The organism is Nostoc foliaceum FACHB-393 (assembly GCF_014698505.1).
GTDB lineage: Bacteria > Cyanobacteriota > Cyanobacteriia > Cyanobacteriales > Nostocaceae > Nostoc > Nostoc foliaceum_A.
Genome location: NZ_JACJTD010000003.1, coordinates 345,609 through 386,319 on the forward strand (window position 1 = coordinate 345,609; position 40,711 = coordinate 386,319).

At 41.1% G+C, this 40,711-nt stretch carries 40 protein-coding genes; 19 read left to right on the plus strand and 21 right to left on the minus strand.

Annotated features, from left to right (window positions below; translation table 11 throughout):
* Positions 1-51 precede the first annotated feature (51 nt).
* Both H6G92_RS05070 and H6G92_RS05075 read left to right on the plus strand, forming a co-directional pair.
* Positions 52-354, plus strand: a complete 303-nt coding sequence (locus tag H6G92_RS05070; protein WP_190891385.1) for a hypothetical protein — start codon at positions 52-54, stop codon at positions 352-354.
* Between the two features lie 932 nt (positions 355-1,286).
* Positions 1,287-1,691 (plus strand): hypothetical protein, encoded by a 405-nt coding sequence (locus H6G92_RS05075; RefSeq protein ID WP_190891387.1) that lies wholly within the window; start codon positions 1,287-1,289, stop codon positions 1,689-1,691.
* A 209-nt stretch (positions 1,692-1,900) separates the two neighbouring features.
* On the opposite strand, the gene H6G92_RS05080 is transcribed toward H6G92_RS05075, so the two are convergent.
* The 3 genes from H6G92_RS05080 to H6G92_RS05090 all read right to left on the minus strand — a co-directional run bounded on the left by H6G92_RS05080 (position 1,901) and on the right by H6G92_RS05090 (position 4,907).
* The gene (locus tag H6G92_RS05080) at positions 1,901-2,092 is read right to left on the minus strand and encodes a hypothetical protein (protein WP_190891389.1); all 192 of its coding nucleotides are present in this window, start codon (positions 2,090-2,092) and stop codon (positions 1,901-1,903) included.
* A gap of 532 nt (positions 2,093-2,624) precedes the next feature.
* Positions 2,625-4,169, minus strand: coding sequence for a hypothetical protein (locus tag H6G92_RS05085; protein ID WP_190891391.1), 1,545 nt, complete (start codon positions 4,167-4,169; stop codon positions 2,625-2,627).
* Between the two features lie 135 nt (positions 4,170-4,304).
* A complete protein-coding gene (locus H6G92_RS05090) occupies positions 4,305-4,907 on the minus strand; it encodes a DUF3318 domain-containing protein (RefSeq protein WP_190891393.1) in 603 nt (200 codons plus the stop codon).
* 261 nt (positions 4,908-5,168) lie between these two features.
* Here H6G92_RS05090 and H6G92_RS05095 point away from each other — a divergent pair, with 261 nt between their 5' ends.
* Positions 5,169-5,420 carry a hypothetical protein gene (locus H6G92_RS05095; RefSeq protein ID WP_190891395.1) on the plus strand — a complete coding sequence of 84 codons (252 nt, stop codon included), beginning with the start codon at positions 5,169-5,171 and terminating at the stop codon, positions 5,418-5,420.
* Between the two features lie 245 nt (positions 5,421-5,665).
* On the opposite strand, the gene H6G92_RS05100 is transcribed toward H6G92_RS05095, so the two are convergent.
* The 5 genes from H6G92_RS05100 to H6G92_RS05120 form a co-directional block, all read right to left on the minus strand.
* On the minus strand, positions 5,666-7,315 hold the full coding sequence (locus tag H6G92_RS05100) for an iron uptake porin (RefSeq protein WP_190891397.1): 1,650 nt from the start codon (positions 7,313-7,315) through the stop codon (positions 5,666-5,668).
* 132 nt (positions 7,316-7,447) lie between these two features.
* On the minus strand, positions 7,448-8,077 hold the full coding sequence (locus H6G92_RS05105; RefSeq protein WP_190891399.1) for a Crp/Fnr family transcriptional regulator: 630 nt from the start codon (positions 8,075-8,077) through the stop codon (positions 7,448-7,450).
* A gap of 651 nt (positions 8,078-8,728) precedes the next feature.
* Positions 8,729-9,397 (minus strand): phosphate signaling complex protein PhoU, encoded by a 669-nt coding sequence (gene phoU / locus H6G92_RS05110; RefSeq protein WP_190891401.1) that lies wholly within the window; start codon positions 9,395-9,397, stop codon positions 8,729-8,731.
* A 28-nt stretch (positions 9,398-9,425) separates the two neighbouring features.
* A complete protein-coding gene (locus H6G92_RS05115; RefSeq protein WP_190891403.1) occupies positions 9,426-10,745 on the minus strand; it encodes a sensor histidine kinase in 1,320 nt (439 codons plus the stop codon).
* Between the two features lie 53 nt (positions 10,746-10,798).
* Positions 10,799-11,551, minus strand: a complete 753-nt coding sequence (locus H6G92_RS05120) for a winged helix-turn-helix domain-containing protein (protein WP_190891405.1) — start codon at positions 11,549-11,551, stop codon at positions 10,799-10,801.
* Between the two features lie 435 nt (positions 11,552-11,986).
* Here H6G92_RS05120 and H6G92_RS05125 point away from each other — a divergent pair, with 435 nt between their 5' ends.
* On the plus strand, positions 11,987-12,970 hold the full coding sequence (locus H6G92_RS05125) for a hypothetical protein (RefSeq protein ID WP_190891407.1): 984 nt from the start codon (positions 11,987-11,989) through the stop codon (positions 12,968-12,970).
* Between the two features lie 53 nt (positions 12,971-13,023).
* The gene (locus H6G92_RS05130) at positions 13,024-14,103 is read left to right on the plus strand and encodes a hypothetical protein (RefSeq protein WP_190891409.1); all 1,080 of its coding nucleotides are present in this window, start codon (positions 13,024-13,026) and stop codon (positions 14,101-14,103) included.
* Positions 14,104-14,539: 436 nt separating this feature from the next.
* Here H6G92_RS05130 and H6G92_RS05135 read toward each other — a convergent pair whose 3' ends face one another.
* From H6G92_RS05135 to H6G92_RS05155, 5 genes are all read right to left on the minus strand, one after another.
* A complete protein-coding gene (locus H6G92_RS05135; protein WP_190891411.1) occupies positions 14,540-14,677 on the minus strand; it encodes a hypothetical protein in 138 nt (45 codons plus the stop codon).
* 65 nt (positions 14,678-14,742) lie between these two features.
* Positions 14,743-14,892, minus strand: coding sequence for a hypothetical protein (locus H6G92_RS05140; protein ID WP_190891413.1), 150 nt, complete (start codon positions 14,890-14,892; stop codon positions 14,743-14,745).
* Between the two features lie 46 nt (positions 14,893-14,938).
* Positions 14,939-15,712, minus strand: coding sequence for a 1-(5-phosphoribosyl)-5-[(5-phosphoribosylamino)methylideneamino]imidazole-4-carboxamide isomerase (gene hisA, locus H6G92_RS05145; protein ID WP_190891414.1), 774 nt, complete (start codon positions 15,710-15,712; stop codon positions 14,939-14,941).
* A 47-nt stretch (positions 15,713-15,759) separates the two neighbouring features.
* Positions 15,760-16,059, minus strand: coding sequence for a DUF3593 domain-containing protein (locus tag H6G92_RS05150; protein ID WP_190891416.1), 300 nt, complete (start codon positions 16,057-16,059; stop codon positions 15,760-15,762).
* Positions 16,056-16,391, minus strand: a complete 336-nt coding sequence (locus H6G92_RS05155; protein WP_190891418.1) for a DUF2499 domain-containing protein — start codon at positions 16,389-16,391, stop codon at positions 16,056-16,058. The genes H6G92_RS05150 and H6G92_RS05155 overlap by 4 nt, the downstream gene beginning before the upstream one ends.
* 69 nt (positions 16,392-16,460) lie before the next feature.
* Here H6G92_RS05155 and csaB point away from each other — a divergent pair, with 69 nt between their 5' ends.
* On the plus strand, positions 16,461-17,498 hold the full coding sequence (gene csaB, locus H6G92_RS05160) for a polysaccharide pyruvyl transferase CsaB (protein ID WP_190891476.1): 1,038 nt from the start codon (positions 16,461-16,463) through the stop codon (positions 17,496-17,498).
* Positions 17,499-17,636: 138 nt separating this feature from the next.
* On the opposite strand, the gene pgeF is transcribed toward csaB, so the two are convergent.
* Positions 17,637-18,416 (minus strand): peptidoglycan editing factor PgeF, encoded by a 780-nt coding sequence (gene pgeF / locus H6G92_RS05165; RefSeq protein WP_190891421.1) that lies wholly within the window; start codon positions 18,414-18,416, stop codon positions 17,637-17,639.
* 77 nt (positions 18,417-18,493) lie between these two features.
* On the opposite strand from pgeF, the gene H6G92_RS05170 reads away from it, so the two are divergent.
* Both H6G92_RS05170 and H6G92_RS05175 read left to right on the plus strand, forming a co-directional pair.
* On the plus strand, positions 18,494-19,312 hold the full coding sequence (locus H6G92_RS05170) for a biotin--[acetyl-CoA-carboxylase] ligase (RefSeq protein ID WP_190891423.1): 819 nt from the start codon (positions 18,494-18,496) through the stop codon (positions 19,310-19,312).
* A 90-nt stretch (positions 19,313-19,402) separates the two neighbouring features.
* On the plus strand, positions 19,403-21,061 hold the full coding sequence (locus H6G92_RS05175; protein ID WP_190891425.1) for a M23 family metallopeptidase: 1,659 nt from the start codon (positions 19,403-19,405) through the stop codon (positions 21,059-21,061).
* A 79-nt stretch (positions 21,062-21,140) separates the two neighbouring features.
* Here H6G92_RS05175 and H6G92_RS05180 read toward each other — a convergent pair whose 3' ends face one another.
* The gene (locus H6G92_RS05180; protein ID WP_190891427.1) at positions 21,141-21,821 is read right to left on the minus strand and encodes a riboflavin synthase; all 681 of its coding nucleotides are present in this window, start codon (positions 21,819-21,821) and stop codon (positions 21,141-21,143) included.
* Between the two features lie 340 nt (positions 21,822-22,161).
* Between H6G92_RS05180 and H6G92_RS05185 the strand changes: the two genes are divergently transcribed.
* The 4 genes from H6G92_RS05185 to H6G92_RS05200 all read left to right on the plus strand — a co-directional run bounded on the left by H6G92_RS05185 (position 22,162) and on the right by H6G92_RS05200 (position 26,669).
* Positions 22,162-22,659 (plus strand): bifunctional nuclease family protein, encoded by a 498-nt coding sequence (locus tag H6G92_RS05185; protein ID WP_069072850.1) that lies wholly within the window; start codon positions 22,162-22,164, stop codon positions 22,657-22,659.
* A 92-nt stretch (positions 22,660-22,751) separates the two neighbouring features.
* Positions 22,752-23,882, plus strand: a complete 1,131-nt coding sequence (locus H6G92_RS05190; protein ID WP_190891430.1) for an aldo/keto reductase — start codon at positions 22,752-22,754, stop codon at positions 23,880-23,882.
* Between the two features lie 194 nt (positions 23,883-24,076).
* Positions 24,077-25,885, plus strand: a complete 1,809-nt coding sequence (locus H6G92_RS05195; protein WP_190891478.1) for an ABC transporter ATP-binding protein — start codon at positions 24,077-24,079, stop codon at positions 25,883-25,885.
* Between the two features lie 166 nt (positions 25,886-26,051).
* Positions 26,052-26,669, plus strand: coding sequence for a Uma2 family endonuclease (locus H6G92_RS05200; RefSeq protein WP_190891432.1), 618 nt, complete (start codon positions 26,052-26,054; stop codon positions 26,667-26,669).
* A gap of 40 nt (positions 26,670-26,709) precedes the next feature.
* On the opposite strand, the gene H6G92_RS05205 is transcribed toward H6G92_RS05200, so the two are convergent.
* On the minus strand, positions 26,710-26,940 hold the full coding sequence (locus H6G92_RS05205) for a type II toxin-antitoxin system HicB family antitoxin (RefSeq protein ID WP_190891434.1): 231 nt from the start codon (positions 26,938-26,940) through the stop codon (positions 26,710-26,712).
* Between the two features lie 282 nt (positions 26,941-27,222).
* On the opposite strand from H6G92_RS05205, the gene H6G92_RS05210 reads away from it, so the two are divergent.
* Positions 27,223-28,791 (plus strand): RNA-directed DNA polymerase, encoded by a 1,569-nt coding sequence (locus H6G92_RS05210; RefSeq protein ID WP_190891482.1) that lies wholly within the window; start codon positions 27,223-27,225, stop codon positions 28,789-28,791.
* 451 nt (positions 28,792-29,242) lie between these two features.
* On the opposite strand, the gene H6G92_RS05215 is transcribed toward H6G92_RS05210, so the two are convergent.
* Positions 29,243-29,764 carry a GNAT family N-acetyltransferase gene (locus H6G92_RS05215; RefSeq protein ID WP_190891436.1) on the minus strand — a complete coding sequence of 174 codons (522 nt, stop codon included), beginning with the start codon at positions 29,762-29,764 and terminating at the stop codon, positions 29,243-29,245.
* Positions 29,754-30,038: a type II toxin-antitoxin system TacA family antitoxin gene (locus H6G92_RS05220; RefSeq protein ID WP_190891438.1), complete on the minus strand. Its 285-nt coding sequence runs from the start codon at positions 30,036-30,038 to the stop codon at positions 29,754-29,756. The genes H6G92_RS05215 and H6G92_RS05220 overlap by 11 nt, the downstream gene beginning before the upstream one ends.
* Before the next feature lie 243 nt (positions 30,039-30,281).
* On the opposite strand from H6G92_RS05220, the gene H6G92_RS05225 reads away from it, so the two are divergent.
* Complete coding sequence (locus H6G92_RS05225) at positions 30,282-32,894, plus strand: U32 family peptidase (protein ID WP_190891440.1); 2,613 nt, start codon at positions 30,282-30,284, stop codon at positions 32,892-32,894.
* Between the two features lie 141 nt (positions 32,895-33,035).
* On the opposite strand, the gene H6G92_RS05230 is transcribed toward H6G92_RS05225, so the two are convergent.
* Positions 33,036-33,755 carry a DUF4336 domain-containing protein gene (locus tag H6G92_RS05230; RefSeq protein WP_190891442.1) on the minus strand — a complete coding sequence of 240 codons (720 nt, stop codon included), beginning with the start codon at positions 33,753-33,755 and terminating at the stop codon, positions 33,036-33,038.
* 441 nt (positions 33,756-34,196) lie between these two features.
* Here H6G92_RS05230 and H6G92_RS05235 point away from each other — a divergent pair, with 441 nt between their 5' ends.
* Both H6G92_RS05235 and H6G92_RS39070 read left to right on the plus strand, forming a co-directional pair.
* Positions 34,197-35,408 (plus strand): RNA-guided endonuclease InsQ/TnpB family protein, encoded by a 1,212-nt coding sequence (locus H6G92_RS05235; RefSeq protein WP_190891444.1) that lies wholly within the window; start codon positions 34,197-34,199, stop codon positions 35,406-35,408.
* A gap of 3 nt (positions 35,409-35,411) precedes the next feature.
* The gene (locus H6G92_RS39070; RefSeq protein WP_190971394.1) at positions 35,412-35,594 is read left to right on the plus strand and encodes a hypothetical protein; all 183 of its coding nucleotides are present in this window, start codon (positions 35,412-35,414) and stop codon (positions 35,592-35,594) included.
* Positions 35,595-35,724: 130 nt separating this feature from the next.
* Here H6G92_RS39070 and ppk2 read toward each other — a convergent pair whose 3' ends face one another.
* The gene (gene ppk2, locus H6G92_RS05240; RefSeq protein ID WP_190891446.1) at positions 35,725-36,627 is read right to left on the minus strand and encodes a polyphosphate kinase 2; all 903 of its coding nucleotides are present in this window, start codon (positions 36,625-36,627) and stop codon (positions 35,725-35,727) included.
* 533 nt (positions 36,628-37,160) lie between these two features.
* On the opposite strand from ppk2, the gene H6G92_RS05245 reads away from it, so the two are divergent.
* Both H6G92_RS05245 and H6G92_RS05250 read left to right on the plus strand, forming a co-directional pair.
* Positions 37,161-37,937 (plus strand): class I SAM-dependent methyltransferase, encoded by a 777-nt coding sequence (locus tag H6G92_RS05245; RefSeq protein ID WP_190891448.1) that lies wholly within the window; start codon positions 37,161-37,163, stop codon positions 37,935-37,937.
* 47 nt (positions 37,938-37,984) lie between these two features.
* The gene (locus H6G92_RS05250; protein ID WP_242059046.1) at positions 37,985-38,533 is read left to right on the plus strand and encodes a hypothetical protein; all 549 of its coding nucleotides are present in this window, start codon (positions 37,985-37,987) and stop codon (positions 38,531-38,533) included.
* 65 nt (positions 38,534-38,598) lie between these two features.
* On the opposite strand, the gene H6G92_RS05255 is transcribed toward H6G92_RS05250, so the two are convergent.
* Positions 38,599-39,756 (minus strand): extracellular solute-binding protein, encoded by a 1,158-nt coding sequence (locus tag H6G92_RS05255; RefSeq protein ID WP_190891450.1) that lies wholly within the window; start codon positions 39,754-39,756, stop codon positions 38,599-38,601.
* A gap of 357 nt (positions 39,757-40,113) precedes the next feature.
* Here H6G92_RS05255 and H6G92_RS05260 point away from each other — a divergent pair, with 357 nt between their 5' ends.
* The gene (locus H6G92_RS05260) at positions 40,114-40,485 is read left to right on the plus strand and encodes a hypothetical protein (protein WP_190891452.1); all 372 of its coding nucleotides are present in this window, start codon (positions 40,114-40,116) and stop codon (positions 40,483-40,485) included.
* The last annotated feature ends 226 nt before the right edge of the window (positions 40,486-40,711 follow it).

Below are 40,711 nucleotides of genomic sequence, written 5' to 3' on the forward strand. Positions count from 1 at the left end.
GAAGAGGATTGTTTATAATTGAGGTAATTAGTTAAATATTGGTAGGAAGTTATGCAAGAAGTTTCTAGCTATCATCAGGAACTTATCAATCGGATATCGCCAATTGTGGAAAATTTATTTAAAGGTAATAGTTTATATCAAGTAAAGTTAAAACCACGGGAAATGATCCAAATGTTAGTTGAACTATTTGGGCAATTTTCACCAGAAGAAATGAGGGAAATTAAAGATGATGATTTGACAGACAGAATTGATAGTATTTTAATTTTAGAGTCAGTTTCAGGTACGTTAAATGATTTAACACCGGAGCAAATAGCTATTTTTGATGCAGCAGTAGAAGGAAGACCAATAAGGTAAGTTATTTACGAGATTCAAATATTGTTAGTTATATTTTGAAGAGAAATGTAATTGTAGACCATAAGTTTCGGGAAGTCCGTCGTCTGAAACAAGATGTGTTTATTAGTTGCATAACTTACTATGAAGTCAAACGAGGCCTTTTAGCTATCAATGCAACTAGACAGTTAGCTGAGTCTGATAAATTTTGTCAAATATATAAAATTTTATTAATCGATGATTTAGAGATTATTGAACTAGCGTGTGAAATATAGCGGTTCCCACTCAGATGCGGTACAACATTATATCGCTAGGTGTAGGGGCACGGCAGTGCCGTGCCCCTACGGGTGTACCTCACGTAAACGAGAACCGCTGTATATGTGGACTTACAACGCAGGGGGTTTACTATCCAAGAGCAAGATATTAAAAATAAACTGAAGCGATGGACGTGGAATTAGGAATTTGGCAAGGCCGCTATCATAATCTAGAATTACCGTGGTGGAATAATTAGGGTAATTTGCTACAGATAGGATAGGAGCGATCGCAACGCTTGGCTGGTAAACTAAGAGAATTCAATATTAACCTCGAGTGGTAACTTTATTTATTTTGGCAACTATCTTTAGATAGATAGGGTAAACAGTACGCGATTGATCATCAAAAATCGCTTGCTAGTACTGAAAAAATAAAACTTTCATATCTAAAAATCTATGTCGCATCTTTAGTTTATTTTGTCAATGTGTAATCTCTAGTATCGCCTAATAAATCAGCGAGGCCTTCTCAGGACTTAATCTATATTCATGCTTTCAGTGGATGCAGTTATGTCTTTATAAATGCGATTGTATATATGTCCTCAAACAATAAATAGTTGCTGTTGTCCAAATGAAAAAATATGATTTTCTCTGACTCCAGTAACTTCGGCTTTATCCAATTGTTTGATGTTTTGAGAAGGTAACACAATGAATAATATCCTAAAACGCACACTTCTACCCAGCCTCATGGCTGCAAGTTTAGCTGGTGTAACTATAATTCCCGCTAAACCAGCTGCTGCTGATGACCAAGTATTAAGAGATGCAGGTATTGGGGCTGTTACCAATGTAGTAACCGGAGCAGTTAGGGGAAGAGGCAGTGTATTAGACAATGCTGTTAAAGGTGGTGTCACTGGTGCAGCTGTCAATGGTGCAAATGGTCTGAGAAACACTCGCAATCGCCGTAACCGGAACGTTGTTCAAGATGTCGGAGTCGGTGCAGGCGCTAGCGCAGTAACTGGCGTAATTACTGGCGATAGCAAAGATACCCTTGGGAATGCTGTTGATGGCGCAGCTGTAGGTGCAGCAATCCATCTGCTGACCAATGGCAAATAATTCGTAATTTATCAGCTGAAATACTTTCCAACCGCTAATCGGTTGCATTTGTAAACACTACGAACTTATCCCTTCCCTAATTCCTCTCCTTCTAGGATGAGTAAACACAACCCCCTTTCCCTACTAGAGAAAGGGGGTTGGTGGGTTAGATTTATATTGGAATATATGTCACCTTCAGGTTCAGATGACTTTAAACTTAATAGTAAACTCTAGCCCTTCAACGCCTTTCTAAAGTTTCGACGATAAGATTGATTTGTAATAAACAAAGCTGGCCATAGCAAAGATAAACCAATGCGATTGGTCAAACTTGGATTAAAATTAGTCCGTCCAAACCCATTCCAAAACTTCCAAACGCCGCCTCCGTAAACTACTATCAAGACAAAAATAATAAAGTTACCCATTCCTATCAACTCCGTTAGTAACTGACAGAATTTAAGTTAAGTTTTACCACACGAGGTAAGCACTTCATAACCCAACACCGAGAAGGTATGACTAAACTCTTTAGTCTCGAACATCTAAGTTAGTTAAACACACATTCTCTTATTCCAGTGTAGATTAGCCTCACCCATTGCAGCTAGTTATCAATGGTGGCAAGCTAGGTCAAAGGATGTAAAAGCCTTATTTATGGTGTGTTTTGGCGATACATGTTGCTTGTATAATTATCAAGCCTTTAGTTTCTAACGGCAAAACAGCGCTATAAATGCCTAATAAAGCAGGATTAGTTCCTTATTGTAGCTTTAAGGAAATATCTTGTGCTATCGATTGCCACTGGATAAATTAAGTATTCATAGTCATATATTCAGGTGTAAATACTGTTTTCTCCAGTACAAAAAAGCCTATCCCATATTTCTAAATGAAATTTTGTACTTCTCTTTACCTCGAAGATTAACTGCAATCTGCTTGAAAACTGCAAAATTATGTGGCCCATTATCCTTATGCTTCATCTACCCAATAAAGATAATATCGTTCACTATCCACCCAACCTCTCTGAAAATCTTTAATCGGAACAATTTTCAAATCATTTCGGTTGGCATTCAGCTTTTTATTTAAAATCAGCAAAATTTTCTTTTGCTCATCTTGATTTTTGAATAGAGAATTAATTTGGCTTAAAATCTCAGCTTGGTCGACATCTTGACGACCTTTTTTAAATAGAGTAAAGCTTCCCATTTTTTGAAGCTCAGGATAGTAAAACTTTCGATTGAGATAACCCGATAAAGGAGCCATATTTGCATCTCGACTGGCAACAATAAACTCATTATCTAACCCAGCTTTTTGAATATATTGGACTGTTTCTCGACTGGCAGAAAATGGTACAACTAAATCTCTTGAAAAACTATAAAGACCTCCCCCAAATTGGGCATAAAGAATTAGCATTAAAGCGATATGATGCCATTTTTGAACAAATGTAATTGAATTTGGATGAACAGAAAACTTATTAAGTAAAACTATTGACTTTTGATAATAACTTCCCAGCCATAAAGCCGCTATTAGAACTAAATAAAAATGTCCATAATGCCGGGGCATACCTATAAATCTCAAGTATGTAAATGTAAATATGACACAATTACCTATAATGTAGAAAAAGAAAGCAACTGGCTTTTCAGATAATTTAATTAAGGTTAAAATTACAATAAATAGAGCAATTATCGCACAAACGATTAAATCCAGCCATCTTGTGTGTGCAGGAATAATTAATAAATAACTACCAAATACTCTACCTATACTTCTCAACAAATGATGAACATCTAATCGTATTAGCCAACCATTATTTAATCCACCATGAAGATAACTATCTGTTGGAGGAGTAATAATGTAAATGGATAAAATAAAAGAAAAAATGATAACTACAATACTTAAAAATATGTCGTATTTTTTGCTTTGACTAAAATACTGCTGCCGATGTTCACTATCAAAACAAAATTCAGCTAGCAAAGTCAATGATAAAGAAAACGATACCAATAAACCATAGGCACTACTATTTGCTAGTAAACCTAATAAAATAGCCAAATAAGCATAAGTTGTTTTTCTAGATGAAAAAACAGTACAAAAGGCAAAAACAAACAACATACTAAAGGCATAGTTTCGAGAAATTAAAAGATATTCGTAAAAAGGAAAGAAACCAAACGAAAACAGAAACTTTTGTTGATAGTTAAAAGGACTATATAGGCAAAAAAGAGTAACCGAAACAACAGTAATTCCCAAATGAAAAATTTGCATAATAATAGGATTATCGACTATTCTTCTCAAAATACCCAGAGAAAAATACCATAAAATAGGATGACCTTCATAACGAATATTTGCAATTAAATCCCCCAAAGATTCACTATCTCTGACAATAAGCCAGGGATTTAATTCATCTCGCCACATCGAATGGTTGAGAATACCTATTAACCCAAGAGCAGAAAAAAGAATAATAATAAACCAAGGAGAATTAAAAGGTAATCTCGAAGTATATTTGATAATTTGTTTGTTTAACATTGTTAGTGAAAAATTAAATTTATTTGATCAAAAATATTGCCACAGATGCTATCACAATCTGAGGGAAAACTTATTTATTTATCAAATTTTCTCCTGATTCTTTAACTATTCTGACTACTGAAGTATTCCTCATTCCTACTTATAACTTTCTGGCATACCCACCGGTGATAAACCTGCGATCGCTCGTAAGTTTTGGCAACGAATCAACTCGGTAAAATTTAAACTAGAACGCCCTTCAATTTTGGCTACCGCTTCAATTGCAGATAACAGGTGCTGCGCTGCTTCAGCTTCTGAATAACCGCGCCGTTGTGCTACGCGGATTGCTGCTGCATCGGCATTTAGCTCTGACTCTTGAGATTTATTAGTGCGCCAGATCCGAAAAGCAGCGATCGCACTTAATCCCCCGGCTACGGCTACACCTACCACATCTGACTGTGCTGCTTCTAATAATCCGCCTAACAGCCCCGCCAGCACCACACCTTGATAAATGTCGGGTTTAAACCACTTCACCCCCGTTAACCAGCTAACCATCTGCAACAGCAGCAAATCTCGTTGCGGTTTTGGCAAGCGACGCCACAAATCAAAATTAATATATATCGGTCGCGCCTGATTCCAGGGTTGGGGAAAGGACGCGTCAATGACTTTTGCCTGCTCTGGCTTACTAACGATTTTTGTCGTCATCCGACCAGAAGCAGGCATCACATCTAACAAACGGCGAATTTCAACATTTGGCTCCATAAATTTAATTATTAGCCATAATGTGCATAGTAATTATTTTAGTTATCATTCGTGTTAACCTTTGATTTGTGACATGCTCTGTTAGTCTTTCTAAATGGTTGTTTTATTAGTAAATGGCGGTTTGTAAATAGATTCAAATCAAGCCATAAGAATATTGATTTAAGCAGTTTGATAGTGTGGCGGGATTTTATAGTATCCGTTTGCCGCTAAATTCAAAACCTCAAAGTTTTGGATAACCATTGCTACTACACTTATAACCACATGGACGCTTTTGCTACCCTCCCGCCTGAATGGACGAATAAGGCAACACATGCCTATGAATTTTGCTGTCCTAACTGCCACTCAAGTAGCCGAGAAGCTGAAAAAGTTTGGCTAAATCGGCGATCGCCTGTACTTACAGAAAACCGTCGTCGCAAATGGCAAGAGTTTTACTACTGTCAGTGTGGTTCTGTGTGGTGGGCTTGGAGTAGCGATCGCCCCTCACCAGATATATCCAATCAAAATGCTTTGTAAATCAACTGTGCCACTTCTGCATTGTATAGAGGCTTCCTCCACCATTTTCTCAAGCTCAGGCTTGCTCTAGTAATCTGTGAATGATTGCGATCGCATCCTTTCCTCATTGTTATATTACGGCAAAAGAGAAAAGCACAGACATGGATTATGATGATGCTTCCCTTAGATTGAAAAACTTAAACAAAAGCCCACCTCAAGGTGGGCTTTTGTTTATCTAATTCTCAGCTTTATTTTCTATCACCTATTTAGAAGGTGAAAGTAGTACGCAGAGTACCTACATAGATGGTGTCGTTAACATCGTTGTGATCAGGATTGAAGATCACTAATAAACCAGGGGTGACAGCAATGTTATCGCTGACCTGGAGCCGATAGAGTGCTTCTGCATGATATGCAGTATCAATGTCTTGAATCTCTCCACCAACACCATTGGCAATATTACTGTCAGTGACTTTGGGTGATTGACCAAAGATAAAGCCAAGCAAGCTGCCTTCTCTGCCAAAGTCTTTGAGAGCAAGAGTAGCAGCCCAGTAAAATACATCTGTACTCTGTCCCGCATTCAGATTTTTAGCTTCTATATCGCTGAAGCCTGCCCAACCGCCAACAGTTAACTTAGAACTGGGTTTAAACGAAAGTTGTACACCGTAATGATTAGATTCAACACGATCTTCAAATAGATTATTGGCTAAGATACTGCCAGTATCACCAAAGATATCAGGAGCATCTCCTAAACCACCGTCTTGATAACTGCGAGCATAGGTTAGACCAACGCCAATAGCTGGGGTTGGTTGAAAACCTATCTGACCAAAGATAGTGCTATCACCATTGAACACCCCGTTACTACCACCTGGATTTTGAGCATTCGGGGCTAAATAAGCACCACTCAAGCTGATCGGGCCTTTGGGATTGAAGGTAACAGTCAAACCTGCGCCACCAGAACCTTGGCGATAGATAGGGCTGAAACGTCCATAGCGAGATATAGCACCTCTAGCAGAACTAGCAAAGTCAGGGTTGAAGTTATTGACGTTTTCGTACAATTCAGCGCCAGTAGCATCAATTTTGACACGTATTGCTTCACCAAAGTTGAAAGCGTAGTTAGCTTTATCGATTCCAACACTGTTGGCATTGTCGGCGCTACCTTGTTCAAAACCCAAGCGGGTCATGTTGGTACCAGTTTGGGCGCTATTGTTGAAGATATTGCCAGCACTCAACCGGATTTGCAACTGGTCAGTACCAGTGAAACTGCTGTACAAGTTCAAACGAACGCGGTTAGCGAAAGTCGTGTTGCTTTCTAGGTCGTCGTTATCGGCAGAATCGTTGTCTAAAGGCCCATCAACCTCTTTGTCACCAAAAGCCTGAGTTACATTAAAAATCGCTTCCCCAACCAGCTTGGTGGTAGTAGAGAACTGATTAGCTTCTAACTCAGCAGTGCGGGCTTCTACGGCATCAACACGACCGCGCAGAGTTGCTAGTTCAGCAGAAAATTCTTCTTGTAATCGCTGTAAAGTAGCTAGGTCTTGTTTGCTGACCAAATCGGCAGTGGCTGTAGCAATCAGTTCATTAACCCGATCTAAACAAGCATTCAAACCTGCGGCAAATTCATAACGGGTCAAAGCACGGTTACCACGATAAGTACTATTGGGATAACCTGCAATACAGCCGTAGCGCTCAACTAGAGATTGTAAAGCTTGGAATGCCCAATCTGTGGGCTGCACATCCGAAAATTGTGAAACTGATGTTACCTGACTCATGTTGTTAGAGTCCTGAGCTTCAGATAACTGGGCAACATTTGTTACTTCTTCGTTGACTTCAGCAGCTAAGGCGCTATTAGCAACAAAAAATGCAGCAGCTACAACAACCGGACTAACCTTAAAAAGATTCCAGAATCGTTTTGTCATGTTTTTACTCTCACTCACACCTACATAATCCAGTCATAGTAAAATGCTTAAAACACTTTACTTTTGCGGATTTCACACACAATCACAGCCATGATTATACCTTATATCCTGTGATTATTACAAGCAAGTTAGTTAACATCCTGCTGAAGCATAGTTTTTAATTAATTTATTTGGTAACCGCAAAATAATCCGGCGTTTGTGACGAAAAACTGTTCCTTCTTCCTCAAACTGTTGTAGGATTCGGGTAACTGTTACTCGCGTGGTATTTAACACTTCAGCAATATCTTGATGGGTAATATTTAAATCAATTAGCTTGCCCTTATCTACATCACGTCCAAATTTTTTACTTAACCACACTAAAAATTGCCATAAGCGTAGCGAAATCGGTTTTCGATGCACAATACTTAGTAGATCCTCTGCCTGTTGAATATGAGACAACAAAGCATTAATATCTTGATGCCACAAATGAGGTGGAACAATGCTTACTTCCACGCCTGTGAGACATTCAATCTGGTAGGGCTTGACTCTAGACAAAGGATGACCAATCAGATCACCCAATCCCCAATAACCGAGAGTGATGAATGTTCCATTTTCACTCCACGTTAAAGTACGAACTGCACCGTGCTCAATCCGCCAAAGTACATCATTTTGAAGTGGGATTACTTCCCTACGGGTAAATATCTGCTGGGGTAATTGCCCACCCAAAGCAGAGCTATTTGACACGGCAAAAGAGTTTGAAGTAGGAGTTGTGGAATACATCATTAACTGTAACTACATAATTATCAGGGAATCTCGCTATTTAAAATGATTAAGAAACTCTAATAAGTTGTATAAAATTTACCTATATATCTGAAGTGTATTTTGCTCAACTAGGGCTAGAAACTAACTCAAAATTTTCTCATGTAAACAATATTGTGATTGGAGTTCTCTATCATAAAGATAGTCCAGAATTTTCCAGTTGTTTCTCTGTTACTTTAATTGTGTAAGTTTAAGAACAGGTAAGCTTTTAGTAAAATATTTAGTTAACTTATTTTTAATTATTTAGTATTTTCTTGTAGTGGTTCCGGCATTGACAAGGGACAGGAAAAAATAATGAACCACGGATAAGCACAGATATTAGTAAGGGTACGGCATTAGCGTGTCCCTACCCATGTACCTCATTCATGTGAGAATTGCTACAAGATTCAGCAAGTAGGCACAAATAATGTATTACGGCTTTAGCCTAACTCACACTATGTAACATGGTGCGTTAGACACTCATATCATATTTTTCATGACAAATTATATCGAAATATGCGCCTAAGACACCCTAAAGTTTTATGCAAAGCAGTACTAAGTGACTTGAGTCCTCAGCTTTTGTTTGTGTTTGTAGAGGTAATGGCTTTAGCTTGTAGACTGAATCTAAACCGTCAATTAAGAGCGTTGACCGGTAACAATGTATGCTACCCTTTGACCGATATTAGTGGCGTGATCTGCCATGCGTTCCAGGCAACGAATTGCCAATGCTAGTAACACAATTGGCTCGACTACGCCTGGCACATCACGTTGTTGGGCTAAAGTCTCATAAACGCGATCGTAGGCATCGTCTACAGTATCATCTAAATGCTTTAAACGGCGTCCACCGGCTTCATCGAAATCTCCCAAAGCCTTCAAGCTAGTTGCTAGCATTGCTTGCGCGTGAAGGGACATAGCTTCAATATCTGGCAAAGACGTATGAGGCGCGTAAGGAAAAATTTTAATCGCAATCTCAGCTAAATCCTCAGCATAATCGCCAATGCGCTCTAAGTCGCGCACCAGTTGCATAAAGGCACTCAAGCAGCGTAAATCTTGAGCCGTAGGCGCTTGCAGCGTCATAATCGCCGTACAGTCTGATTCGATTTGACGATAAAAGCGATCGATCTTTTTATCTAATCGGGGAAGTTCCTCAGCTGCTGTTAAGTTACGAGCGAATAACGCTTGGTGGCTGAGGCGAAATGATTGTTCTACCAAAGCACCCATGCGTAATACATCCCGTTCTAAGCGCCTAATGGCGCGTGCGAGTTGGGGTCTTTGAGGATTGGGACTGTAATGGGCAGCTTTCACACTTGTGATCTCAAACGTGAAGATATTATTAACTATAGTCTTGGCTTAAGGAGTTTGCCATAACTTCACAAAATTGGAGTTGCATCCACGCACCACCAGTTTCTGGATGGTTCATAGCTTTGATTGAACCACCGTGGGCAAGAAGAATTTGCTCAACGATCGCTAAACCTAAACCATTGCCAACGATCGCCCCTATGGAGTTACTATCTTGTGGGGAATGGGTTCGCGCCTTATCTCCTCGATAAAATCGCTCAAAAACGTGGGGTAAATCTGCCTCAGAAAACCCGACTCCAGAATCAATAAGATTTATTTCCAGAATTGGGGAAGCAGCATCATTATCCTTTGTTGATAAGATTTTGGCTTCAACATGAATACTTGTACAAGGAGGACTGTACTTAATGCTATTGTCTAGCAAGTTGAGAAAAACCTGATAAATACGAGCTTGATCTGCCTTAATCCAAAGATTTTCTGGGCCAGAATAAGAAAAAGATAGATGTTGGCGCTGTGCCAAGGGTTCTAGTGTTTCCCAAACAGATGCAATGAGCGATCGCAATTCTACAACTTTGGTTTGCAATTGCATGGTTGGGTTTGCTTCCATTTGGGTGAGGTCTAGCCAGCTTTGCACTAAGTTAATCAGCCGATCAACTTCTTGCATTAGGCGATTAACCCAGCGATTTAAAGGTGGTTCCAAGCGGGTTTGTAAAGTTTCCGCAACCAAGCGAATCGAAGTCAAGGGCGTTCTGAGTTCGTGTGCTAGATCAGAAAAAGAGCGATCGCGTACTTGATTTATATCTAATAGGGGTTGACGATTTTCTAAAAAGACTCCCACTTGTCCATTGGGCAAAGGCAAGCTAGATGCCCGCAAGGCCAGAGATTTTAGTGTTGGCATCTCTGCCGCATCATCACAAGATGGATGAAATACCCACTCGCCCGTCTGTGGTTTTTGCCGATCACGAGTTTGCTCAATTAAATGGTCAAGTTCGTAAGACCTTACCAACTCTAGCAACAAGCGCACCTGTTCTGGTTGCCAACTTTGCAGATACAAAATTTCCTGTGCCTGCCGATTGCACCACAGCAGTTGATTTTCCTCATCCACCTGCAAATATGCCACTGGTGCAAAATCTAGTAGGTCTTGGTAAGTTTGCAACGACTGCTGCAAATCTTGCCGTTGCTGTTTCACCATCGCTATTTCCTGCCGCAAACCAGGTATCAACAGCAGTCCCATCTTGTAAGAATGCGGGGTTAACGGTCGGAGTAAGCGCCCCAGGTAGCGGTTAAGTTGAACCTGTTGCCAAACCCAAAACCCAATGCCTACCGCTAAACCCAGACAAAATCCCAATAAAAGCATTTGAGTTGTTAGTTTCTTTGTGACTACTAAAAACTAACAACTATCTAAACTAATTATCCAAACCTATAGCCAAAACCTCGTACAGTCACAATATATTCAGGATGACTGGGGTCTTGCTCTAATTTTTCGCGCAACCATCGAATGTGAACGTCTACGGTTTTACTATCACCGACGAAATCTGGCCCCCAAACCTGATCTAGCAATTGTTCCCGCGACCATACCCGGCGGGCGTAACTCATAAAGAGTTCCAGCAAGCGGAACTCTTTAGGAGAAAGACTCACCTCTTGACCACGAACCAGCACGCGACATTCTTGAGGATTCAAGGTGACATCCTTGAATTTTAATACAGGTAGTTGTGGCAAATTACTTAAGCGTTGGCGGCGGAGTAAAGCGCGACAACGAGCCACTAACTCACGCATACTAAAGGGTTTGGTCAGGTAGTCATCTGCTCCCACCTCTAACCCCAAAACGCGGTCTGTTTCACTACCCTTAGCACTGAGCATTAAAATAGGTACTGGGTTTCCTTGATGACGCAGCAAACGGCAAATATCTAGCCCATTGATTTGAGGCAGCATCAAATCAAGAATGAGCAGATCAAAGGGAAGTTCCCCGGAGTTGGTTTCAAAACTTTTGAGATACTCTATAGCAGACCGCCCATCGGGTGCAGTTGTCACCCCATAACCTTCTTCTTCCAGGGCTACAGCTAGCATTTCCTGGATTAATTCTTCATCTTCTACTACTAGAATACGGCTGGTTTGCCCAATGTCCGTTCTAGCAGAATATTTGGTCGATTCACTGGTATACATTGATATCACAAAAGTCTGGGACTGTGCTTGTATCAATTAGGATGATTGAATCTATTATCTCGCCTTACTGCAACCGCGCTTCTACTAGGGTTAATTCTTTTAGATTTTCTTTACAAAAAGTAACATATGCCACAGGACCCTCCTAAATCATAAATCACGCAATTACATGAAGGGTTGTCTTGACAAAAGCAGATTAAGTTGGGTATATTCACTTTAGTACAAAAGTACTAAAAGCTAAAGGGAAAACTATAACTGAAAACCATAAGGACATATATGTGGAAAATTCGTACTACCTAAGTGTCCTATGGTGATGATTTCCGTATTTCCACTGCGTTAAAAATGTTGATTTAAAGGCTACTCTGATGTCTGCATAGGGTAGTCCTTGGTATGGCTTGCTACCCAATAAATCATTTGCCTATTGAAGGGAGTTGGAAGATGACTACAGTTGGAGTCAAGGACAGCAAACAACAACTAATGCAAGCATTTCAACAAATTATTATCCAAAGAAAAAAGCTGGAATCTAAAATAGCAACCAAACAAGAGGAAGCAGAAAAGGCAAAAAGTCAAGAAATTCTGCAAGCAGCTTCTGCATATACGGTTGATAGTATTGTCAAAGGTTTAGCTGATTTACAACTGGAGTTTGGTAGTATTCTCAATGGATTATCTGAAAAACTAGCTCAGGAAAATTCCAAGTTAGATGAATTGAACCGAGCTATAGAAATTGAAACTCAACGCTTACAAGAGCTTCAACAAATCAGAGTTGTAGCGGATACTCTAGACATTTTAAGTCAAGAACACCAAGAAAAATTAAAAACCCTAGAACAAGACACTATCAGCAAAAGGGAAACACTAGAGAAAGAAATCACAATCAGGCGGAGAGAATGGCAAAAAGAGCAAGCAGAGTATGAAGAGAAACTCCAAGCATATAACGATTTATTAGCTAAAGATCGCCAGCAAGAACAAGAAGAATCTCAGTATAAGTTAGAAACTACTCGTAAACTCAATACAGACAGCTACGAAGCGATAAAACGCCAACAACAAAGGGAAATTCAAGAAAATTATCAAAATAAACAGAAAGATTGGGCAGAACGAGAAAAGATATTCGCTGAACGTCAACCACTCTTTGCAGATTATGAACAAAAGGTAACTAAATTTCCTAACGAACTGGAAGAAGCCGTTAAGAAAGCTAGGGAAGAAGCAATTAAAGAAACAAGCCAAAAAGCTAAAATCGAGGCTGATTTATTTGAGAAAGAATGGGAATCTAACAAACAGAGCTATGAACTAAAAATTCAATCTCTAGAAGAAACAATTAAGAAACAGTCTGAGCAAATAGAAGGTATATCTGCTCAATTGCAAACTGCATTAAAACAAGCACAAGACTTAGCTATGAGAGCTTTTGGTAGTTCTAATCCTAAATAGTTGTGAGTCTGTAGCATCTTAATCATTTTTAATTCCTGAAGAGGAGGTTTGTTGTGGTGGTAAAAAAACCGACTGATAAGAATACTAAAGTAGAAATTCTTCAGGCGTATGAGGAGTTGGCTAAAGAAAAAGCAGCGCTGAAATCGCAACTCGAACAAGTTGCCCAAGAAAACCAGTCTGGAACTAAAGAACAGCCTAAATTAGAACAAAAAACACCTATGAATCAGCTTTCTAGTGTCCAACAAAAAATGAACAATACAATTGAAAGCTTAGTGAAAACTCAATTAGGTTTTGGCAGCGCTGCAAATGAATTATCGGAACAGCTAACCACAAAAGCCTCTAAATTAGAAGAAATCAGGCGAACTTTAGAAGAAGAAATCCAACAATTAACACAGTTGCACAATTTGGAAATTTCTGATGATATCTTGGATACTCTTATCCAAGCTTATGAAGATAATACTAAAGCTTATCACGAAGAATATAGCCAGCGTTCTGAAGTGTTATTCCAAGAAATACTAGATCAAAGGAATACTTGGTGTAAAGAACAAGAGGAACAGCAACGGGTGATAAAAGAACGGAATGAAAACTTGAATAAAACTCGGCAACGCGATGCGGCAGAGTATAAGTATAATTTAGAACTCCAGCGGCAACTGCAAAGTGACGAATACGAACAAGAGCAGAAAGCGCTATATAAGCAACTGGAAGAATTACTACAAGAAACAGAAAAACAGTGGGCTGAGAGAGAGAAAGCAATTTCTGAGAGAGAGAAACAATTTGAAGAATTAAAAGCCAAGGTAGAAGCTTTTCCAAAAGATAAAGAAGCAGCCATTAAAAAAGCTACAGAAGAAGGCAAAGGCATTGCCCACTACCAAGCTAAAATCAAATCAGATTTATATTCTAAAGAAGTAGAAGGTCAAAAGCGTTTCTATGAACAAAGACTACAATCTTTAGAACAAACTATTACTAATCAAGAGACGCGAATTCAAAATCTTTCTAAACAACTTGAATCTGCTCTGAAACAAGTTCAGGATTTGGCAGTTAAAGCTATTGAAGGTACTTCAAATGTTAATTCATACCAAGCAATAAAAGAAATAGCTTTAGAACAAGCAAAGACTCAAGTAAAAAATAAATAAGTTGATTTCTTTATTAATAAGAATTGTAGAGACTTAAATTAAGTCTCTACAAGGAAGTATAACGATTTTTATTCGGTTTTTTTTGGTTTTTTGATGTCTGGGGGAGGTTGTCGTTTCTTCTTCTTTGTTGCGCTAGCCTGTGTTTGTTTAAATGCTTGATTGGAATTTTGTTCTTGACTAGACATAATACTAAATTTTAAAATCTACTACACTATTATCTACATCACGGGTATGGTTGATTACAGAAATATATCATAGAAAATTTAAGTTTAACTAGAAAAAGTTAGTAAATAATGTTACATCGGGAAAAACCTTAACTTTTAACTGGATAAAACCGGATCATTATAAATCTTAATATATGAGTTAGCGATCGCTTGGTGGCTGGGCAAAATAGGCTACCCAATCTACATTTATCAGTATTTAAGCAAGCTTGATATTACTGCGCTAATGCCTCACGCACCCACTGCCTAAATGCTCGTCGCGCTGTACTAGATCCTTCTGTGAGGCTGAATTGCAAAAACTGCAATATTCCTTCAATCACAGGCAAATTCCCAAATGTTGGGCTAGTTTGCATCTCAATGTATTCTGCTTGATTTAAGACATAATACTTGCAACTTACCGCCTCCGTAACACCAAAGTTCAGGTACACCCAACGCCACGTAAGCACTGCCCTGGTTGAAGGTCGATCTGGCGCAGTTGCAGTGTTACAACCATTTCATCCTCCGTACCATTCACTATGTAGCTAAAACAAATAGCCGGACTGCCTAAGAGAGCCACAACTGTACTCATTACTCCGAGTACAGTGTGTGAAGTGTTCCACCAAAGACAGAAAAGATCAAGCAAAGGTAGAAAAATCTAGATTCGGTGGAATATCCTGAATCCGCCCTGGCCCAATCGCTCGTAATGCTTCTTTGAGTAAAATATCCCCAGTATACAAGGCACGTCCGACAATCACGCCAGTCACGCCTTGAGGTTCTAATGCCAACAAACTCAACAAATCGGTGACAGAACTTACCCCGCCAGAAGCAATTATTGGGATAGAAATTACTGCTGCAAGTTCTCGCAAAGCTTCTAAATTGGGGCCGATAAGTGTACCGTCCCGGTGGATATCTGTGTAAATGATGGCGGCTGCACCCAATTCTTGCATTTGTACAGCTAGTTGGGTTGCTAAAACTTCTGAGGTTTCTAACCAACCGCGAGTTGCTACGCGGCCATTACGGGCATCAATACCGATAATAATTTGTTCGGGAAATTCTTCACACAGTTCTTTTACTAGCTGGGGTTGTTCTACGGCGATGGTGCCGAGAATTGCCCACTGTATGCCTAGATTGAATACTTGTTGCACACTGGTGCGATCGCGCAATCCTCCACCAATTTCAATGGGAACTGACACTGCATGAGCGATCGCTTCAATTGCTCCCAAGTTTACTACTTTACCTGCTTTGGCACCATCTAAATCAACTATATGCAATCTAGTAGCACCTTCATCTACCCACTGTTTGGCAACATCAGCAGGATTTTCGCTAAAAACTTGCGAGCGATCGTAATCTCCTTGATACAGTCGCACACAGCGACCTTCGAGTAAATCAATTGCTGGAATTACATCCATTTACTTTTTCCTCATTGCAATCAAAACGCTAGCTATAGCTGGGGTTCCTATTTTTGATTTTTGATTTTTAATTGCCTTATCCCTTGCCCAAAACCCATCACAAGCAAGATATTAGAAAGGGTCAAAAATACTTCTGCACCACCGTGCAACCAATCTACATTGGCCAAAGACTCGCCATAATGCAATTGGGCGTAAATTCCTGCCGGGATGGTGATGGCAACAAAGACAAGAGTGCCGTAAAATCCATACAGTGCTAAACGCGGCATTTGTGGACTTCGGCTGATAAACCACAAGAAACCCAAATAGGGAAACAGTGAAAGTGCAAACAGGGTTTCTTTAGAAATCATTGCTCTGATTTGATAGGTTTTGGTTCAATAGTGTTAGTAGACTTGGTAGAACGCCAAATCAAAAACGCCGCTGCCCAAAGCGTAAAATTACCAACTAAGGTCATGGTAGCTTGAAGCGTTACCAGCCATTCCAGAGATTCGGCGTTGTCGAAATAATGCCAGGTACAAGCACACATGGCGCTGACTAAAGCTGGTAACATGGCAAGGGATAATCCCCACCAATTGCGATTACCAGTGAGTTCGCCGTAAGTCCAAATTAACCAAATGGCGACAATCCACTCAATAACGCTAGAAATATGAATAATCCAGGTGGGAATCGATAGAGCGTGCATACAGTAATAGCAACAGATATTTATTTAAAAAAGCTGATAATCTAAAATCCAAAATCTAAAATGGTCAAGATGCGGGCGTTATTGTCTGGGTATTACGGTAAAGGTAATGGTGGTGACGAAGCTTTGTTGGCAACGCTTTTGCAAATGTTACCATCTCACGTAACGCCTGTGGTGCTTTCTGGTAATCCAGAGGAAACACGCGATCGCTACAATGTAGAAACCTACGATCGCATGGCTCCCTTAGCTGTACTGCAAGCTTTGCGCTCAAGTGATGCCTTGATTTGGGGTGGCGGCAGTCTCATTCAAGATGTTACCAGTACTATCAGCCCATTTTATTATGGGGGACTGATGGCATTGGCGCAGAAAATGGGTTTGAAAACTGTTGCTTGGGCGCAGGGTATTGGTCCGTTAGTGCGTCCGCAAACTCGTTGGTTGGCACGGCAAATCTTTGGTAATTGTACTAAAGTTAGTGTCCGCGATCGCGCCAGTGCTGCTTTATTATCTGATTGGCAAATTCCTTGTATCATAGCTCCTGACCCGGTTTGGGCGTTGGAGTCTAAACCTGTTCCAGGACTTTGGGATTTACCTGCGCCGAGAGTTGCGGTAACGTTGCGATCGCATCCCCAACTTACAGAAACACGTCTGGCAAACTTGACTTGTGCTTTGGTGGATTTTCAAAAAGCTACGCAGACTTTTATTTTATTATTACCATTTCAAAAAAGTGAAGATTTAAGTATTGCCGAAGCTATTCAACCACACCTTAAAGATGTCAGCAAGATTTTGTGTCTAGAAGATCCGCAACTTTTAAAAGGTGTGTTTCGCGGCGTTGAAATGGCAATTGGGATGCGCCTGCACAGCTTGATTATGGCTGCGGCTGTTGGTTGTCGCTGCTTTGCTCTCAGTTATGACCCCAAAGTAAATCGTCTCATGGAAGACTTGGAAATGCCAGGGTGGGATTTGGCGAGTTTACCAGATGATCCCAATTTGATTAGTCTGACTTGGATGGAGCATTATGCCAATGGTGATCCTTTATCACCAGAGCAAATAAAATCTTTAGTAGATAGGGCATTAATACACCGTGAGTTATTGAGCCAAGCTTTTTTGTAATAATTCAGGCCAAAACCTCAGAAACCTAACCTTCTCCTAAAAGCAGAGGAAAAAGTTAGGGAGAGGTAGGTTAGATTTGGGAGATTTTAGTGTTAGCAATAATACTTTTAAAACATCCTCTAAAGCTTAAAACTAGTTTTACCTTTTTCCGCTAACAATTCCTGACCATTGAACTTTTTTCTCTTTCTCCCGACGGTAAGAAAAGAAATGCTCTGGAGTTTGGAAAGTACAATAAGGTGCGATCGCAATTTGTTCTGCACTAATCCCCATATTTTCCAGTTGTAAGGTATTCACTCGCCGGACATCCAGCCTTACCTTGCCAGGATTGGGGTCTTCTAGTAAAGGTGAATTTGGTAGCTCATGTAATGCAGTTACAATTTTTTCTTCGTCTTCATGTGGTATAATGCTAGCCCCAATTTCGGCAGCCACTTCGATAGAGACTTGATAAACCTCCCCAGCGATCGCTGGGCCCATCGCAATTCTCAAATCATCGAGTTTGCTGCCTTGAGATTGTAGTCTAGCGATCGCTAAGGGGACAATCTTCTTGGCAGTCCCCCGCCAGCCTGCGTGTAATGCTGCCACTCGTCCAGTTTTCACATCCCCAATCAACACGGGTGTACAATCTGCACTAGCTACCCAAACCGCTTGTAGAGGCTGCTCACTCATTAAACCATCTGCCGAAGCTAAATCCTCCCCAACAGAGCTTAAGAAGCTTTCAACTTCTTGGGGGGTGAGAACAGTATTGCCATGAACCTGCTTTAAGCGATAGACTGATGCCTCTGGTTGCAATACTTCTGTGATAACTTGTGGCGATCGCGGCCAAAACTGCTGGGTAAAGAAGCCGTGATGCCAATGTTCCAGAATACTACAAGTTAGATAAGGCAGTCCTTCCCAATTGCGCCAGTGCCAAGTGTGCATCTTCAACCAAACCTAAACAGAAATCACTCATCAGCCAATCAATGCTAACTTGAACAACGGAATTTGGGTTAACTGCTGTGGGATTTAATCTGCAAAACTTGGAAGCAGCCTTGAAAGCAGGGCGTAACTATACATATTTACCATTTTCCCTTCACTTTTTTGAAAGCGTCTCCTCAACAAACCAAACCCTCTGGAACTTACTCAACCAAGGGGCTATTTCAGGAACAGTAGTAATTGCAACTAGGCAATCTGCTGGGCGGGGACAATGGGGACGCGAGTGGATTTCTCCGGTTGGGGGATTATATGTTTCCGTGGCGATTTATTTTGACCACAAAATAGAGGCTACTGACAGTTACCAACTAACTTTTGCTACTGCTTGGGGAATTGCATCTAAATTGCGCGAGCGTGGCGTGAATGTTGGGATAAAATGGCCCAATGATTTAATTTTAAATAGTCGCAAACTAGGCGGCATTTTGACAGAAACCAAAGTAAACAAAGGACAAATCACTCAAGCAGTAATTGGTGTTGGTATTAACTGGACAAATTCAGTACCAGAAACGGGAATCAATCTGGAATCGTGGCAAGCTTCCCAAGATTTCAGACCAATTTCTTGTCTGGAAATGCTAACCTCTATAGTCTTACTGGGAATAGAATCCGGTATGGAGTGCCTTTGCCAAGAAGGAATAACCATACTCTTGTCTCGCTATCTAGATTTGCTTATAAACATGGGCGATCGGGTCTACGTCAATAATCTTTCAGGTACAGTAGTTGGGGTAACTCCTCAAGGAAATTTACGAGTTGATTTAGAAACAGATGATACAAAGGAACTAATTACACCGGAAATTTATATTGAACCCGGTACAATCAGTTTGGGGTACCATAAATCTTCCGTTTAAATTTGAGGTTTGTTCAAAATTTCGCTCTTTGGGCAAGACAAACCACTAGCATCATCTCTTTAGGCTAATTACACACAACTGAGAGAACAAATGACGCAGCGCAAAAATTCTGCCCCTCATCGTTTGCATTACTTATGGCAACAAGGTCTGACAAAAAAACGTTTTGCTTCCACGCTACCAGCTCAGAGCCTCTGTTGGCTGAGTAGCGTCAGCCTCCTTAGCGGCGGCTTTGTGTTTGCCCAAACGGAAACACAAATAGACAACATCGTTCCCACTGTTGAAAGTTCCCAACCAACAGCATTTACAAATCCAGTTAAAAAACAGGCTGTTGCGCCCCAAGCCGCGCCAGCGCAACCGGAATTTTCCCAACGGCGAGCCAGACTCAAACAAAGATTACGCAAGCCAGAGGTTGCTCAATCAAAAGAGCCAGTTAGGCAGTCTACACCCAAAATCGAAGCTGCTGAATCTGTTGTGATTATCAGACAGTCAAAACCCAAGGTAGAAGCTTCCCAGATTACACCTGCACGGGTGAGACAGGAAAAACCCAAGGTAGAAGCCTCCCAGGTTGCACCTGCACGGGTGAGACAGGAAAAACCCAAGATAGAAGCTTCCCAGGTTGCACCTGTACGCGTGAGACAGGAAAAACCCAATACCCCTGCCCGCTCTTTACCTGAAAAACTCCCAGAAGTTGCTCAACCATCAAATAACTCGAACAGTACTGTCAGGGCAACGGCGGGGAAAACCAAGGATTATAATAACGCCTATATTGATCCTAATAGTTATGACAGTGGTGCCACAGGTACTTATCAAGCACCAAATTCCGTAATTCTCACAGAACGTTCCAGTGGTTGTCGAGCCATTTTGCCTTCAGGGCAAAGCGTATTAGGCGGCGTTTGCGCCAAAGTACCCCAAAGGAGTGTAGCTGATTCTAATGGTAAACCAGCACCTAATTGGCTCAAAAGAAGTCAAAACGCCCAATTACCAGTAGTTCCACCCGTGCGGCAAGTTGCAACTACTGGCAATACCAGCAGATGGCGTGCTGCTCAAAGTGGTTCTAGTGGTGTCACCAAGAGCGCATTTCGCCCTAATCGGTTTATCCCCAGTCCCGGCGAGTTCAGCCCCACAAGAGTTAGTGCAACTCCCATCGCACCGAGTGGTGGAACTTTACCTCCACCAATGGCAGATGGCAATATTGCACCCCGCCCCAGCAACGTAGCTTACGACTTCTCACTAGCATCAGTATTGCCGCAAATCCCCTATACGGGGAGAGTTGCATATAGTGGTACGGGAATGATATATCCCCTGTCTATACCCGCTTCTATCACTTCTGTATTTGGTTGGCGAGTTCATCCAATCACAGGTAATCAACGCTTCCATGCTGGTACAGACATAGGTGCGCCTACAGGTACGCCAGTTTTGGCAGCAGCTGCTGGTCAAGTGGAAACTGCTAACTGGTTAGGCGGTTATGGTTTAACCGTTACCCTGAATCACAAATCGGCTCAACAAACCCTCTACGGTCACATGTCAGAAATCTTTGTTCAACCCGGTCAGTGGGTAGAGCCTGGAACTGTCATCGGTCGAGTTGGCAGCACCGGCAACTCCACAGGCCCTCACCTGCACTTTGAAGTCCGTCATCTGTCACCAAATGGGTGGGTTGCTACTGACCCAGGCGTGCATTTACAAAGCGGTCTCAGTCAGTTAGTACTAGGCTTACAAACTACTCAGGTAAGCCAGAAACCAGGCAGCTAGAAGAAAGTTAGGAGTGAGGAGTAAAGAGTTATGAATTTAAAACTCCAAACTCCAAACTCCAAACTCCAAACTCTTTCAGTTACAAATACCCGTGTTCTGCTAAGAATGCGGGTGTAATGCCATCCATACTAGTTTCATCAGTGGATCTGGTGTGTGGATTACCAGAGTAAAGGAATTTTTCCACGTATTTGCCGAGAATATCCCCTTCTAGATTTACCAAACTTCCAGGAACCAAATAGCGAAGATTTGTCTCGGCGTATGTGAGGGGAATTACCGCCACTTTGAATTGCGAGAGTTCTGGCTCATAAGCGGCTACTGTGAGGCTGATGCCATTGACGGCTATGCTACCTTTAGGGACAATGTAGCGTGCGATCGCCTCGGATGCAATAAAGGTCATTTCCCAAGAACTAGCCGTTTGTTCTGCCACTAGCAATCGACCGATGCCGTCTACATGACCCATCACAAAATGACCGCCAACTTTACTGCCCACCCTTAGCGACGCTTCTAAATTGACATATCTCTGTTGCGTTTGCTCACCTCCCAACGTTGTGCGGCGTAGAGTTTCCGGTGAAGCGGTGGCAATAAACCCATCTTTTAAAACTTTTTCCACTGTCAGGCAAACACCATCCACAGCAACACTGTCACCATAAGCTAAATCTTGCATAATTACTTCACCGGACTGGCTTTTGCAAGTAATTTGCCAAGAATCGCCCCCTAAGGGTTCCATCGTTCCTAATGCCTGAATTAATCCTGTAAACACGGCTTTTTTGTCAAACTAACTCTATTTATTGCCTAATTTTGGCTGAAATCAATTGGTAATTGTCACAGAAATTTCGAACATCCAAGTATATTTTCTGACTTTTTTTATTATAGGGATATTAACACATTAGCATCCTTCACAAGGCATACTTGGGTAAGAAGGTTATTGTCTAAGAAGACCAATTTGACTTACTCTGGTTTTCACCACAAGTTCGGAGTTTAATAGAAGCAATTATAGAGAACGAATGCTTATGTTTATTACTGTCGCCAAACCACCCCAAAAGGGGTACTATTTGTTACACAGCATCCAAGGTTCTCAAAGCATTGTAGAGGCCTAGCCAATGATTGAAATGAAAGTCGCTGGCATAGCATTAGATGCCATAACTCGCAGCCCGATCGTGCTTTTGAAAGATTCTTCAGATCGGCGGGCTTTGCCAATTTACATTGGTCAGGAACAGGCTAGGGCAATTATGGGTGCGCTGGAGAATCAGAAGCCTCCCAGACCCTTAACTCACGACCTGATTGTGAATATTCTAGAGGCTTGGAACATGACTCTAGAAAAGGTAATTATTCATTCCCTGCAAAAGGATACATTTTATGCAGCCTTAATTGTCCAGCAAGGCGAGGTCAAAAAAGAAATTGATGCGCGTCCTAGCGATGCGATCGCCATTGCCCTCCGTACAAATACTCCCATTTGGGTAATGGAAGAAGTGATTGCCGATGCTTCTATACCCGTTGATCGCGATGCAGATGAAGCCGAACAGCAAGCCTTCCGTGAATTTATTTCCAATCTCCGTCCTGAAGATTTGATTAAGCGTTTTGGTAATGGTGACAGCTAGGAAAGTTATGAGTTAGGAGTTATGAGTTAGGAATTAGGAGTTGGGAGTTACTTGCTTCAACTCCTAACTTTTAACTTCTAACTTTGTTAAAGATGCAATACCGACGCTTTGGGAAAACGAATCTGCACCTCTCGGTTTTTTCTCTGGGGACAATGCGCTACTTGGCTTCTTTTGAAAATGCTCACCAGACCATCGAACAAGCCTTAGCGCTAGGAATTAATCATCTAGAAACCGCCAGAGGTTATGGCAAAAGTGAGGAGTATCTTGGTAGGGCGCTAAAAGCTGGGTTGTCAGTACCCCGGACGAGGCTTTATGTCACTACTAAAATCTCAGCCACAGCAGATGCTGACACCATGCGTCGGTGTATCGACGAATCCCTAGAACGATTACAGCTAGATTATTTAGATTGCTTAGGCGTTCATGGCTTGAACACTTGGCAACATTTGGAGTGGGTACAAGCCAAAAATGGCTGTATGCAAGCTGTAGAGGAAGCTGTTGCCGATGGACGAGTGCGACACGTTGGTTTTTCTACCCACGGACCATTAGAGCTAATTCAGGCAGCAATCAATACAGATTTATTTGAGTTTGTCAATCTGCATTATTACTATTTTTTCCAACGGCACGCCCCAGCGATTCAGCTAGCTGCCGAGAAGGACATGGGCGTTTTCATTATTTCTCCTGCTGACAAGGGAGGACGTCTCTACACGCCACCCCAAACCCTAAAAGAACTGTGTAAACCGTATTCACCCCTAGAATTAAATTATCGATTTTTACTTAGTAATAACCGTATTACTACTTTGAGTATAGGGCCAGCAAACCCAGATGAATTAATGGAACCGTTGCAATTCGCCGACGATTGTGGAGAGTTAACATCAGCAGAAATTTCTGCTTTCCAGCAATTAGAACATCACCAAAAACTTGCTTTGGAAACTGATAATTGTAGTCAGTGTTATGCTTGTTTACCCTGTCCAGAAAATATCAATATTCCAGAGGTATTGCGGTTACGAAATCTCACAGTGGCATACGACATGAAAGACTATGGGCAATATCGTTACGGAATGTTTGAAAATGCTGGTCATTGGTTCCCTGGAATGAAAGGCAACCGCTGTACAGAATGCGGTGACTGTTTGCCTCGGTGTCCAGAAAATTTAGATATTCCAGCTTTATTGGAAGATACTCACCAACAATTAAGTGGGAAAGCAGGTAGGAGATTGTGGGAATAAAAATGTAAACAGAAGTTCAGTATTCAGTATTCTGAGGCATGGAAGTCACCACCCAGTCACACAGTCGTTATTCTGGCTCCCGAATTCTGAGTTCTTTCTTGGTAAAATTTATAAAGATGAAATAGAGTTAGGAAGATCCGCTGAACCTGGGGTATCTCGCGGAAAGTAAAGATGAAAATTAAAAAAAAAGAAATATCCTACGTCAATCACTGACGGTTTTCCGCTACAGTGGACGGGCTGTAAGCTTAGTATGGACTACTAGCCGATCGCTTACTATTTTTTTGGCTAGTTTAACTTTAGTGGCTGGTCTTTTACCGGCGGCGATATCTTACATAAGCAAGTTAATCGTTGATGCAGTGGTATTTGCATCTCAAGTTAATTCAGACAGCAATGATTTTGTCAATATCTATCCCTCCCTATTTTATGTAGGATTGGAAGCGATCGCTGTAATTCTACTAGCAGGTAGTCAGCGAGGAATTATCATTTGTCAATCGTTATTGCGGGCGCTAATGGGTCAACGGGTGAATGTACTGATCTTAGAAAAGGCGCTAACACTGGATTTGAGGCAGTTTGAAGACTCAGAATTTTATGACAAATTGACCAATGCCCGACGAGAAGCATCGGTTCGTCCCCTTTCCTTAGTAAGCCGCACCTTTGGGTTGGTACAAAATGCCCTTTCCTTAATCACCTACGGCATTTTGCTAGTAAATTTCTCAGTTTGGGCGGTAGTGGTACTGGTTTTGGCAGCCATGCCTGTATTTATTGCCGAAACGAAATTTGCCGGAGAAGCCTTTCGTTTGTTTAGTTGGCGTGCAGCAGAAACCCGCCAACAGCATTACTTAGAAAATCTCATAGCAAGAGAAGATTTTGTCACAGAAGTAAAACTCTACCAGTTGGGAGAGATGTTGTTAGGACGTTATCGCAGCCTATTTGAACAACTCTATGGCGAAGACCGTGATTTAACTCTTCGGCGAGGATTGTGGGGATATCTCTTGAGTTTAGTTAGTACTGGTGCTTTTTACCTAGCTTATGCTTGGATTGTGCTGGAAACAGTTCTAGGTAGGATTTCTTTGGGAGATATGACAATGTATCTCACTGTGTTTCGCCAAGGACAGTCTACTTTCTCCAATGCCCTCACTTCTATTGGAGGGATGTATGAAGACAACCTATATTTATCAAATCTCTATGATTTCCTGGAAGAAGAAGTACCAAAGTCTTGGGGTAATGCAACCATTGGTTTAAATCCTCAAGATGGTATCCGTTTTGAGAACGTATCATTTACTTATCCAGGAAGTTCCAAGCAAGCGTTGACAAATATTTCGCTGCATTTGAAACCCAGAGAGAAACTGGCAATTGTCGGTGAAAACGGTTCCGGTAAGACTACCTTAATTAAACTACTTACCCGACTATACACACCGGACTCTGGGCGAATTTTCTTAGATGGCTTGGACTTGCAGGAATGGGATGTGGATGTGCTACGTCGTCGGATTGGGGTGATTTTTCAGAACTTTGTCCGCTATCAGTTCACTGTGGGTGAGAATATTGGCGTGGGCGATGTAGAACATCTCGAAAACAAAACCCGTTGGCAAACTGCTGCTGAAAAAGGCATGTCCCAATCTTTTATCGACCAATTACCCCAAAGCTTCCAGACTCAACTTGGTCGTTGGTTTAAGGGAGGACAGGAACTTTCTGGGGGACAGTGGCAGAAAATTGCCTTGTCTCGTGCATTTATGCGATCGCAAGCAGATATCTTGGTGTTAGATGAACCAACATCAGCAATAGATGCCCAAGCTGAGTTTGAGATTTTCAATCATTTTCGCGCTATTACTCAAAATCAGATGGTACTTTTGATTTCCCATCGCTTCTCAACGGTAAGAATGGCTGACAAAATCGTAGTTATAGAAAACGGCGAAGTTATAGAACAGGGAACTCACAAAGAGTTGTTACAGCTAGGAGGACGTTATGCCAAGTTGTTTCTGTTACAAGCAGCCGGTTATCAATAGTATGTGAGATACTTTGTGAATTTAGATAGCGGATGCCTATGTTGGGCTGCGCCTACGCTCACTTTGTACAAAGCACATAACATCTCTATCTAACCACGTTAAACTGTTCAGTAAATATGGGTCACTAGACGCTCCGTATCGTTAAACATTGCTACCTGATAAAATTATGCAAATAACAAAACAGCGATACTATACCCCAGAGGAATATTTAGAGCTAGAAGAAGTTGCTGACTACAAGAGTGAATATATTGACGGGCAAATAATTCCTATGGCAGGTGGGACGATAAATCACAATCAAATAGCACTTAATTTGAGTACTGAGTTGAATTTTGCTTTTAAAAAGCAGAACTACCGAGTTTTCATGGGTGATGTTCGTCTATGGATACCCCAAAAGCTTACCTACACCTATCCAGATGTGATGATTTTGGCAGGTGAACCAGAGTTTTTTAACAACCGAAAGGATATAATTCTGAATCCACAGATTATTGTTGAGGTTTTATCAAAATCTACCAAAGGCTACGATCGCGAAGATAAATTTCAGGCTTACCGAACTATTTCTACTTTCCAAGAATATCTATTAATTGACCAAACTCGGATTCATGTAGATCAATTTTCCAAAATCGGGAAAAAACAATGGACGCTTCGTGAATATGATGAAGAAGATGAAGCGATCGCACTTGTAACCGTACCCTTTGAGATTTCTCTACAAGATTTATACAACAAGGTGAAGTTTGAGCCTGCTGAGTTGGAAGGGGAAAGTGCTGATGTTGAGCAATTGGGCTAAGGTGCGCTCACCCTACTTGTACAGAGCATCTTAAAAAGATTTAAGCTACTTTTAACGGTTTCTGAGGAAAAGTAATTGGCTCTGGCAGAGGTTTTCCTTGCTCTCCATACCATTCAATTAGAGACTCAATCACTTCATGTCCATGTTTAGCGGCTTCTTCATAAGTCTTGCCATGAGTGTGGAATTGCTGCCAAGGGAATTCCGGTAAGTGTACTAAGTAGCAATTGTCTTCATCTGACCATTGAATTACCATACTGTAGCGATCGCCCATTCTTCCTTCTCCGTATAATCATTGTTGCTTATAAAACCTAGCAAGTGTTAGTCTGACAGAAATAAATTTGGACGCACTCCTTCAGCGTGAAAAATGAGGGTGAGGGAGCCAGTCAGCAGGAAATTCTGATAATTTAAAGTAGCTTTTATTACTAATATATATTCAGTATAATTGAGTGAGCTTTGCTATCATAATGCCTTTGCTTGAATCTAGCATATGCAAAGCTATCTTTATTAAGATTTTCATCTAATTAACTTACAAAAGTTCCTTGCCATAAAGCATATGAAAACTACAGAAAGTTTTCATCTTCAAAGAGTAAAAGATTTACAAAAAATTTTTTCTGAAACTAATCTAGTAGAAGTTTGGCGTAATGTAGTTCGTAAACAATTACGGTCGCAAGACATTAGTGATTTGCATGATTATTATGACTTTAATATAAATATTAAGGAACGTAGTGCCTTTATTCAACAACAAATTCTTAGTGGTCAATATCGTGCCAAATCTCCTCTAATTTATAAATTAGAAAAAAAGTATGGTGTATGCAGGCATATAATGTTGCCGTGTCCATCGGATGCACTTGTTTTACAGACCATCGTTGAAAAAAGTCTGCAAGAAAAGCTATTAAATGTTCAACCTAATAAACAAGCTTATTATTCTAGAGATAAACACTCTCTTAAATTACCACACGAATTTAAAAATTTACGAGACTACCCTTGGCATATACAGTGGAAAAAGTTTCAAAAAGAAATTTGGAAATTTGGTAGCAATTGTAATTTTTTGGCAGTTACTGACATTGCTAACTACTATGACAGTATTGGACTTAGAGAACTACGTCATATAATTTCTAGTCAGATTGAGACATCCGAAGTTGTTTTGGATCTTTTATTTACTATCATTGAACAACTTTCATGGAATCCAGACTACTTACCGTCATCATTGAAAGGATTACCAACTATCAATCTAGAAGCAGCAAGATTATTAGCTCATGCATTATTATTTGAGGTTGACGAGGTTATTCAATCTAGAACAAAAGGTAATTTTGTTCGCTGGATGGATGATATTAACTTTGGTGTTAACTCTTTTGAAGAAGCTTGTGAAACATTAGGAGTAATAAACGATGTGTTAAAAAGTAGAGGATTAGCCTTAAATCTTGGAAAAACCAGTATATATAATCCTGAAGAGGTTGAAAGACATTTTTTAGTTAAAGAAAATAAGTTTTTGGATTCAATCAATATAAAGGAAACCGATATAATTAAATACAATGAAATAATTTTTAAACTTTATGAAGAATTTAAAAAACATCGGGAATTAAGTAAATTAAAAAGTTGGGATAAAGTTACTAAACGTTTTTTTACAATAGCAGGTAAACTAAAATCTAATATATTATTAAATGATATAAAAGAGTTGTTTTTAAAAAATCCTAGCATTCGAAGCAATATAATTTACTATTTATCTTTGTTAGGTTTTTCTAATGAGACTTCAATAGTAGTTATCGAAATATTAGAAGATTTAAAAGTATATGATGATGTTACTCTATTTTACATCGTAAAACTTCTTACTGATTGGTCTATTCCAAATAATCAATATTGCAAAGGGATAATCGACAAAATTTACTCAATATTAAAGAAAAACAAAAAGCCATTTGATTACTATTGTACGTTATGGTTTATGGCAAAGTATGGTAAACCTCAAGAAATTATCTCTTTAATACAAAGTAATAAATCAATTTGGATACATGATCCATTTCTGAGAAGACAAAATATATCTGTAATTCCAAGAATTATTTTTTATAGACATGATTTATGTCAGAAAATGCTAGATGAAGAAACATCTTCAGGGCTAGAAGACTGAGGCTCAGTAGCAAACAACATCAGATATCTTGGTAAGCAAGAAAAATTATCTTTTGATTTAAATGCTTACCTATTTCCAAAAACTAAACAAACTCCTTATCCACTTGCAAAATATTTAATACTGTTAGCTTGCTTATCCTCAGAACATTTAAAATCAGATGAAAGCGTAAAGAAAAAAGTTTTTGAATATATCAACGATCCTTGGTATTTAAATTGGCTGGAGACATATGTTTATTAGTTGTGTGCTTAACAAGTAAGTTATTGCTTATCATCTCTAATTTCACAAAGCATGAATAGTTACGATCGCACCCTTCCCCTCATTTCTCCACCAACTTAGATAAAATCACTATGGTGCTACTTAACTCCAAATCTGATGAAAAGCGATGTCTGGCGACAAGCCGCTTTGCATCTACGCTCTTGTTTTTGCCCCCTTTGATATTTCCCTCATTAAGTTAACCAAACTCTCTAACTATCGTTGCTATCGGCAGAAATAGTGATAGTTCATTGTCTTGAAAAGGAATAAACTCATACTTGAGATAAAATTCCTTTGCTTGTAAATCTATAGCATCAACTCTCACGGCGTACATACCAATTTCTTGAGAAACACAAACAGCACGATAGAGGGCATCAGCTAACAATTCACCTCCTAAACCTTGTCCTTTAACCGAGTTATTTACAGCTAATCTGCCAATCAGCATTGCTGGAATTGGATAGGCTGGCATTCCACTCTGATAAGATTCTGGTAAGGATTCATACTCAATAACGCTAGCACTGACAGTATAATAGCCATCAATATTCAAGCTTCCTGATGCCGGAATTGCTACAAATGTTTTAGCAATTCCTTTATTATGATTTTGCCGTGCATATTTCTTGAGATAATCATTAAAGATTGCATAACCGCAATCAAAAGAATCTCTTTGATACTTTTTATCAATTGGTACAAAATTCCATCTTGCCTCGCTATCATTTGTCATATTTCTGTCTATATTTGTGAATAGCAGATTTGAGTTTTCCCTTCAGTTCTGGTGGATTTTCCATTACTGACATAAACAAATCTCTATCAAGATTAGACAGCACCAGCCTTTCATTTGCATCTATATCTTGCTTGGCAACTGGCAAAACATGAAAAAGTGTATAAGCACTCAAAGAAATTCCTTTAAGACTCGCAGCCCTTTCTAATAGTTCTTTCTGCTCTTGGGTAACTCGTAAATCGATACGGCAATCTTTTGCAGATGATGTGTCTGACATGGCTAATTCCCACTTTTAGCTGAGTCTCTATTTACAGCATAGCTAATTTTAGTGGACAATGTACACACAAAAGCTGGAACAAGATCATTTTTTCATCACTCTAGGTGAATTAAAAAACTAGCATGGAGATAGCGTAGACGCGTTCGCGAAGCGTCTCGGAGAGAAGCGGCTTGTCGTTAGACATCGCACCATCCCCCACTAACTTAGATAAAATCACTATGGTGCTACTTAACCCCAAATCTGATGAAAAGCGATCGCCTCTCTTCCCCTTCTTCTCTTCAACGTCCCGAACTACTCGCACCAGCAGGTAACTGGGACTGTGCTAAAGCTGCTGTGGAAAATGGGGCAGATGCGATTTACTTCGGTTTGGATCGCTTCAACGCCAGAATGCGGGCAGAAAATTTTACTGAGGCGGACTTACCTCAATTGATGACATTCCTCCACCGTCGAGGCGTAAAGGGTTATGTCACTGTCAACACACTAATATTTCCCAAAGAACTAGCAGAAGCACAGCAATATCTCCGCACAATTATTGCAGCAGGTGTGGATGCGGTGATTGTCCAAGATATTGGTATATGCCGTCTCATCCGCCACCTTTCCCCTGATTTTCCCATCCATGCTTCCACCCAAATGACCATCACCAGTGCGGCTGGGGTGGAATTTGCTAAATCTCTCGGCTGTCAATTAGTGGTGCTGGCGCGTGAATGTTCTCTTCAGGAAATCAATAAAATTCAGCAGCAGATTGCCCTACAGGAAACTTCGCTGCCCTTGGAAGTCTTTGTTCACGGTGCTTTGTGTGTGGCGTATTCCGGTCAGTGTTTGACTAGTGAGGCTTTAGGCGGACGTTCTGCAAATCGAGGTGAATGTGCCCAAGCTTGCCGGATGCCCTACGATTTAATCGCTGATGGGGAAGTTGTAAATTTAAAAGAACGCAAATATTTACTCAGTCCTCAAGATTTAGCAGGGTTAGATGTTTTGCCAGATTTGGTGAAATCAAGAGTAACTTGTCTCAAGATTGAAGGTCGTTTGAAAGCTCCAGAGTATGTTGCCAATGTCACCCGTGTTTATCGCCAAGCTTTGGATCGGGTGATGCAGGAATTGGAAAGACCTAACCCCCTAACCCGCTTCCCTACAAGGGAAGGGGGAATAAAGACTCCCCTCTCCGTTTCGGAGAGGGGCTGGGGGAGAGGTCAAACAGATCAAGAACACTACAACTTAGAGATGGCATTTTCTCGCGGACTCTACACGGGTTGGTTTGGCGGGATTAATAATCAGGAACTAGTTCACGCCCGATTTGGTAAAAAACGTGGGGTTTATTTGGGTGAAGTCAGCCGCATTCACAACGAACAGGTAACAGTCAAACTAGAAGCGCCTGTAAAACCAGGGGATGGAATTGTGTTTGACTGCGGTCATCCAGAGGCGAAGGAAGAAGGTGGCCGGGTTTATGCTGTGGTATCCAAAGGTAATGAAACCATGCTGTCCTTTGGGCGAAATGACTTGAACCTACGCCGAGTACATATAGGCGATCGCATTTGGAAAACCAGTGATCCAGAATTAGATAAGCAACTACGTCAAAGTTTTGCTGGTGAGAACCCCCAATTTCAGCGTCCGATTGACTTGGAGGTTTATGGAGAAGTTGGTCAGGCATTGATTGCGATCGCTCGTGATCAACTCGGTAATATTGTACAGGTAGAGTCCGCAATTTCTCTGGTGGAAGCGCACACCAAACCCCTAGATACAGAACGTTTACAAGAACAATTCGGTCGTCTTGGTAACACCCCTTTCTGTTTGGGAACGCTAACCAACCACCTCAGTGGTACTTTCATGCTACCCGTCAGTGAATTGAACCGGATGCGGCGGGAAATCGTGGCGCAGTTGGAAAAATTGCGAAGTCAACCCAAACGTTGGCAATTATGTTCTGATGTCTCTTTCCAAGACTTACTACCCTCTTCATCTTCCTCATCCCCCACCCAGCGGGAAGCTAAAGCTACATCTCCTGCACTCATCGTCTTGGTACGAAACCTCAAGCAACTCCACGCCGCCCTCAAAGCTGGTATTGAAACACTGTACTGTGAATTTGAAGACCCCCGCGCCTACCGAGAAGCCGTGCAGCTAGTACGCCAACAAGGGCAACAATCCCCACTGCCCACAATTTGGGTTGCACCACCCCGAATTACGAAACCAGGGGAAAATTGGATTTTGCAGCAAGTACGTGCCTGTGAGGCAGATGGCTATCTGGTACGGAACTATGATCAACTGCAATTTTTTGCCAAAGACCGTTGTATCGGAGATTTCTCACTCAACGTTGCTAATGCCTTAACAGCAGACTACTTTCAGCAACGCTTTGGTTTAGAAAGGCTGACGGCATCCTATGACCTGAATATTACCCAACTGCAAGACCTACTCACCAGTTGTCCACCCCAGTGGTTTGAGGTGACAATCCATCAGCATATGCCGATGTTTCACATGGAGCATTGTGTATTTTGTGCCTTTCTATCAACGGGTACTGACTATACAAACTGTGGACGACCCTGTGAAAAGCAGGAAGTGAAATTAAAAGACCGTGTAGGTAGCGAACACGTTCTCAAAGCAGATGTAGGTTGCCGCAATACTGTATTTAACGGCACTGCTCAAACGGGAGCCGAGTACGTACAGCGTCTTATAGAACTGGGATTACGTCACTTTCGTATCGAGTTTGTGAATGAAACACCAGAGCAAGTGAGTAAAACAATACATTTTTATAGTCAATTATTGCAAGGTGAGATTACAGGTTCCCAACTCTGGCGTGAGTTGAAGTTGCAAAATCAATTAGGCGTAACTCGTGGCCCGATGGGAGTGTCAGCATTGCGGTCATAATTCGTTTTGCGATCGCGGGGGGCTGCGACTTGAAAATATTTTGTATCTTGGTTATAAAAATAGCCCCTCATCACTAGTCTGTGATAGTATCAGCACCCGATTGGGTGAAATGGATAGAGTGATTAGCAATGTTCTGATAAGTTATGCGACGTTTAAGGAGAGTCCTAAAAACCATTCATATCCTTCCCTAAATCTTTGCTTACCATTGTTTTCAATGATGCTACCATGAGCCACAATAACTCGCTCGAAGTCCCAAGCGAGTATATTTTTAACTGATTGCCTTACCTTTTCTTTTTCTTGTGTAGATAATCGCTCTAGCCAAGACGGACTAAGGGTTTTATATGCCCCAATTACCCTAGCCGCTAATTGTGTTATTAGTGGAAAGCTTTCATCAAAATGATAAGCAGTATCTGTTAAGACTAAAGTCTGACTTTCTGGATGAAAGAAAACACATTCATTCAGCAAATCAGGCCCACTTAAACCGAAGGTTCTAAAACCATCAAATAACAAATATTGAATTTCATCCAAAAAATTATTTTCATCTGCTTTGATGATTTGATCAATTGGAAGTTCAGGCTTTTTTGAATTTAGTCCAGGTGCAGCCCAAAACGTTGCTTTTGGGTACAAATGCTTGAATTTGGAGGCGAACAGATAGTGATAAAGATTAGGGGCCACAATATGCTTCACATTTCCAATTTTATTAAGTTGATCGATGGTTGCCTCATCAACCTGGATTGGAGAGATAACAACCAGTTCACTATTTGCAAGGCTAATAACTGTCATTCTTGTGCCTACGCTAAGTCCAAAATATCTCAATGGTTGTTCAGCAATCCAAATATTTTTGTCAATCTCCCTGAGCATAATTAACTGCAACTCGGTGGTAAAAAATACATTAGGAATATAGCAGGCTATCAAATTGATATAGCAATCCGAATTGAAACTTGAGAAAATACGGAGAGAAAAATTACGTATTTATTAAGCATGACAGCGATTTTGTCTCTCACGAATGATTTAGGATTGCTATATTTTAGATTACTGCTGAAATCTCTCAACATCTGTTAGTTTCTCGTACCTGGTTACTGTTTCCTGATTTTCACCACTAATTACCTAAAACCGCAAGAAGGCTCCCGCTTACTCGTTCACGAAGTGTTCCCGAAGGGTAGAGAAGCGGTGAGATGAATTGCGGGTTAAAAACGAAACGCCTCTTGACCGATACTGAGCGTAAGCGAAGTGCAGGGTTGGAGGCATTTGAGTTTTTGAAAATATTCGTAATATTATTACCTCAGTAAGTTTGACGTAATAATGCTGGTATTTGAGGCAAAGCTGGAAGGAACGAACGAGCAGTATCAGTCGCTGGATGAAGCGATTAGAACTGCTCGTTTTGTTCGCAATGCCTGCCTGAGATACTGGATGGATAACCGAGATATTGGCAGATATGAGTTGAGCGCTTATTGCGCTGTACTCGCTGCCGATGAAAACTTTCCTTGGGTGAATAAGCTTAACTCTATGGCTCGACAAGCTTCTGCTGAAAGAGCATGGAGTGCAATTGCTAGATTTTTTGACAATTGCAAGAAAGGCAAGCCAGGGAAAAAGGGTTATCCATGTTTCAAGAAAGAACAGACACAAGGGAGCGTTGAGTACAAAACTAGCGGGTGGGTGCTCTCTGCTGACCGTCGCTATATCACTTTTAGCGATGGTTTTAAGGCAGGAACCTTTAAGCTCTGGGGAACCCGCGACTTGCATTTTTATCAGTTGAAGCAGTTCAAGCGAGTGCGGGTTGTGCGTCGTGCGGACGGCTATTATTGCCAATTTTGCATTGACCAAGAGCGAATTGAAAAGCGAGAGCCAACAGGTAAAACCATCGGACTTGATGTTGGGTTGAACCACTTCTTGACCGATAGCGAAGGCAACCAAGTCGAAAACCCGCGTCATCTCCGTAAAAGCGAGAAGTCTTTGAAGCGGTTGCAACGCCGTTTTTCTAAGACTAAGAAAGGTTCCAAAAATCGAGCTAAGTTTAGAAACAAACTGGCTCGCAAGCACCTCAAAGTAAGTAGGCAGCGTGGAGACTTCGCCGTGAAGTTGGCGAGGTGCGTAGTCCAGTCTAACGACTTGGTAGCCTACGAGGATTTGAAGGTGCGAAATATGGTAAGGAATAGACACCTTGCAAAGTCCATTAGCGATGCAGCATGGACTCAGTTTAGGCAATGGATTGAGTATTTTGGCAAAGTTTTTGGAGTTGTCAGTGTTGCCGTGCCATCTCATGGAACTAGTCAAAATTGCTCTAATTGTGGTGAGGCAGTGAAAAAATCTCTCAGCACCAGAACTCATGTCTGTCCTCATTGTGGGCATATTCAAGACCGTGACCATAACGCTGCTCGAAACATACTTGAGATAGCACTCCGTACCGTGGGGCACACGGGAACGTCAATCGCCTCTGGAGACATCGACCTCTGCGTGGGTGGAGAAATCCCTCCAAGTAAGTCGAGTCGTAGAAAGAGGAAACCCAAGAAGTGATTCTTGGAATCCCCCACTGACCTCTTCGAGGCTCAGTGGTGGGAGTATGTCAAAGCAGTTGAAAGTATTGGCTATAAATTACAGGTACGTTATTTATTTGGGGGTTTCCATCTCGGAGAAAGTTACCCCCATAGCGTTCCCCCTTCGGGTAGCCGCATCGCTCAGAAGTTTAGTCTCCTGTGTTGATTTTGGGGCGGTATTTTTTACAAATTGGTCTGTCTTCTGAGTTTCAAAGCTGCATTCCGAAGAATTCTCAATATGCTACTTGCGCCCCGAACCCACTTAAGGGGATGAATCGACACCAAAAAGTAACCACCTAATAAATCTGTGGTACAAAGAACTGTTCATTCAGGGGTGGTCTGACATAGCTATCAGCAGCCTTCCTGGGGGACAGTTTTAGAGCTTGGGGGGTCATATCCACGTAGGAAATTTTGCTGAGGATGTGGTAAATACAATTCAGGCGAGCACGTTTTTTGTCGTCTGCTTCGACGGTGAACCAGGGTGCTTCAGGAATATTCGTGTGGGCAAACATGACATCCTTGGCTTTAGAGTATTCCACCCAGCGATCGCGCGATTCGAGATCCATCGGACTCAGCTTCCACCGCCGTGCTGGATCAGTGGTTCGGGATTGAAAGCGCCGTTCTTGCTCATCATCGCTGACAGAAAACCAATACTTCAGTAGAATGATGCCCTCACGCACCAACATCCGTTCAAATTCTGGACAATCTTGGATGAAATTCTTGTACTGTTCTTCTGTGCAAAAACCCATCACATGTTCTACCCCAGCCCGGTTATACCAGCTGCGATCAAACAAAACAATTTCACCCGCAGCTGGCAGATGAGCCACATAGCGTTGGAAATACCATTGGGTCTTTTCGCGATCGCTGGGCGTGCCTAAAGCGACGAGCCGGCAACCACGCGGATTCAATGGCTCCGCAATCCGTTTAATTGTACCCCCCTTACCTGCGGCGTCCCGTCCTTCAAAAATAATTACGATGCGGGCACCTGTAAACTTCACCCAATACTGCATTTTCACCAATTCTAATTGCAGCTTGGCTATTTTTTTTTCGTAGAGCCGACTGGATAGTTTAGAACTTCCTTCACCTTCAGTTGTGTGTTTTTTGAATTTTTTCGCGGCCTTTTTCTTAGCTTTTAACTTTGCCAGCGGGGATTCTATAGCTTTTTTAATCGGATTTCCATTGTCTTGCTCGGTGTTCATAAACTTTTTTGCGGTTAATGTTTAAAGACGATGAGGCAATAGTTTTCAAGCATAACTGTTGGCAACCAAGAAAATTTGCTTGATTTGACACTAGCCAACCCAACATATTGTAGAACAGCATACGCAATTAGACGAAAAATAAAAAGCTATTAATTACCATTAGCAAGAGTGATAAATATATCGCCGAAACAAAAGATTTATCTAATCAAGCAATTACTCTTATTATAATAAGCCAAGTTTATATTCAAATAAGCGATCGCTTCCTATAAAAAATATTTTAAATAGGTATTAGAGTTACAAAATTACACGAAAAAGCAAACTTTCTTCTGCGATGATCTGAATACGTATATTGTGGGGTAGGCAGCGTTCGACTGACTTGTACTAAGCGTTGTCGTAAAGCCTGCGGCATAGCTACGCTTAGGGCGCATCTTCTTGTAGAGAAGTAGCGCTCACGCCGAAGTAGGATGAGCTAAAGAGTCACTCCCACAATAAAAAAATGTTATGCATTCAATTAAGAATCACCATTATTAATTATGACTAATATCTCCTTACCCAATAATGATTGGAATACTGCCCTTTACCAAGATAAACACGCTTTTGTTTGGCAGTATGGTGAGGACTTACTAAACTTCCTCAACCCTAAACCAGGAGAATCGATTTTGGATCTTGGCTGTGGTACTGGACAACTTACAGAAAAAATTGCCCAAGCTGGCGCTGAAGTAATGGGAGTTGATCATGCACCTGCAATGATAGAAAAGGCTAGGCAAAACTATCCCCATATCCGCTTTGATGTTGCTGATGCTAGGAACTTTCAAGTAGACAAATTATTGGATGCTGTATTTTCCAACGCTGTACTACATTGGGTGAAAGAAGCAGATAGTGCAATCGCTTCCATACATCAATCCCTAAAACCCGGAGGTCGTTTTGTGGCAGAATTTGGTGGTAAGGGAAATGTGCAAGCGATCGCCACAGCTTTGGAAAGCGCCTTAGAAGCAATTAATATTCCTGCAAAAGCCCTAAATCCTTGGTATTTCCCTAGTATCGGCGAGTACGCCACCTTACTAGAACAGCAAGGCTTTGATGTCATTCATGCCATCCTTTTTGCTCGTCCAACTTCCCTAGCAGAGGGAGAAGCAGGTATGGCAAACTGGATTCAGATGTTCGCCAGTGCCTTTTTAGCAGGACTTTCTGGTGAGCAACAAATACAACTAATTCGCGTCGTGGAGGAATATCTCAAGCCGACGTTGTATCAACAAGGAACTTGGACGGCAGACTATCGAAGAATTCGTATAGTTGCCATAAAACTTTAAAATTGCGCGAATTTTACTTATGCCTTAATTACGAATTAGTATCAGCTATGCATATACCTAAATTGTGCGATGCCTGCGGCTGGCTGCGCCAACGCCAGACATCATTTTCATTACTCCTAACCATTAGCCTCACCACTTTACTAGCCCCGCCCTCGTTAGCGCAAACCCCCCCAATACCCTCGCCTTCTGATGCGCCTCTAGAACTAGACTTATTGACTAAGCCAAAAGATTATGTAATCACAGCTAACACCATAAACCCAGAACGATTAACCGTTCCCAGTTTATGGTGGGCACAACAAAACTCTGAGAGAAAGCTATTAGATAATTGGATAGCATATCCAGCTTCTGAACAAGAACCTGCACGAGTAGACTTGATCGTGAATCAGCAAATTTGGAGCCTACTAGAGTATGTAGAGCGCTACGACTTCGTGAATCGCTTGGGTAGCACTGCACGGAACTTTGGTTACAACGTCCGGGTATTTAACTATCAAAAAGAACCCTTAGCAACCTACACTTGCAACTTTAGTACAAGTCCAGCTTTATGCAGTATCCAAACAAATGTCAAAAATAAGATAGGGTTACAGCGTTTATTCTAGTCAGGAGTTAGAGGATGGGGAATTGGGAGCAAGGTGAAAATTCCTCTTCTCTACCCAATATCCAATTAAACTTTAATTTTGGCGAATAAAGACTCGTATTGTTTTATTGCTGATGGGGGTAAAGGAAGCAAAAATTCACTTTTATCAAAAACTTCGCCATCGCTCTGTAATAAGCTCAATAATGGTTTTGGGATATCGGAAGCGACAATATTTGTAGAAATTGGTGAATTACTTTTGGTCAGCACAGAAATTTGTTTAGCTGTGCTTGGTTGCCAACAAAAATCAATCCATTGATCTGATAAAGTAACCCTAGGAATACCTGCGGGACGTACCCACAAGTCTGCCCAGATTGCTGTTCCTGATTGGGGAATAACTGCGCCAAGTTGCGGATAAGCTCCCAAAACTGGCAGTACATCGCTTGACCAACCAACCGCTAGCCAAGTATCTCCCATAATTAGAGGTTCCAAGTAGTTATTGGAACTGTATAACTTAACCTTTCGGTTTAATGTCTGTAATTCCTTTTCCAAGTCTGGTACTTGGTCAAGATTCTCTGTATTGTAAGATTTTCCTAGCTTCTTTAAGACCAGACCAATAACTTCTCGTGGTTGATTAAGTAGGGAAATGCGCTGCTGCACTTCATCCCGCCACAAATCACTCCAATCTTTGGGGGTCCATCCTAATTTTCGCAACTTGTCACGGTTATAAACAATCACCGTGCTACCCCACCTATAAGGTGCACCCCAGACCTTCCCTTGAGTATCCAAGTTACCTTGGTCGTTGCGCGTTACTAATTTTTTCCACCTTTCATCTAAAGCAGACCACTGCTTTAATTGGTTTCCCTGTACCTCTTGGAGTGGTTGAATCAATTTTTGCTCAATAGCTGCTTTTAACCAGTAATCTCCCAATGTCACTAGGTCTGCATCAGTCGTTTGTTGACCTTGCCTAAAGGGTATAAAACGGCTCCATCCCTGCTCATCGGTGCTTTTTGGTTTCTGCTGCCAATTCTGTAATTGCTGAAATAAATCCTGTATCTGCTCAACTGGAGCAAACTTTAATTGCACCTGTTGCTGCAAACTTTTGTGGAATTGATTAACTATCTGGCCAGGTATAGAACCTTTTAATAACTTTACTTTTAGTTGCGTCTGGTTGTTTCCACCACAACCAAAAAGCACTTGTGAAAGTGCCAATGTACTTGTACCTAGCAAAAAAGACCGTCGATCCATTGATTTTGGATTTTGAAATTTTTGATTATACCTAATATTAAGCAGAGATTCACCAGAGGGTGACTAACTGAAAAAGTGTAGTTGGGGAGTTATCAGTATTTTTTCTTGGTAATATCGCTAATTTTGACTATTTGACTCAAATTAATGATTTTTTTGGCAAATACTTGCCTCAAGTTGGATTTTTCTCCATAATTTTCCTCATTAGTACTTATGGTCAAACTTTACTTATATTTAGAAGTAATGATTTAAATTTCACTTTTGCACCAAAAATTATCAATACTTAAATAATCCCTAAGTAAAGTTAACATTGAGAGTCAATTGAATAACATAAAGAGAATGTACGGATGAGGGTATTAAATGGAGCCATTACAGAAGCAAATCCTGACTTTAAGCGAAAAACTGGATGCGCTCTGCCAAGTGATTGAGCAGCTTGATGGTAAAGTTGCTCAAGCTTTCTCAGAGTGTTCTTTAGCGAATACACAAGCAAAGCATAATTATCAGGAAAATGGTGCGGCTGGAGGCTACCAGTTCAAAGGACGTAACAATTTCAATCCAGAAATGGAGCACAAGGATGTATTGACAGATGGTATGTATCTAGACATGCATCGTCAAAGTGGAGATAACATAACACCAGAAATTCAAATACAACGACTGACAGCGCAACTAACGGCAGCATACAATCGCATTGCTGCTTTAGAAGAACAATTACTCAGAGAGAGAATTCATTAAATTTAACCTGAGTTAAACGAATAAAAAAATGGCTGGAGGTAGAGAAGGTAAGCCTTTAGGTTCAATGTCGAGTGATGGCTTTGTAAGAATATATTAAGTTTGACACTCCCCGCTCTAAAGAGACGGGGATTCTTGGTTCTCTGACTCGCCGTTAGGCAGCAGGCTTGCGCCAACGGCCCAAGAGGGCAAATCTCCCCAAGCGTAGCTTCCGGTGTGCCCCACCGTA

Excerpts from the sequence above, each read along its gene's own strand:
- H6G92_RS05125 (WP_190891407.1), top strand. The coding sequence starts at position 11,987 with ATGACTACAGTTGGAGTCAAGGACAGCAAACAACAACTAATGCAAGCA.
- pgeF (WP_190891421.1), bottom strand. The coding sequence starts at position 18,416 with ATGCACACTTGGCACTGGCGCAATTGGGAAGGACTGCCTTATCTAACT.
- H6G92_RS05175 (WP_190891425.1), top strand. The coding sequence starts at position 19,403 with ATGACGCAGCGCAAAAATTCTGCCCCTCATCGTTTGCATTACTTATGG.
- H6G92_RS05210 (WP_190891482.1), top strand. The coding sequence starts at position 27,223 with ATGAAAACTACAGAAAGTTTTCATCTTCAAAGAGTAAAAGATTTACAA.
- H6G92_RS05115 (WP_190891403.1), bottom strand. The coding sequence starts at position 10,745 with ATGCTTTTATTGGGATTTTGTCTGGGTTTAGCGGTAGGCATTGGGTTT.
- H6G92_RS05245 (WP_190891448.1), top strand. The coding sequence starts at position 37,161 with ATGACTAATATCTCCTTACCCAATAATGATTGGAATACTGCCCTTTAC.
- H6G92_RS05190 (WP_190891430.1), top strand. The coding sequence starts at position 22,752 with ATGCAATACCGACGCTTTGGGAAAACGAATCTGCACCTCTCGGTTTTT.
- H6G92_RS05085 (WP_190891391.1), bottom strand. The coding sequence starts at position 4,169 with ATGTTAAACAAACAAATTATCAAATATACTTCGAGATTACCTTTTAAT.
- H6G92_RS05225 (WP_190891440.1), top strand. The coding sequence starts at position 30,282 with ATGAAAAGCGATCGCCTCTCTTCCCCTTCTTCTCTTCAACGTCCCGAA.
- H6G92_RS05155 (WP_190891418.1), bottom strand. The coding sequence starts at position 16,391 with ATGCACGCTCTATCGATTCCCACCTGGATTATTCATATTTCTAGCGTT.
- H6G92_RS05205 (WP_190891434.1), bottom strand. The coding sequence starts at position 26,940 with ATGGGCGATCGCTACAGTATGGTAATTCAATGGTCAGATGAAGACAAT.
- H6G92_RS05230 (WP_190891442.1), bottom strand. The coding sequence starts at position 33,755 with ATGCTCAGGGAGATTGACAAAAATATTTGGATTGCTGAACAACCATTG.
- H6G92_RS05120 (WP_190891405.1), bottom strand. The coding sequence starts at position 11,551 with ATGTATACCAGTGAATCGACCAAATATTCTGCTAGAACGGACATTGGG.
- H6G92_RS05150 (WP_190891416.1), bottom strand. The coding sequence starts at position 16,059 with ATGATTTCTAAAGAAACCCTGTTTGCACTTTCACTGTTTCCCTATTTG.
- H6G92_RS05255 (WP_190891450.1), bottom strand. The coding sequence starts at position 39,756 with ATGGATCGACGGTCTTTTTTGCTAGGTACAAGTACATTGGCACTTTCA.
- H6G92_RS05140 (WP_190891413.1), bottom strand. The coding sequence starts at position 14,892 with ATGAGTACAGTTGTGGCTCTCTTAGGCAGTCCGGCTATTTGTTTTAGC.
- hisA (WP_190891414.1), bottom strand. The coding sequence starts at position 15,712 with ATGGATGTAATTCCAGCAATTGATTTACTCGAAGGTCGCTGTGTGCGA.
- H6G92_RS05105 (WP_190891399.1), bottom strand. The coding sequence starts at position 8,077 with ATGATGTATTCCACAACTCCTACTTCAAACTCTTTTGCCGTGTCAAAT.
- H6G92_RS05200 (WP_190891432.1), top strand. The coding sequence starts at position 26,052 with ATGCAAATAACAAAACAGCGATACTATACCCCAGAGGAATATTTAGAG.
- H6G92_RS05235 (WP_190891444.1), top strand. The coding sequence starts at position 34,197 with ATGCTGGTATTTGAGGCAAAGCTGGAAGGAACGAACGAGCAGTATCAG.
- csaB (WP_190891476.1), top strand. The coding sequence starts at position 16,461 with ATGCGGGCGTTATTGTCTGGGTATTACGGTAAAGGTAATGGTGGTGAC.
- H6G92_RS05215 (WP_190891436.1), bottom strand. The coding sequence starts at position 29,764 with ATGACAAATGATAGCGAGGCAAGATGGAATTTTGTACCAATTGATAAA.
- H6G92_RS05250 (WP_242059046.1), top strand. The coding sequence starts at position 37,985 with ATGCATATACCTAAATTGTGCGATGCCTGCGGCTGGCTGCGCCAACGC.
- ppk2 (WP_190891446.1), bottom strand. The coding sequence starts at position 36,627 with ATGAACACCGAGCAAGACAATGGAAATCCGATTAAAAAAGCTATAGAA.
- H6G92_RS05100 (WP_190891397.1), bottom strand. The coding sequence starts at position 7,315 with ATGACAAAACGATTCTGGAATCTTTTTAAGGTTAGTCCGGTTGTTGTA.
- H6G92_RS05135 (WP_190891411.1), bottom strand. The coding sequence starts at position 14,677 with ATGCAAACTAGCCCAACATTTGGGAATTTGCCTGTGATTGAAGGAATA.
- H6G92_RS05095 (WP_190891395.1), top strand. The coding sequence starts at position 5,169 with ATGGACGCTTTTGCTACCCTCCCGCCTGAATGGACGAATAAGGCAACA.
- H6G92_RS05185 (WP_069072850.1), top strand. The coding sequence starts at position 22,162 with ATGATTGAAATGAAAGTCGCTGGCATAGCATTAGATGCCATAACTCGC.
- H6G92_RS05075 (WP_190891387.1), top strand. The coding sequence starts at position 1,287 with ATGAATAATATCCTAAAACGCACACTTCTACCCAGCCTCATGGCTGCA.
- H6G92_RS05080 (WP_190891389.1), bottom strand. The coding sequence starts at position 2,092 with ATGGGTAACTTTATTATTTTTGTCTTGATAGTAGTTTACGGAGGCGGC.
- H6G92_RS05260 (WP_190891452.1), top strand. The coding sequence starts at position 40,114 with ATGGAGCCATTACAGAAGCAAATCCTGACTTTAAGCGAAAAACTGGAT.
- H6G92_RS05070 (WP_190891385.1), top strand. The coding sequence starts at position 52 with ATGCAAGAAGTTTCTAGCTATCATCAGGAACTTATCAATCGGATATCG.
- H6G92_RS05220 (WP_190891438.1), bottom strand. The coding sequence starts at position 30,038 with ATGTCAGACACATCATCTGCAAAAGATTGCCGTATCGATTTACGAGTT.
- H6G92_RS05090 (WP_190891393.1), bottom strand. The coding sequence starts at position 4,907 with ATGGAGCCAAATGTTGAAATTCGCCGTTTGTTAGATGTGATGCCTGCT.